This is a genomic window from Winogradskyella bathintestinalis (assembly GCF_030407435.1).
Classification (GTDB): Bacteria; Bacteroidota; Bacteroidia; order Flavobacteriales; family Flavobacteriaceae; genus Winogradskyella; species Winogradskyella bathintestinalis.
This window is the reverse complement of sequence record NZ_JASDDK010000008.1, coordinates 1-57,671: the sequence shown is the minus strand read 5'-3', so window position 1 is coordinate 57,671 and position 57,671 is coordinate 1. Positions and strand designations below refer to the sequence as shown.

Below are 57,671 nucleotides of genomic sequence, written 5' to 3'. Positions count from 1 at the left end.
GGTCCATTACGAATATATAATCAAAAGAATCAAAATCTGACACCTTGAATTGTCTTGCAGATTGCGTACTGATATCTAATCCATGCTTTTGGGCAATGGCAATAGAACGTTTATCAGGTGGATTACCAATATGATAGGCTCCCGTACCTGCTGAATCCACATAAAAAGAGTCTTCAGGTAGTTGAGACTGTAATACAGCCTGTGCTAAAGGTGAACGACAAATGTTCCCTAAACATACCATTAATATATTAGTCATCGTGAATTAAAGCGCTAACTTTTTAGATAAGTCTTCTACGTATTTTCTAAATTGCTTATCAGTTGAAGATAAGTTGTCTACAGTTTTACAAGCATGTAGTACAGTGGCATGGTCACGTTGCCCAATTTGAGAACCAATACTTGCCAAAGATGCTTTAGTATATTTCTTTGCAAAAAACATGGCTAACTGACGCGCTTGAACAATATGGCGTTTTCTTGTTTTGGATTGAAGTGTATTCACATCCATTTGAAAATAATCTGAAACCACTTTTTGTATATAATCGATAGAAACTTCGCGCTTTGTATTCTTAACAAATTTCTCAACGATATCTTTTGCAAGATTAATAGTAATTTCTTTTTTGTTGAAAGATGATTGCGCAATTAATGATATAATAGCACCTTCTAACTCTCTAACATTAGTTTTAATATGTTTGGCTACATAGTCAATAATATCCTCAGGCATCTCAACACCATCTCTGTATAACTTGTTTTTCAGAATAGAAACTCTTGTTTCAAAATCTGGCGTTTGCAGTTCGGCAGAAAGTCCCCATTTAAAACGCGATAATAAGCGCTGTTCAATATCTTGCATATCTACAGGGGCTTTATCACTTGTTAAAATAACTTGCTTTCCGTTTTGATGTAGGTGGTTAAATATATGAAAGAATACATCTTGAGTACCTGTTTTGCCAGATAAGAACTGTACATCATCTATAATAAGCACATCTATAATTTGATAGAAGTGAATAAAATCGTTTCTATTATTCTTTTTTACAGAATCTATATATTGTTGAGTGAATTTTTCAGCAGAAATATATAAGACTGTTTTTTCAGGATATTTATCCTTAATATCAACACCAATGGCATGTGCTAAATGTGTTTTCCCTAAACCAACACCTCCAAATATTAATAACGGATTAAAAGAGGTTCCACCAGGTTTGTTAGCTACAGCAATTCCTGCATTTCTAGCTAACCGGTTAGAATCTCCTTCTAAGAAATTTTCGAAACTATAACTTGGATTAAGTTGCGATTCAATTTTTACATTTCTAATTCCAGGAATTATGAACGGATTTCTAAGTTCAGGACTCTTGTTGTTAAAAGGAACGTCCACATCTTGCGATTTTACAGCAGATCGATTTGAACTCGGAATTTTTTCTGTAAAAGGTTGCTTGTTACCATAAGTGTTTTCCATTTTAATAACGTACACCAATTTGGCATCTTCACCTAATTCTTTTGTCAGTGAGACTTTTAAGATTTTAACATAATGCTCTTCTAGCCACTCGTAGAAAAATTTACTAGGCACTTGAATACTCAACGCATTACCAGAAAGCTTAACAGCATCTATAGGTTCAAACCAAGTTTTATAGGCTTGCGGTTGTATATTATCTTTTATAAAAGCGAGACAATTACTCCATACAGATTGCGCTGTGATCTCCATTCGTTAAGTTAAATTTTTTGTTGTTAGTTTGATTAGCAAAAAAAAAGAGAAATAGGATTCTCTTGTAGTTTTCAACAGGACAAATATGTGAACAAAATTCTTAAAAAAAAAATCTAATTTTATAGAATCTTTAGAATTTTTTCCTCATGTTTAAAACATCTGAAAATTACGAAATTAATACTAAACAATCGTATATAAATGAAATTTAACGAAACAAAAATAAGAGTTCGCTATGGCGAGACAGACCAGATGGGAGTTGTATATCACGCTAACTATGCGGTGTATTTCGAGGTCGGTAGAACCGAGTGGTTACGTGAGTTTGGGCTTAGCTATAGCGGAATGGAAGCGGATGGTATTATGCTACCTGTAATTTCGCTAGCTGTAAATTACAAAAATTCAGCACGTTATGATGATGTGCTTAAAGTGAAAACTTCGCTTAAAAAAATGCCTACAGCGACAATAGAATTTGAATACGAATTGTTTAATCAATCTGATGTTTTACTAGCAACCGGAAGCACTATTTTAGCATTTATTAACATGGAAAAAAATAGACCAACAAGATGCCCGAAATATCTTTTAGATCAACTGCGAAATTACTCGTTATAATTCTTTGATTTCAATTCCGAAAAATTGTTGAAATAATTCAAATATTTTAGAACTGTCTTTTTTTCTTACTGATATTTTTAATAAACAGTTCAGTTCTAAAATTTGATTTGTGATTTCAACATTATTGTCTTTCAATATGCGCATCACATTACTCATGTTTTTATATTCAAATTTTAATTGAAATTCCTTATTAATTGTTCGTTTAACAATTTTTGAGGCTTCCATGGCTAATTGTGCGCCCGTTCTATAGGCGTTGATTAATCCTCCAACTCCCAATTTAACTCCACCGTAATAGCGTATTACAACAATTAAAATATTAGTCACCTCAAAAGATTGAATTTGTCCATAAATGGGCATTCCAGCCGAATTGTTAGGTTCGCCATCATCATTAGCTCTGTATTGCTTATCTTCAATACCGATTTGGTAAGCATAGCACCAATGCCTTGCTGCATAATGTTCTTTTTTTAAATCTTCGAGATGCTGTTTTATTTGTTCAATGTTTGTAACAGGAAATGCAAAACCATAAAACTTACTGTTCTTATCTTTAAATAATTCTCCTTGTGCAGGTTTTGTTATGGTTTTATATATATCGTCTTCCATTATGATATCGTAACTAATAATATTGAAATGAACGCCAAAGCAATTCCGATCCAGTTCATTTTTGAAATTTTCTCGTTAAAAAAAACTAATCCGATTAAAGTAGATAAAGCTAAAACTCCGATGTGATTGATAGTAAATAAAGTTGAGCTCTCTGTATTTTCTTGTCGTAATGCTAAAAGTAAAAAATGGATGGAGCAATAATTGACTATACCTAAAATGATTCCAAAAGGAATACATTTTAGGTTAAAGCGATTTTTTGTTTTTAATCCTTTAGTGATTAATAGTATGATGCCAATAATAGCGGACATCATAAATATGGTAGCCGAAAATAAGGGAATATTATCATTCGGTGCGAAAAAATTTATCGAAGTATCTATTATTCCTGAACCTAAAAATAATAAAATTGGTAAATAGATAGATTTGGTTAATACAGCGGTTTGCTTTTGTTTCATTGCCGTTAAATACACTGCGATTAAAGCTAATAGAATACCTGCAATTTTCTGTATACCAATACTTTCTTTAAAAACCAAAATGCCAAAAACTATAGGGATTATAACACTCATTTTACTGGCGACAGAAGCTACCGATAAACCATTTTTCTGAGCCGTTAAAGCCATGACATTAAATATAGCTATAAATAAAAAACCTAGAATTATGGCTGCGATAAACCAATTGGCTTGTGCGATTTCTGAATAATTTATATTCCCTCTATAAAGCGAGTAACCAAGAAAGCAAGCAACAAAATAGTTGACAACAATTGCTTGTAGGGTATTTATGTTATATTTTTTTAACAATTTAAAAACTATAAAAATAGCGGTAGAAGATAGAATACTAATGAGTAAATACATTAAAAGAGCTCTTTTTTAGTTTCAAAAAGTGTGATCACATCTTCTATGGTTTCATCAATATTCCAAGCATAAAATCCCATGGCTTCTGCAGTATCTGTATTTTCCTTTGTGTCATCTATAAAAAGACACTCACTAGGAAGAAGATTATTTTCATTTAACAAATATTCGAAAATCGTCTTGTTAGGTTTTCTTAAATTCAATTCTTGAGAAAGGTAAAAGACATCAAAATAAGATTTAAACTCTTCAAAAAAGCTAACATTCTCTTTAATGAAAGCGATATGCATATGATTTGTATTACTCAGTAGTATGAGTTGATATTTGTTTTGTGCTGCTAAATTTTTAATGAATTCTAATCTGTGAATAGGAAAATCTTTAATAATATAATTCCAAGCCTCAATGATAGTGTTGTTTTTTAGATAAGGAAATTTTTTGCTATAAAATTCCAAAAATTCTGTTGTGGAAATTTTGCCAATTTCATACTGTTCGTTAGTAGCAATCATATCCGCTGCAAAAGTTTCAAGCTGAAAAAGGTTTAATGCATTTTGCATGGCGCCTTGTTTATCCAAATTGATAAATACATCGCCAAAATCGAAAATTAGTGTTTTAATCATATTAATTTTCCACTAAAGTGGGAATGTTTTTTTATGCTCCCGATAAAAAAACGGGAGTTATGTTGTTAAATGTCTTGTTATAAGACTTTATAATTTTTAAAAATATCTGAGAGATCATGTCAATCAGAATTAATACTGGGATAATTAAGGTCTGTAAATCTTCAATGTATCATTCAAGATTCTATATTCCGAAATTAATTTTCCATTTAAATTTGGTGCTTTTATACCTTCCTTGAATTCAGAGTTTCCCACAAACACTCTAGCTTCATCCCAAAGATTTTCATCAATAAATGTTTGCAATGTTTTTGCGCCACCTTCAATAATTATGGAATTGATGTTTTTATCATATAGAATATCACAAATTTGTTTAGCAACAGATGATTTAAAATTAAAATCGATAAATTCAATATTCAAGTTTAAACCTTTTTTCACTTGTAAAGAATTATCAAGCATCACGCTTTCGGCTTTCAACTTAGCACTCAATACAAGAGTTTCAGCATCATTGTTAAAAATTTTGTAATCTTTACTCAACTTCAGTGTGTTATCCAAAACCACTCTAATCGGGTTTTCGCCAGACCAATCCCTAACCGTTAAAGTCGGATTATCTTCAATAACCGTATTGGTTCCCACTAAAATAGCTTGTTCTTCGGTGCGCCATTTATGTACAAGTTGTCTGGAATATGGGTTGGTTATCCATACTGGTTTTTGTTCGTCTTTTTTTAGAGGAGCAATAAAACCATTTGCAGTTTCTGCCCATTTTAATATAATATAAGGTCGCTTTTCATTATGAAATGTAAAAAAGCGTTGGTGATGTTTTCTACACTCAGCTTCTAAAATTCCAACCGTAACCTTACAGCCTGAATCTTTGAGTTTTGCAATTCCTTTTCCTGCCACTTCAGGGTTATCGTCCACACATCCTATAACTACATTTGGGATGTTATGAAATACAATTAAGTCACTACAAGGTGGTGTTTTTCCATAATGACTGCAAGGTTCTAGCGTAACGTAAAGTGTACTTTTTGCTAAAAGAGTTTTATCTTTTACAGCATTTATGGCGTTGACCTCTGCATGATTGTCACCATATTCGCTAGTAAAACCCTCACCGATAATTGAGTTGTTATAAACAATTACAGCACCAACCATAGGATTTGGTCTTGTACTACCCAATCCGTTTTTGGCAATTTGCAAACAGCGACTTATATAAGTTTCGTGTGTAGTCAATTACAATTTTATTTTTACATCTTGGATTTCATCAACCGTGTAGGTTGAAGAATACCCCATAATTTTATATTTTATTTCGCCTTTGTAATGCACTTCTAGACGTTGCGAAAATAAACTACCTAATAGATTTCCAATACTTTTATCATTTATTATACTATCGGTAGCTACTTTAACGGTTAATGGAATGGTGAAATATTCTCGTTTAGGAACCTCAAATTCATCTGAAATTACAGAGGCAATTTCCATATTATTTATGTAAACTTTTAAATCGTCTGTTTTTAAGGTGCCGCCAACATCATTTTTATTCAGAAAAAAGGCATTTACTGTGAGCGTGATAGTTTTGGAGTTAGAATCCACAATTTCAATATTATCGAGTTTAACAAATTCTGGTTTTTCAGTTACAGAACAGTTGAAAAGTAGTGTAAAAAACAGAGAAAACATTAAGAGTCTTTTAAACATAAAATTGTTTTTATATGTATTTTTGATGTTGTTTAAAAATGATAAATAAGTGCGTAAAGATACTATTGTTATTCGAGAAATTGAAGCTAAGGATAATCCTAAAATTACAAATGCGATTCGGACTGTATTGATAGAAATGGGTGTCCCAAAAGTAGGTACGGCCTATGAAGACTCAGCATTAGACTGCATGTTAGAAACGTATAGCGCACCAAAGAAAACTTATTTTGTAGTTGAAAGTGGAAATGAAATTATTGGAGGAGCAGGGATTTCGCCATTAGATAATTATGAAGGTAATGTGTGCGAATTACAAAAAATGTATTTTATGCCAGAAGCTAGAGGTAAAGGCTTGGGGACTGAAATGATGAATAAATGTCTCAACTTCGCTAGAGCGGCAGGTTTTGACCAATGCTATTTAGAGACATTGCCATATATGAATGATGCTAGAAAATTATATAAAAGAGTTGGTTTTGAAAGTATAGATGAGCCTATGGGAGACACTGGTCATTACTCATGTACGGTTTGGATGCTTAAAGATTTGTAATTTATGGTATTAAAAGAACTTCAGAACATCTTTCATATAGAATTGGATGCTATTTATGGTCAACATGAAGTAAATAGTTTTTTCTATCTCTGCACAGAGCATTACTTAAATATACCTAGAATTCAATTAACGCTAGAGCCGGAATTAGCCATTACAAAACCTGAAACTGAAATCTTTTTTAAGGTATTAGAACACTTAAAACAACATAAACCGATTCAGTATGTATTAGGAGAAACTGAATTTTTTGGATTACCTTTTAAAGTGAATGAAGATGTGTTGATTCCACGACCTGAAACTGAAGAGTTAGTGGATTTAATAATCCGATGTCATTCAGAGCGAAGTGATGATTCTAATCTTAAAATTTTAGACATTGGCACCGGTTCTGGATGCATAGCCATTTCGCTTGCTAAAAACTTACCTAATGCTGAAATTTATGCTTTAGATGTTAGTAAAGATGCTTTGAGTGTTGCGAAGCATAATGCAGAAATTAATAAAGTTAAAATTAATTTCATCGAAACAGATATTTTAGATAAAAACTCTTTTTTAGCATTTGATGCGGCAACTCATTTTGATATCATTGTTTCAAATCCACCTTATGTTCGTCATCTTGAAAAACAAGAAATACAACCCAACGTTTTAGACAACGAACCCCATTTGGCGTTATTTGTAGAAGATGATAATCCATTATTATTTTATAAAGCCATTACCAATTTTGCCATTAAAAATTTGAAACCCAACGGTCAGTTGTATTTTGAAATTAATCAATATCTTGGAGAAGAAACAAAACAATTGTTGGTTGGTACTAATTTTAAAGCTGTTGAGTTATTGAAAGATTTGAATGGGAATGACAGGATGTTGAAAGGAACTAAAATTTAAAAAGAATTGTTTACATATTTAAATACATGAACACAAAACAACAAATAGAATTACTAAGAGCAGAATTACGTCAGCACAACTACAATTACTACATTTTAGATGAGACCACAATTAGTGATTACGATTTTGATATAAAATTAAAAGAACTTCAAGCTTTAGAAGAAAAGCATCCTGAGTTCTTTGATGCTAATTCGCCAACGCAACGTGTAGGTGGCGCAGTGACGAAGAATTTTAAAACAACAGTTCACGACTCGCGTATGTATTCTTTAGATAATTCCTATTCTAAAGAAGATTTGTTGGACTGGGAAACACGCATTAAAAAAATGGTCGATGGCGATATTAATTACATGTGTGAGTTAAAATACGACGGCGCTTCCATGAGTTTAACTTATGAAAACGGTAAATTATTAAGAGCAGTCACACGAGGAGATGGGGTGCAAGGCGATGAAGTAACTGCAAATATTAAAACGATAAATACAGTGCCCTTACAGTTAAAAGGCGATTTCCCTGAACGTTTTGATATTAGAGGAGAAATTGTTTTGCCTATAGAAGGGTTTTTAAAAATGAATGCCGAACGCATTGAAAACGAAGAAGAACCCTATAAGAATCCTAGAAATACAGCATCAGGAAGTTTAAAGTTGCAAGATAGTTCAGAAGTTGCAAAACGACCATTAGAGTGTTTATTATATAGTATAGTTGGGAACAATCTAAATATTTCTTCGCAATTTGAAGGTTTAGAAAAAGCCAGAGATTGGGGATTTAAAGTACCAAAAGAAGCGAAATTAGTGAAATCCATTGATGAGGTTTTAGAATACATTAATCATTGGGATATTAATAGGCACAATTTACCATACGAAATCGATGGAGTAGTGGTAAAAGTTAATAATTTGTACCAACAAGATGAGCTGGGTTTTACAGCAAAAGCACCACGTTGGGCTATGGCTTATAAGTTTAAAGCTGAACAGGTTTCTACTAGACTGAACGAAATTACATATCAAGTAGGGAGAACGGGAGCTATAACACCAGTAGCCAACTTAGCACCTGTGCAGTTGGCTGGTACTACGGTAAAACGAGCATCACTTCATAATGCCGACCAAATTGAAAAATTAGACATTAGAGAGGGTGATGAGGTGTTTGTGGAAAAAGGCGGTGAAATTATTCCAAAAATTGTTGCAATAGATTTAACCAAACGACCAGTAGATTCTGTGCCAACGGTTTACATTTCACAATGTCCAGAATGTGACACTGAACTTAAACGACTAGAAGGTGAGGCCAAACATTACTGTCCTAATTACAATGGTTGCCCACCACAAGTGGTTGGTAGAATTCAACATTATATATCTAGAAAGGCCATGGATATTGATGGTTTGGGTGGAGAAACTGTGGCTTTATTAGTTAAGGAAGGTTTAATTAATAATTATTCTGATTTATATCAATTAACCGTTGCACAGGTTATTCCTTTAGAGCGAATGGCAACAAAAAGTGCTGAAAACTTAATTAATGGAATTGAAGCTTCTAAACAAATACCATTTGAACGCGTACTGTTTGCGTTAGGTATTCGTTATGTAGGTGAAACGGTTGCCAAGAAACTGGCCAAGCATTATAAATCAATTGATGCGTTGATGCATGCAACTATATTAGATTTAGTTACGGTTGATGAAATAGGGGAACGTATTGCTCAAAGTGTCGTTGAGTTCTTTTCCTCGAAAGAAAACCAAAAAATTATAGAACGTTTAAAATCTTTTGGAGTACAATTGGAAATATCTGCTGAGAAACGCGCTAACCAAACCGATAAACTCAAAGGATTAATTTATGTTGTGTCTGGCGTATTTGAATCTATTTCACGAAACGACTTAAAAAAACTTATTGAAGATAATGGGGGGAAAGTATCATCATCCATATCATCTAAAACATCATATGTTATTGCGGGAGATAAAATGGGACCAAGTAAACGAACAAAAGCAGAAAGCTTAGGAATTCCAATATTAACGGAACAAAGTTTTTTAAAGGAAATATCGTAGTTTCCTACATTTTGAAGCTTTATATCGATAAAAAGTACTTTTTTGTCGTTTAAATAAAATATTTTATTATATTTGTTAAGTTAATAAAGGGATTAATTAATGATAATAAGTAAGATTTTAAAGGTAGTATTGCTACTTTTAGGCGGTGTTTTTGTGGCACTTCAAACTCAAGGTTATGGGTTAGAAGGTGCGGCATTAATGACGGTTTTATTATTTTTATGTACAGTCCTTTATATTAAGAATACCGACAAAAAATCGAATTTATTCTTGGGGTTCTTAATAACTTATACGTTAGCACAATTTTTTACTTTTTTGATATTTTATTTTTATGATGAACCTTTGGGGCAATTTGACTATTATTATTTAATAGCAAATTTTCTTTATATCTCGGCTTACACCATTCTAATTATTAGAATATTGGCAAAGATAAATCTAAAAAAAGTAATTTCCTCGTTTATCATTCCTGTCATAATCTTAATAGTGTTAGATGTATTTTGTGTTTATATGGTTTCATCTACCGCCAATTATCCGTTTAACTCACACGAATTTGTTATAGAAACGTTGTATAATGTTGTGCTAATGACATTGCTTTCAATTGCAATGCTCAATTATATGTACAGAAATGACAAGAAATCAATATTATTTTTGTTAGCATCAATTTTTGTGGTTTTTTCTGAGATTATTCAGATTGCTTATTATTACATTCTCGACGTTAACCAATTAGGATTTACCTACTCGTTGTTCTTAGTAGCGGCTTTATTCTTTTTCTACATACAATCCCAACTAAAATTTTCGGGTCCTGTATCTGTATATACCGACGACGTTACTGAAGTTTGAATTCTAACGTAAACAAACGACATAATTTTTTTTTTATAATGCTTAGTAAATTCTATTAAAAGTAGATCAACATAACTGCGTCTCATTTATAAATTTAGACTACAATGGTAGCTCCATCAGCTTTTACATTTTTTCCAGCATTAAAGTAAAAATCAACTTTACCAAGATACAAACCATAAGCACCCACTTGATTTACTAGTACATTATTGCCAACACTATTTTTTTCTATAGTTGGCTTTGACAAAAAGGTATGGGTATGACCACCAATTATAAGATCGATATCTTTTGTGGCTTGTGCCAATTTAATATCACTTACTTTATCTGAATTTCTATATTCATAACCAATATGGGATAAACATATCACCAGGTCACAGTTTTGTTCCTCTTTTAAAATACGTGACATATCTTGTGCTTTTTCGATGGGGTCATGATAAACAGTTTCTTTATACATGTTTTTATCCACTAAGCCTTCAAGCTTAATACCTAAGCCAAAGATTCCAATTTTAATGCCATCCTTTATGATAATTTTATAAGGTTTCACATGCGTATCCATAACGGTATTACTAAAATCGTAATTCGCAGACACAAATTCGAAATCAGCATGCGGAATTTGGGCATACAGACCATCAATGCCATTATCAAAATCGTGATTTCCAATCGTAGCCAAATCATATTTAAGCATGCTCATCAGCTTAAACTCCAGTTCACCTCCATAATAATTAAAGTAAGGTGTGCCTTGAAAAATATCACCGGCATCTAATAATAAGGTATTTGGGTTTTCTTTTCTAATCGCATTCACCAAAGTTGCGCGTCTGGCTACTCCTCCTTTATTGGCGTTCCTCCCATCGTCTGGGCCAAAAGGATCAATATGGCTATGAACATCATTAGTATGTAAAATGGTTATTTTTTTTGTTTTGGCAGGAGTAAAAGCTTGCAGGTTCATGCCGCTAACGCCAGCTAAAACGGTTGCAGCAGTAGATTTTTGTATAAACTGTCTTCTTTTCATGTGTTTATATTTATTGATTTTTCAATGGTCGCACGGAACATTTAATCATTTTTTTACTATCAAAAATTAGTAAAAGATAATTTCGGTTAGGCTTAGTCTTTTAATTGTATAAAACGTTTGTCGCGTTTAGGTTTTAACGTATCTGTTTTTTTGAAATTATCAATTAACACATCGCGTATTTTATAATTTAAAACATATAGACCTTCATTTGGATGAAAAAAATCCATGCCATCACCACCATTGTATAGGTAATCATTCGTAGCTACATAATAGATTTTAGAATCATCTATAGGCAAACCATGAATTGTCGCAGAATTGACATCACCATTTTTGTTTAATTCCAATTGTAAATGACGCGACACAGGATGCGCGCGTTTTGACTTGGAGAGATAGGTCATCATGTCATTTATTTGAGCACCTTTTAAGCCAACTACAACTGTAGAGTTTTCGAAAGGCATAACCTGATACGCTGTTCTAATGGAAACATTTCCTTGCGAAATAATTGACCTAATGCCACCATGGTTAAATAATACTAAATCAATATTTTTTCCTGTACGTTTGTTGAAAATTGGATTTCCTTCATCAAAAATTGCGTCTGCCAGGAGATTTCCTAGCGCTGTATTGTATGCTCCATCCGATTTAGAATAGGTCTCTGTAGCATAAGAAATGATGCTATCCATGTTTTTATTTAAATGTTCTCTATAGGGTTTTATAAAGCGCTCAATAGATGCGTTAGCTTCTAAAGTATTATCAATATCAATGCGCTTTCCTTCAATTTTTGAAAGCTTTGGCGATGCGCAAGAAAAAATGAGCAGAAAAAAACAGAGGTTAAAAATTTGTTTAATAGTCATTGAATAACTTATAAGGAGTTTATATTAAAATGTGAGTGCTTTTATTAAATTTGCACAAAGCAAAGGCTAAAGGTAAATGATTTTAAAAGCATTTAAAGAAAAATCAAATCGAAAATATGTCAACAATTTATTGGCAGATCGTCAAACGGCCATAAATAATAATAAAATAAATACGATCGCCGTGTTGCTTAATGCTAGTGAATTTCATGAATTTGAAGTGTTTAGAGTGTATTTTAAAGCCTTAAATTTAAATTCTCCTAAGCATAAAATAGTGGCTTTTACTATGGACGATAAATTAGAGCATAATAAATGGAATGCACATTTTAGTCCAAAAGATTTTGGATGGAAGGGTAAAATTAAAAATCTCGATTTAGAAACATTCATCAACGAGCCTTTTGATATGTTAGTGTGCTATTTTAAAAATCCAGGTTTGCAGCTAGACTTAATCACAGCAGCATCGCAAGCCAATTTTAAGGTGGGAATATCTCCAGAGCTTAAGCGCTTTTACGATTTAATCATTGATGTAGATTTAAAGGATATCAATATTTTTAAACAGGAATTAAAAAAATATTTAACTATACTAAAGAAATTATAATGACCAATTTTATAGGAACAGGAGTTGCACTAATTACACCTTTCAAATCAGATTTAAGTATCGATTTTGATGCTTTGGAGCGTTTAGTGGAATTTAATATAGCAAACGGAACGGATTACTTAGTAGTAAGCGGTACTACAGGTGAGAGTGTTACTGTTACTCCCGAGGAAAAAAAAGAATTAATTACGTTTGTATCTAAAGTCAATAATAAAAGGTTGCCATTGGTTTTAGGTATAGGAGGAAACAATACGGCGCAAGTTATCAATGAAATAGAAACAACCGATTTCGCTACTGTTGATGGTATTTTGTCCGTGTCACCATACTATAGTAAACCGACGCAAGAAGGAATTTACCGGCATTTTAAAGCTGTTTCAGAAGTTTCACCAAAACCAATTATATTATATAATGTGCCTGGGAGAACATCATCAAATATGTCACCAGAAACCACGTTACGGTTAGCAAATGATTTTGATAATATCGTAGCAGTAAAAGAAGCTGGTAATAACGTACATCAATATTTAGAGTTATTAAGAACAAAACCCAAAAAATTCCTAGTCTTATCTGGTGATGATGATCTCGCCATAGGAGTAACATTAGCAGGTGGTTCTGGGGTTATTTCAGTTATAGGTCAGGCATTACCGAAAGAGTTTTCGGAAATGATTAGATGTGGAATCGCGGGTAAAGCAAAGGAAGCCTATGATATTCATTTTAAGCTAATGCCAATAACAGGAATGATTTTTTCAGAAAATAATCCTTCAGGTATAAAAGCTGTTTTAGAGGGGTTAAATATTTCAAAATCACACGTGCGATTACCATTGGTTGAAGCCACGGATCAATTGAAAGAAAAGATTAAGACAGAATTGAAAACTCTAGGAAAAAGTTAAACTTTACATAAATAGATTTTTAGCCTAATTACATCATTTAAATTAGCACAAACTTACTCTTGATTTTTTGTTTACAACCGCAAATGATAAAAAATGTGCTCAGATGAGACTATTATTGAAAGGCATAGTTTTACTGCCCATAATGAAATAGACGTAATTTGAGTAATTTTCAATCATATTTTTGGGGACAGAAAAAGTCAAGATGAGTCCAAAAATTATTGTTTTTAAAATCCGTTAATAATGCTTACTTTTGCATTCTGTTTAAAATTTATGAAAAAAGGACTTTACATACTACTGATCAGTATGCTATTAATTTCATGTAGCAAATTTCAGAAAACTTTAAAATCTGAAGATACGGCTGCAAAGTTTGAAATGGCTACGGAATTATATGATGCCGGAAAGTATAAAAAATCTTTTAGGCTTGCAGATCAAATTCTTCAACAATATAGAGGGAAGCCACAAGCTGAAAAATTAACGTACATTCATGCTATGTGTTCTTACCATTTGGGAGATTATTACATTGCGAGTTATCATTTAGATAAATTTACAGATATCTATCCTAAAAGTAATAAAGCAGAAGAAGCGGCTTTCTTAGCTGCTAAAGGCTATTATTTTAATTCTCCTGTGTATTCTAAGGAACAAAAGGAAACGGTTGAAGCTATTGAAAAATTGCAACTATTTATTAATGCTTATCCTAATTCAGAATATTTAGAAGAGGCAAATAAATTAGTAAAAGAATTAGATTATAAGTTAGAGAAGAAGGCATTCGAAATTGCCAAACAATATAATTTAATTAGAGACTATCAAGCGTCTATTAAATCGTTTAATAATTTTTTACTCGAATTTCCTGGTTCAACCCTAAGAGGTGATGCGTTTTATTACCGATTTGTTGCTTCATATAATTTGGCAGTTTATAGTGTTGAGTATCTGAAAGAAGTGCGTATTAAGGAAGCAAACGACTATTATCAATCTCTGAAAAAATCTTATCCAAATTCAGAATATTTGGAAGATGCTACTATAAAGAAAGAATTTTTACAACAAGAATTAAATACATTTAACACAAAAAGTTAAACATTATAACGATGGATTTAAAAAAGACAGATGCACCAATAAGTACAGTAACTTATAATAGAAATGCAATCGACGCTCCTACTGACAATATCTACGAAGCTATATCCGTAATTTCTAGACGTGCTGAGCAAATTAATACAGACATTAGACGTGAGTTAATTGATAAGCTTGAAGAATTTGCAACTTATAACGATAGTCTTGAAGAAATTTTTGAAAACAAAGAGCAAATTGAAGTATCTAAGTTTTACGAAAAGTTACCAAAGCCACACTCTTTAGCCGTTAAAGAATGGTTAGACGATAAGATTTATCACAGAAACACTGATGATCCTCAGCCATAATCCTTAGATGTCTATTCTAAAGGATAAAAATATTTTATTGGGCATTACCGCTGGTATTGCTGCATATAAATCTGCTCACTTAGTACGATTATTTATTAAAGCAGGCGCTAACGTTAAAATAGTTATGACGCCTGCTTCCAAAGATTTTATCACTCCGCTTACGCTTTCTACGTTATCTAAAAATCCCGTCTATGCTTCTTTTGTAGATGAAGAAGATAATAATGACGTTTGGAATAACCACGTTGATTTAGGTCTCTGGGCCGACTATTTCGTTATAGCGCCCGCTACAGCTAATACAATGGCAAAAATGGCCAATGGTGTTTGTGATAATATTTTATTAGCTACCTATCTTTCTGCTAAATGTCCTGTTTATTTTGCTCCCGCAATGGATTTAGATATGTATAAACATCAATCCACTAAAGCGTCTTTTGAAAAATTAAAAGCTTTTGGAAACAAATTAATTCCTGCTGGAACTGGTGAGCTTGCTAGTGGCTTAGTAGGTGAAGGACGTATGGCCGAGCCAGAAGACATTATTAGTTATATTGAAATTGATATTTTAGATCAATTGCCATTAAGAGGACAACATGTATTGATCACGGCCGGTCCGACGTATGAAGCTATTGACCCTGTTCGATTTATAGGGAATCATTCTAGCGGAAAAATGGGATTCGAAATAGCCAAAGCTGCTGCAAATTTAGGAGCTGAGGTTATATTGGTTTCTGGGCCTACACATCAAAACATATCACACTCTCTTGTTTCTGTTAAATCGGTGGTGAGTGCAGAAGACATGTACAATGAGGTTCATAAGCATTTTAAATCTGCCAATATTGCCATTCTTTCTGCAGCTGTTTCAGATTACCGGCCTAAGAATGTGGCAGATCGTAAAATAAAAAAACAAGACCCAACGTTTACTTTGGAGTTAGAAAAGACAAAAGATATTTTAAAATCACTTGGCGAGATTAAAACCAATCAGTTTTTAGTAGGGTTTGCATTAGAAACAAATAATGAATTAGAGCACGCCAAGGGAAAACTAAAATCTAAAAATTTAGACCTTATTGTATTAAATTCGTTACAAGACCAAGGAGCTGGTTTTGGCGTATCAACAAATAAAGTTACTTTTATAACGTCTACTAACGCTATTATTGAAAATGAATTAAAGTCTAAAGCCCACGTTGCAGATGATTTAATGCAGCTTATACTAAAACAAACTCATGCGTAACCTATTTCTATTATTTGCTTTTTTATGTACAACAGTGGGGTTTTCTCAGGAGTTGAATTGTACTGTAAACGTTATTGCACAACAAACAGGAAACGAGAACAATGTCGTTTTTAAAACCTTAGAAAAACAACTGACAGAGTTCATAAATAATACAAAATGGACGAATAAAAATTTTGGTGCACAAGAACGTATTAATTGTAGTATGGTGATTAATGTGATGGATTATAATAACGATTCATTTTCGGCATCGCTTCAAGTATCGTCCTCGCGACCAGTTTTTAATTCCACATACAGTTCACCAGTTTATAATTTTAATGATAAGAGCTTTAATTTTCAGTATTTAGAATTTCAAAACTTGATTTTTAATGATAGCCAGTTTGAGTCCAATTTAATCTCGGTGTTATCGTTTCATGTATACATGATCTTGGGTATGGATGCCGATACTTTTGAACTTAATGGAGGTGACGATTATTTTGAACAAGCACAAACTATTGCGAGTTACTCCCAACAACTTAACGGACAGGGGTGGAAACTAGAAGATGGTTTGCAATCACGTTTTGCACTAATTGATAATTTAATGTCGCCATCTTATAAGGATATGAGAACCACCATGTATAAATATCATATGGAAGGTATGGATGCAATGAATGGAAGCGCTAAAGAAGGAAAGACTAAGATAATTGATGTATTAGATGATTTATTAAAGGTGCATCGTGTCCGTCCTAATTCGTATTTAATGCGTGTTTTTTTCGATGCTAAAGCAGATGAAATTATGGACGTCTTATCTGGCGGTCCTAGTGTTAATATTACAAATGCAACCGATATTTTAAACAAAATTGCACCCATGCATTCTCAGAAGTGGAGGACCATTAAGTATTAGTATTATTGAAGTCTATTCTTAATTCTAAAATTTTTGCCAGCAATTTTCGCAAACAAACCGATGCGTCTACTTTTTTAATCTCTAATTAAATGCAATAGTTATATTTTTTCTTCTTCGTTTTCAATTTTAAAGCCTTAATCACTTAATTTTGTATAACAAATAACAAAAAAACTTGCTCACATCACTCTACATAAAAAATTACGCACTCATCGACGAGTTGAACGTTACCTTTAATAATGGATTAACGATAATAACGGGTGAAACTGGCGCAGGTAAGTCGATCTTATTAGGTGGTCTATCATTAGTTTTAGGAAAACGCGCCGATCTAAGCCAGGTAAAAAACACAGACGAAAAATGTATTATTGAAGCGATATTCGATATTGCAAATTATGATTTAAAAACCTTATTCAAAACTTTAGACTTAGATTATGATGTGCAAACAATTATACGACGTGAAATTTTAACTTCAGGAAAATCGAGAGCTTTTATCAATGATACTCCGGTAACTTTAGAAAGTTTAGTAGCTTTAAGTAGCTATCTTATCGATATTCATTCACAACATCAAACACAACAGTTAACGCAAGATGATTATCAGTTTAAAGTGATAGATGCCTTAGCTGAAAACGCGTTAAATTTAGAAGATTTTTCAAAAAGTTTACTGTCTTATAAAAAGTTGCAAAAGGCATTAGAAGCGTTAAAACATTCTAAAGCCGAATTAATAAAAGAATACGACTATAATCTATTCTTATCTAATGAGCTTAACGAGATTCCGTTAGAAAAAATAAATCTTGAAGATTTAGAAATTCAATACGAAGAACTTAATAATGTAGAAATTATAACCGAAAAGTTAAGTAGTACTAGAGCCTTATTAAGTGCTGAAGACTTAGGTGTTATCGATCAGTTAACTGCTATTAAACAAGAATTATCTAAAATAGCCGGATTTGGTAAGTCTTACGAGGCTTTAAAAGAACGCATTGATAGTGTTGGTATTGAACTTAATGACATTTTAATAGAGCTCGATGATTTTGAAGATAACCTTACATCAGACCCACAAGAATTAGAAAAGATTAATAGTAAACTTCAAATTGTAAATAATTTATTTCAGAAGCACTCAGTTTCGACAATTGCAGATTTAATAGAAATTAAAAATGATTTGAAATCTAAAATTGATAATACAGAAAGTTTAGATAACACTATACTAAATAAAGAACAAGATATTTTAAAACTAAAAGCGCAACTGAATGATAAGGCTTTAAAAATTCATAATGAAAGAAAAAAGATTATTCCTGTTTTTGTTTCAAAATTAGAGGCGATGCTTTCAGATTTGGGAATGCCCAATGCTAAGTTTAAAGTTCAGTTAGAACCAACTGAGCAATTTGCTAAAAACGGAAAAGATAATTTACAGTTTTTATTTATGGCAAATAAAGGTTCGAGTTATAACGCACTTAAAAAATCAGCTTCTGGTGGAGAGTTATCTCGGATTATGCTGGCTATAAAATCCATTTTAGCTGAGTATATTCAATTGCCATCAATTATGTTCGATGAAATTGATACGGGTGTGTCAGGTGAAATTTCAAACAAAATGGGTGAAATTATGAAACAAATGAGCGTTACAATGCAGGTATTTACGATAACGCATTTACCTCAAATAGCAGCTAAAGGTAACACACACTTTAAAGTTTTTAAGACAGATATTAAAGATCTCACACATACGCAACTGAAAAAATTAAATGAGGATGAACGCATTGTAGAGATTGCTCAGATGCTAGGAGGGTTGGATATTTCGGATTCAGCTATGGCACATGCAAAGCAACTTTTAAACTAAAAAATCAAAATTTTAGTTAATTATCGCAGTCGCAGTTTTCCGTTAGCTAAAATATGGATCGGAGGATAATTCAATTGTTACAATATAATTAAACAACAGACAACTAAACAACAAATTCACATGTCATACAATTTACTAAAAGGAAAAAAAGGAATCATATTTGGAGCTCTAGATGAAAACTCAATCGCTTGGAAAACCGCAATTCGCGTTCATGAAGAAGGGGGGACGTTTGTGTTAACCAATGCGCCAGTGGCCATGCGAATGGGACAGATTAATGAACTTGCTGAAAAAACGGGTTCGCAAATTATACCTGCGGACGCGACTTCGGAAGACGATCTAAAAAAATTGGTAGAGCAATCTATGGAAATACTAGGAGGTAAAATTGATTTTGTTTTACATTCTATTGGCATGTCCATAAATGTTAGAAAAGGGAAACATTATACAGACCAAAATTATGCTTGGACACAAAAAGGTACTGATGTTTCTGCAATGTCTTTTCATAAAGTAATGCAGACCTTATACAAGACCGATGCCATGAACGAATGGGGGAGTATCGTCGCTTTAACTTATATGGCCGCACAACGTGTATTTCCCGATTATAATGATATGGCCGATAATAAGGCCTATTTAGAGAGTATAGCACGTAGCTTTGGCTATTTTTTCGGTAGAGACAAAAAAGTAAGAGTTAATACCATTTCGCAATCGCCGACACCAACAACTGCTGGTAGTGGAGTAAAGGGATTTGATGGCTTTATTGCTTATGCCGAAAAAATGTCGCCTTTAGGAAACGCTACAGCAATGGACTGTGCCAATTATACAATTACCCTATTTAGCGATTTAACAAAACGCGTAACGCTTCAGAATTTGTATAACGATGGAGGTTTTAGTAATATGGGCGTTAGTGATGCCGTTATGGATACTTTTGTGGAGAATAAATAGAAGCCAACACATTGAATTAAAAAAGCCATTTCTAAACTTAAGAAATGGCTTTTTTAATGCATCAGTATCATAATGAAAGTGAAATGAGCCTGGTAACAAGTTAGCCACTTTTAAAACGGAGATTTTAAGGGGTAATAGTCGAGATTTTTCGCACTTTATCGATTTCAAAGTTAAACCTAAGAATGTTATAAATAATTAACATATTTTTAGGGAATTACTAACTTAAAATATCAATTTTATGAAAAGAATTACATTATTATGCTTTGCATTATTTATGTCTGGACTCGCTTGGTCACAGTGTGGACCAGGACCAGATGGTCAGTATCCTTCAGGAAGTATTACGGTTAATACTGATGGAGATGTCACTGAGATCAGTACTTGTAACTATTCCACCGAATTTTCATTAGTAGACGGAATAGTTGAAGGTAATGATTATGAAGTTTCAATAACATTATCCGGTGCAGATCTTTATGTCACCGTTGTGAATTCTGCTGATGATTCAGTTATAGCACACGGTGCGAGTCCCTTTAACTTTACAGCACCTGCAGGTGTTACTGGTGTACAATTAAATTGGTCTGAAGACTCAGACTGTACCTACGCAGAGAATGGTTGTAGAACAACAAGCATTCAAGATTTAACCGCGGCAGCCAATGCATGTCCAGCACCTGAAGATTTTACTGTGTCGGAAATTACTGATATGTCTGCAGATTTAACTTGGACAGAAGGAGGTGTATCTACTGTAGATTATAGTGTTGAGGTGTATAACGCTGGCGAAAGCGCTGCGGACGCTAATACTCCTGTCTTTTCTAATGCTAATGTCACGGGTACAATGGTAACAGTAACAGGACTTTCTGCATCGATGGACTATGATGCTTATATAACAGCCAATTGTAGTGGAGCAACAACTATTAGTGAATTAGAAGGACCTGAATCTTTTACTACTACGGCGTCTTGTTCAGATGTTACCGATGTAGATACTGATAATCTTACAGCTACTTCTGTCGATATAACTTTTACTCCAGGTACTGGCAATGATAGTTTTCTTGTAGAAGTCTATTTAGACGGTGAGAGTGCAGCTGATGGTAACACACCAGTTTATACGAATACAGGATCTGGTTCGCCAGAGAGTGTAACAGGCTTAAGTGCAGAGACGGCTTATGATACATTTGTTACAGGATTCTGTGGAGGAACAGCAACAATGGTTGTTGGGCCAGATTCATTTACAACCCGAGTTACACCGCCAGTGAATGATTTATTTGCAGATGCTATTTCTGTAACGTGTGGAGATAGCGTTACAGGAACTACACTTGGCGCAAATCAAGATGAAGAAGATGCACCAAGTGATACAACCGTTGAAGATGATACCTTAGCAGATAATGATTCTCCATGGGTGTGGTATTCATTTGTTGGTTCAGGTGTTCCTGAAGTTGTAACAGTTTCTACTTGTTCAGCGGATGTTACCGATTTCGATACTGAATTATTTATATATACAGGTACGTCAGGGGCATTAACGCTAATTGATGATGGTTATGATGAGTGTGGTGGATTCGCTGAAAATTTTGCTGCTGAAACTTCTTTTGTTTCCGATGGAGCTACTACTTATTACATTGCGGTTGGTGGATACAATGCTACTAGTGTTGGTAATTTCCAATTATCAATATCTTGTGCAGAACCATGTTTAGCAGAAGCTGGAACCTTAACAGCCGATGCCACGCCTGTAGCTTTATCAGGTGGAACAGCAACTATAAGCGCTACGCCAAATGGAGATATTATTGTGCCGACAGACTATGAAGTAACTTATGTATTAACATCTGGGACATCATTAGTCATTGAGCAAGCAGGAGCAACACCGAGTTTTGAAGTTACAGCTGAAGGAAATTACACCATACATACTTTGGTAGCAGAAACTTCAGATAATACAGATCCAAATTATTTAGATTTGAGTGTAATTGTATTTGGTACAACAACGGGAGTTGACGTATTAGATTTAGTCGGAGAAAATGATTTATGTGTATCTTTAGATGTAACCGGCGCACCGATTGTTGTCGATGAAGAATTAGGTATCAATGATGAAAATATTACAACGTTTACATACTACCCTAACCCAGTTAAAAATACGTTAACATTAAATGCTCAAAATACTATAGAGCAAGTGGCAATGTATAATATGCTAGGTCAAGAAGTATTAAGAACAGCACCTAACACAGTTGATAGTGATTTAGATTTATCTAATTTGGAAACCGGAACTTACTTTGTTAAAGTTACCATCGCGAATGCAACGAAAACAATTAGAGTGGTTAAGCAATAGTACTCTTATCCATACACCATATTTTAAAAGGCCGCTATATTTATAGCGGCTTTTTTTTATATCCTAAAAACATTGCTTTACCCATCTATCTCACTTTTATAAACTAATATATTGTGAATTTAAAGCTGTGTTAACTTTTAAAATTTCTGATTGGTTTATTTATCTTTGTATGATATGAATACAATTGATTTTTCTTTTATTATTCCTGTGTTCAATAGACCAGACGAAATAAGTGAACTCTTAGAGAGTTTTTTAAATTTTGAAGGTCAACATAAATTTGAAATTGTAATTGTTGAAGATGGTTCAACCGAAACCTCAGAACAAATCGTTGCCCAATTTAAAGATGAGCTTGATATTTCATATTATTTCAAACCGAATTCTGGTCCAGGAGATTCGAGAAATTATGGTATGCAAAAAGCTAAAGGCAACTATTTTATTATTTTAGACTCAGATGTTTTGCTACCGTCCAATTATTTAACTGAAGTAAAAACCTTCTTGTCTAATACCTATTACGATTGTTTCGGTGGTCCGGATGCTGCGCATAGTTCGTTTTCAAATCTTCAGAAAGCTATAAACTTTGCCATGACTTCATTTATAACTACAGGAGGTATAAGAGGTGGAAAACGGAAAGTTGACGACTTTCAGCCCCGAAGTTTTAATATGGGCCTATCTAAAAAAGCATTCCTAGCTTCTGGAGGTTTTGGTAAAATACATCCGGGTGAAGATCCAGATTTGTCTTTACGATTACATCAGTTAGGATTTAAAACTACACTTATTGAATCTGCTGTAGTTTTTCATAAACGTCGTATATCTTGGTCAAAGTTTTATAAGCAAGTTAATAAATTTGGGATGGTAAGACCAATTCTCAACCAATGGCATCCCAATTCTAAAAGTATTATATATTGGTTTCCTACATTATTTAGCTTAGGGCTTTTAGCAGCGATTATTTTAACGTGGTTTCAAATTAATTTTCTATTATATTTATACAGTTTATATTTTGGGTTAGCATTTATATTAGCTTTAATTTCAAATCAAAATATTGTGGTTGCATTTCAGGCATTATTAGCCATAATAATTCAATTTTTTGGCTACGGCTATGGGTTTTTAAAATCAACCTATTATTTGGTGGTTTTAGGTCGAAAACCCGAAACATCATTTCCTCATCTATTTTTTTAAATATAAATGACCACTAAGAAGAAATTTAACATACGAGATTACTTTAAAAATAGAAGCGTTAAGCAGTTTAGTCTATTTTTTATGATTGCTTTTGTGTTTCTAATCATTTCTAAATTATCAAATGATTATAAACAAACTATAAAATTAAAAGTAAATTTAATCAATGTTGAAAATGAAATTTTAATTGAAAACGATTCTGCCAATTTTATATATGCGTATGTGGAAGCTAAAGGTTTTTCTCTATTGCCTTTAATATTTCAAAATTATAAGGAATTAGTGGTGGATTCTAAAACCGATGTGAGTAAAAAATCAGATTATTTTAAGTTCGATGTTCAAAAACATAAATTCTTAATTGAAAATCAGTTGAGCAATGCATACAACTTAATCTCAGTACTGCCAGATACGCTTTTAATAGCATATGCTACACGGGCCTCAAAATTGGTTCCGGTATCTCTTAAAAAAGAAGTAAATTATGCTGTTGGTTATGATCTAAAAGAAAATTTTACATTTAATATAGATAGTGTAAAAATAGTAGGGGCAACATCTGAAGTGAATAAAATAGATTCAGTTGTAACAGAAGCACTAATAATGAATGATGTTAAGAACGATATTTTAAATACAGTGAAACTTGATATTTCAAGTTTTGAAAACATTGAAGTTTTTCCGAAAGAAGTCAAAGTCAGTGGAAAAGTTGCTCGATTTACTGAGGGCATCGTTGAGGTTCCTATTACCATAAGTAACCAACCTCAAGATATTATAATAAATTACTTTCCTAAAACAGTAAATGTCGCTTATTATGTAGACTTAGAGTATTACAACGCTATTAAAGCTTCAGATTTTAAAGTGGCTTGTGATTATGCGGACTTAGTTGCACAGCAAACCTATTTGGTGCCAAAAGTTATTAAGAAACCAGATTTTGTAAAACATGTAAATATCAAACAAAAACGCATCGAATTTATTAAATTATAATATGGTAGTAGTTGGATTAACAGGGGGCATTGGTAGTGGAAAAACCACAATTCTCAACTATTTTCATTCGCTTGGAATACCAATTTATATAGCGGATGATGAAGCTAAAGCATTGATGAACCGCTCAAAAGTTATTCGCCGAAAACTCATAGTATTGTTTGGTGAAGATGCCTACGAGAATAATCAATTAAATAGACCGTATTTATCTTCAAGAATTTTTAATGATAAGCATTTACTAGCAAAAATGAACGCCATTGTGCATCCTAAAGTGGCTTCACATTTTAAGAGATGGCTTAAAAAGCAAAATTCGGATTACGTTATAAAAGAGGCCGCAATTATTTTTGAGAATAATCTACAAAATCAATATAATTACATCATTACGGTAATAGCAGACCAACATTTAAGAATAGAACGGGTAATGCAGCGGGATAATGTATCCATGGAAAAAATAAAATCTATTATTAAAAATCAATGGTCTGATGCTGAAAAAGTAAAACATTCAGATTTTGTTATTGAAAATAACGATATCGATGAAGCTAAGATTCAGGCGTTTAAAATTCATAAAGCGCTACTAGAAAAAATTCATCAATAAATAAGGTAATTCATTTGTTAACGTTAGGTTAAACCTAATTTATACTAAATGTTAAAATGTTAAATTTGACTGATGGGCAAAAAGCTATTTGTGTTATTGATAGCCTTAATGAGTTTGTCACTCATAGGTATAATTTTTGTACAATCATTTTTTATAAATAATAGTATAGAAAATGAGGATAATAATTTTACGAGAAGTGTAAAGCGTTCCTTAAGTTATGTCTCTAATTCTATTGAAAAAAACGAATTTAGAGAATATTATAAGAAATTGCAACCTTACTTGAGTAATGATCATAAGGTAAATTCATCTATTATAAAGCAATTATTTATTGCTACGGAAGATGATATAAGTGATAAAACTATAGTACATCGTAATACCGTTTTTGAGGAGCTTTACAAGGTTCCTTCTATGTTCTCTGAAATAGACGCTGATAGTTTTAACATAAGTAAACTATATAGCGAACGCGTTACTGATTATTATAATGCCACCACTATTGATGGTGTTAAAAGAGTAAGTCCGGAAACAAGCTTACGGGAATTTTCTACATTAGGTGAACTCGATAAACATGCTTATGAAGAATCTATTAAAACGTTATTAAAGGATAAACCTGTTTATAGAAGAATTACAGCGACAGAAATTAAAACGTTGTTGAGAAGAGAGTTAAAAAATGAAGGTATAGATTTAGATTTTGAATTTGCCATTTACGATGATGATTTAGCTACTAAAGTGCAATCCTCAAATTTCGAAATGACCAATGAAGCTTACGGAGTACCAATTTTTTTAGATAACGATTTTGAAAGCAGTTATAATCTTTGGGTAGATTTTACAGAAAGAAAAAAGTACTTATTGTCCTCCATTCTATGGATGATTGTGCTATCCATAATATTCACTAGTATTATAATAATTGCTTATACTAGTGCCATTTATCAATTAATTAAGCAACGTCAAATTTCACAAATTAAGACAGATTTTATTAATAATATGACGCACGAGTTTAAAACACCAATCGCTACAATCAATCTGGCTTTAGACTCAATTAAAAATCCTAAAATACTAAATGACCAAGAAAAAGTAAAGCGTTATTTAGGAATGATTAAGGAAGAAAATAAACGTATGCACGCGCAAGTTGAAAATGTACTACGTATTTCTAAATTAGAAAAAAATGAATTAAATATAAGTAAGGAAAGGCATGAGTTGCACGACTTAATTGAAGATGCGATAACCCATGTAGAACTTATAGTTGAAGACAGACAAGGAGCCATTAATTTACATCTCGATGCTGAGCGCTCTTCTGTTTTAGCCAACGAAACACATTTTACAAATGTACTCGTTAATATATTAGATAATGCCATAAAATATTCGGATGAAGCACCAATCATTGATGTATATTCCGAAAACATAGGTCACAACATTATAGTGAAAATAAAGGACCAAGGTAACGGAATGTCGAAGGCAGTTGCAAAACGTGTGTTCGAAAAATTTTATAGAGAACACACCGGTAATGTGCACAATGTTAAAGGACACGGACTAGGTTTAGCATATGTAAAACGTATAGTGGATGATCATCAAGGTCATATAGCCGTAGAAAGTGAAAAAGGAAAAGGCAGTACTTTTATTATAAAGATGCCATTAATATCATAAATAACGAATTATGGAAGAGCAAAATAAAAAAATACTTTTAGTTGAAGACGATCCAAATTTTGGAACGGTTTTAAAAGATTATTTAATGATGAACGATTACGATGTTATCCATGCAAAAAATGGTATGGAAGGCTTTGAAAAGTTCAAGAAAGATGATTTTGATCTTTGTATTTTAGATGTAATGATGCCGTATAAAGATGGTTTTACGTTAGCGAAAGAAATAAGAGAGAAAAACACTGATGTACCAATTATTTTCTTAACCGCTAAGGCCATGAAGGAAGATGTTCTTAAGGGCTATAAAGTAGGGGCTGATGATTATCTTAACAAACCGTTTGATAGCGAAGTGTTATTAATGAAAATTAAAGCTATAATGCAGCGTAAAGCTACGGACACGGTTGCTGATAGTAAACAATTTGAATTTAAAATAGGTCGTTTCGATCTTAATTCGAAATTAAGATTTTTAAAATTCGATGGAGGTGATCCTTCTAAACTTTCTCCTAAAGAAAACGAATTATTACGATTATTGGCACTACATGAAAATGACTTAATGCCGCGAGAACTAGCTTTAACCAAAATTTGGAGAGACGATAATTATTTTACATCTCGTAGTATGGATGTTTACATAGCCAAATTGCGTAAATATTTAAAGCCAGATCCGAATGTTGAAATTTTAAACATCCATGGGGAAGGCTTTAGACTAGTAATTAATGGAGATAAATAATACTCAACCTTTTTACATAATTAGTGAAAATCCAGTTCTTTTGAGCTGGATTTTTTTATTAAATAAAAATAATTTCTAAGAATGATTTAGGTTTAATTAGTTTAACCATAATTGGAAATATTCTACTTCGAAAAATAAATTTAAAATCAGAGATCTATATCTTAATTAATCTGTGAATTGATGTAGGTTATAATTTCATCAACATCAGTTTTAAAATCAAACCACCTAATGGAATCATCTTTTCTAAACCAAGTGAGTTGGCGTTTTGCAAAGCGTCTTGTATTCTTTTTTATTTCTGAAATGGCAAATTCTAAGGTCCAATTCCCATCAAAATATTGAAATAACTCTTTATAGCCAACGGTGTTCAGGGCATTAAGATTCCTATAAGGTAATAAGGCTTTTACTTCATCTAATAAGCCGTTTTCTATCATTATATCTACGCGTCTATTAATTCTATCATAGATAATGGAACGCTCTGCATTTAGCCCTATAGAGATCGTTTTAAATTCCCGATTTTTGTCTGAATTGGTAAGAAAAGAAGAGTATGGTTTTTCCGTACCAATGCAAATTTCTAAAGCTCTAATAACACGTTGTGGGTTATCAATAGCAATAGTCTCGTAAGCTGTAAGGTCTAAAGTTTTGAGCTTTTCTTGTAAATACGCAATTCCCTTATTTTCAAACTGATGATTAAGTTGCGTTCTTATATTAGCATCCACTTCAGGAAAATAGTCCAGTCCTTTGGTTACGGCTTTTACATACAAGCCAGAACCTCCCACCATTACCACGAATGGATTTTTGTTATGCAGTTTTTTTATTTTAGAAATGGCATCACGTTCAAAATCCCCGACGTTATAATACGTATTAATAGATGTATTCTGAATGAAGTGATGTGGTGAGGCATCCAACTCGTCTTCAAATGGTACCGCTGTTCCAATAGACATTTCCTTATAAAACTGACGTGAGTCTGCAGAAATAATTTCAGAATTAAAATGTTGGGCTAATTTTATACTTAAAGCCGTTTTACCGATGGCTGTAGGTCCAACAATGGAAATAAGAATTTTAGTCATATTCTTAATTTACTTCCGCATTTCCTACAGAATATAGCATCATCTTTATGTTTTGTGGCTAAACAATTAATGCAAGACTGCGTATTTTTTATAACGGTATTGACATGCTTATGTTCTTCATCCGATAATTTTTTGCTAGAATCAGTGTCCGAAGCTTTAGTATATTCTGCAGATACAATGCCTGTGGGCACGGCTATAATACCGTAACCCAAAATCATTATAAGCGTAGCGATAAATTGTCCTAAGGGTGTTTGTGGCGCAATATCTCCAAAACCTACGGTGGTTAAGGTTACGATACACCAATATATACTTTTCGGAATATTATTAAATCCATTTTCTTCACCTTCAACCAAATACATAATGGTACCAAAAATTGTAGCCGCAATAATTACAGCAAATAAAAATACCGAAATTTTTACTCTACTTGCTTTTAGAGCACTCGATAACTGATTGGATGCCCCCATAAAACGAACCAATTTTAGAATTCTAAAAATTCTTAACAAGCGCAAAGCTCTTAGTGCAACCAAGGCATGGGTACCAATAAATATCAGCGATAAATATTTTGGTATGGTCGATAATAAATCGATTATACCGTAAAAACTTGTAATGTATTTTAAAGGTTTCTTTACCGTAATAATTCTTAATATATACTCGATAGTAAATAATATGGTAATAACCCATTCAGAAATATCTAAAAATGAGTGAAATCGTTCATCAAAACTTTTAATACTTTCAAGCATTACCAAAATAATACTGGCAACTATGACTATAAGAAGAACGACGTCGAATAATTTTCCGGCAGGAGTATCCGCTTCATAAATAATTTCATGAAGTTTAGTTTTCCAATTATATTTCCCGTAAGATTCCATATTCTAAAAGTACTAAAAGTAAATCTATTGTTTTTCTAAGACAATTAGGGTATTGTTTTGAAGTTCTACAACCTTATTCATAAATTCTTTTAAATAAGGGTAATAATTTGGATTATAAATTGATTGATGAAAGTAAGCTTTAAAGAAAATTAAGAGGTCATTATCCACTAATTTTATATTAAATAATAACCGACCTGCGTTATTGGGCAAGGTAAAGGTAACAGATTCTGGTAGTTCGCTAGCCACTAAATTATCAAGATTAATTTTCATGCTATATGAATAACTGTCTTTGTAACCAAAGTCAATGGGGTAGGTGCGCTCTTGTAATTTAAATGGATTTTCATCAAAAAACTTAAGAATAAATGGGTTGAGGTAAATTTTATTACCTATAAACTCGGGTGTTAATGAAATATCCATTTTTTCGTTGAAGGTAGATTTGGTTTTGTCAAAATCTAAAACTTCGTGATTTTCAATATTAATATCTGTGAGGTTGTTTGCTTTTTGATTAAAGTAGGCTGACGCATTCTCATCGAATTGCTGTTTTGGCCCGTGCGAATGGTAACCACTATATCCACTCTCAATAGTGCCGTAAAATTCATCATCTTCAAAAGAAGAAAATGCAATACGATGCGTTCTCGAAGAAATTTCGGTGACCTCAATATCTTCCCAATCACTTCCTTCATCAAAATCAATGAGTCGTCCGTATTGGTTTAGCGCTCTAAATGGTAATTCCCCAAAAGAACGATACGAATTAGTGGCATCTAGATAATACGTTATATTATCAATTATTACCTTTAATATCACGTAGTTAAATTCCGAAAGTACTGGAAATAATCTCGTCACTAATCCATTTTCTCTTGTAGACATTAATACTGGAAACACGTCAATATCCTCATAAGACAAGAGGTTGGCTAGTAATAAGTTGATTTCAAAAGCACTACCTGTTTTTTCTTTTATGAGCGATTTTAACGATACATCGTAGCGTTCAGATTTACCGTTCCATTTATAATTATTAAGAACATATTGATATATTCTATTAGCTTTTTCTAATGGATTATCAATTGACGATATCTCAGCAGGCAATAAATTTTTAACCAGACCTTTTTTGCCCAACTGTCTTCCAAAATTTAAGTCTGTTTTAAGTTCGTTGTCAGCATCTCTCCAAGTTTTGGTGATTTTATCAACACTGCCATCAAAACCTTTAAAAACACTTAGTTCATACTCAATTCTAGCCATATAATTACGGGATGTCGTTGTAAATCCCTCGGGCTTATAAGCAGGAATATCTGTCATCACATATTTATTAACGGAACAATGCGCATAAGCGCCTCTACCAGCATCTAAACAATTGCGCTTTATGATAGACTCATTGGTATCTAATGAAATTTCTCCAACTAACTTTACATGATAATTATAATTCCCTGGAATACTTGTATTGTATTCGCTATACATCACAGGATCAATACTCTGAAAATACCAAGGCTGATATTTAGACATAAATCGTGATTTTGTAGTATAGCTTATCGTTATTATACTCCCTATCTTTAGATTAGGTAATACAAATTTAACTAAGGTATAATTGTCATTTTCTATTTCGAAAATAGCGTTTTTCGTTAAATGTGATTTTACAATTTTTCCATTTTCTAAATTATAGGTGGTTCCTTTAATATCATCGATCTTTTCTTTTGAAGATTTCCCTTTATAAAGTTTAATTTCAAACTCACCCCGGGCAATACCTTCTGGTCTTAAAATTTTAATTTTTTGTTCTACTTCCACGTTGAGCCAAAAGGTTTTCTCATTCACAAAACTATTACCATAGTCATATATAACTACAGCATTTGCAGTGGAATCTTTAGCGTATGTTGTCGCTTTCAATTCATTTTTATGAACGGCCATACCGATATCGTAATTTTGGGAGGCACATAAAAAAGTAGCGCAGACCGCGAATAAAAATAAAATATCTCTCATTAGTATTAGTTTAATTCTATCAATTTTAAACGTTTGTTTCGACGTAAATAACTTTGAATGATATGTTTGGTATCTCTGTTATTTTCCATCGGTGTAATGAGGGATTTTAAAATAGCCTTATTATTTATTTGGTGGTTTAAGTCAAAAAAGCCAAAGCCTTTAAAGGTGCCGTTTTCAATTAAAAAAGCACATTTTTCATGTATATCACGTCCTTTATCTATAATCACCATGTCTTTATTAACATAGTTGTATTTTTCTATAAGTGCATTGACACGTTTATTGTATAATTCTGCTGATTCTTTATTAATACAAGCTCCTTGGCACTCTTTAACTTCATGCTTAAAACAGCTCGTCCTTGTATCGTACAGTCCCGTTAATTTTTGACAAAGATTAAACTCATCTACCGCTTTAAATAAAAACTGTCTTCCACTTGCTTTTGTATTAAAGGTGGTAATGGATTGCTCTTGGCTGTCAGACTTGTCTATTTTAAGGTTAATATAACCGTTTTTATCGGTAAAACTATAAAGCGCATGAGTGAAAATTGTGCGTTTCAAAGACCTATTAAAAATGGGTTTATTTGCTTTAATTTCAGCGCTTTCTTTCAGTAATGCGGCTAATTCACTACCTGTTCTCTCATAAGTAACCGTACTTACTAATTTTTGAATTTTCTTAGATTTAGAATTAGTACCAGTAAAATGTTGAATAATTCGTTTTCTTATATTTTTACTTTTACCAATATAGATGATATCACCGTCTACATTATAAATATAATACACTCCAGTATCTGACGGTAATTTTTCAATTATAGAATTAAGATTAGGAGCTATTTTAGATTTCTGCTCAACCTTAATGGCATCTTTAACAATAATCTTATCTAAATCTTTATTTAATAACATCTTAAACAACTTAACAGTTGCCATTGCATCTCCATTGGCTCTATGCCTGTCGCTTAAAGGAATACCTAGAGCACGTGTTAATTTGCCTAAGCTATAAGATTCCATATTAGGAATAAGTTGCTGTGATAGCTCAACGGTACATAAACTTTTTCGTTTAAAAGGAAAACCTAAGCGTTTAAATTCTGTCTTTAATATTCTATAATCAAAAGAAGAGTTATGCGCTACTAATATGCAGTCTTCAGTAATCTCAACAATGCGTTTGGCCACCTCATAAAATTTAGGTGCGTTTTTAAGCATTTTAGAATTAATTCCTGTAAGATTAACTACAAAAGGTTGAATTTCGCGCTCCGGATTTACTAATGAAATAAACTGATCCGTTACTCTATGGCCATCAAATTGATAGATTGCAATTTCTGTGATGCCTTCTTCATTATACTTCCCACCAGTGGTTTCTATGTCTAGTATAGCGTAAATATTCTTATTGTTTAATGGTTAAGGGTTAGGTCTTGATTAGTAAATTGTAACGGCGACTAAGAATTAATTTCTTACTCCAAATATACTACTTCCAACTCGAATCATCGTACTTCCGCAGTCAATAGCTAATTGGTAATCCCCACTCATTCCCATGCTAATAATTTCAAGTTGAGGATTTGTGTTTTTAAGGTTTGAAAATGTGTGTCTTAGGAATTTGAATTCTTTTTCAACCTGATTCATATTATCTGTAAACGTGGCCATGCCCATTAAACCAATAACCTCCACATTTTTTAATTCGGCAAATTTCTCAGAACTAAGTAGGGCCGATGCATCTTCTGCAGACATTCCAAATTTGCTGTCTTCTTCAGCGATTTTTATTTGAAGTAAACAATTAATGACCCTATGGTGTTTTTCAGCTTGTTTGTTGATTTCTTTTAGCAATTTTAAACTATCTACGCCATGAATTAGATTCACAAATTCAGCCATGTATTTCACCTTATTTCGCTGAACATGCCCTATCATGTGCCATTCAATATCCTTCGGCATCTCTTCATACTTGTCTACCATTTCTTGGATCTTATTTTCCCCAAAAATGCGCTGACCCGTATTGTAAGCTTCCATTAAATCACTGATTGGTTTCGTTTTTGAAACTGCTACGAGAACGACTTTATCAGGAATGTTAGATTTAAGGTTATTCAGGTTCTCTTTTATACTCATTTGTTCTTATTAATTATTCAGTGTCTATTTTCTGATTGAGCGACTCAATAGTTTTACACCTTAATATTCATATATAGTAATTCCGCTTCGCAATTTAGGTAGAATATAGGTGCTTTTTGGAGGCATTGTTAAACCTTCATCTGCAATTTGTTTCATCTGCAAAACATTTGAAGGACACATACCAAAGCCAACAGTATATTCTCCACTATCAACACTGCTTTTTATAGTAATCATTTCATGTTGACCATTAACGTAAGAAATACGATTATCGTGCCTTAAATCGTTAATGTTTAAGATGGGTTGAAGTATCGTTGTATATAGTAGTTGCGCATCTAATTGATCTAATGCGGTATTAAATTTATACGCTGTTTTTCGTAAATATAACGAATAAAATTCACCATCTAAATACATGCTAAAATGATGTGGCTTTGTTGGACTATAAGGCATAATACCTCGATTTTCAATGCGATATAATTCATCTAATTGAATTAAAAACTCTTCTTTTGTTAAACCGTTTAAATCTTTAATAAGTCGATTGAATTCATGGATTACCAACTCTGATTCGGGAATTAAATACGACATAAAAAAATTATAGGATTCGCTGCCTAGATGATTTGGGTTTTTCTGTTTTTCATCTTTATATAATAAATAAGATGAAGCCGATCTATGGTGACCATCAGCTATATACACCTTGTTCATTTTATTAAATTCTTTTTGAATTGTAGACATGACGCCTTCGTTATCTATTTTCCATAAATAATGAGTATCTCTATAAGTCATTGTAAATTCAAATTCAGCATGTCCCTTTTGTGTCTGCTTTATAATTTCTGCAATGGTATCATTATCAGGATAGGTTAGCAGCACCGGTTCTGCATTAAAACCTACGGTTTGCAGATAAGTCTTAAAAGTTTCCTCGCGTTTTGCTATGGTGTCTTCATGCTTTTTTATGATATCATTTTCGTAATCCTCAGCGCTTGTTGCTGCAATGATGCCGTTGAATTCTTGCCCATGACGATTCACAATTTTATACACGTAAAACGACGGTTTTTCATCTTGAATGAATACTCCATCCTCCTTAAATTCCAAATACCGATTCTTCACTAATCGGTAACGTTCTTCACCTTTAACCTCTTGATGATATTTGTAACCAGGATTTACAATATGAAGAAAGCTGTACGGATTATAAGCCATTCGAGATTCGCGTTCATCTAAAGTATAACTCTGATAAGGACGTGAAGCTACAAGACCAACGATAGCTCTTGTGGGTTTAACGGCTTTGAATGGTATTATTTTTGGCATTTTTAAGTAATAAGTGTAAAGTAAAAGGTGTGTAGGAGGTAAGATTTATTATTTATGAGGTTCTATTTTATATTAAGAGTTATTTGCACCGAATTTTAGAATTCATAATAATCTAACTTAAAAAGATTAGCGCTGTCTTATTGTAACTTCAAAAAATTGCTGATGTTGTGATTGTAGCGATTTATGAATTAACAATGTTACGTCGTACTTTGCATTTTACATCGCACTTCCTACTTCAAAAACTGCGTCGCAACCTTCTCAGCTTTCCGACTCTCAGCATAATCATAAAATCCTTCACCAGATTTTACACCTAATTTACCTGCCATAACCATATTAACCAGTAGAGGACAAGGCGCATATTTTGGATTCTTGAAACCATCGTACATCACGTTTAGGATAGATAAACAGACATCCAATCCAATAAAATCGGCTAATTGTAAAGGCCCCATCGGGTGTGCCATTCCTAATTTCATTACAGTATCTATTTCTTCAACTCCAGCTACTCCGTTGTAAAGAGTTTCAATAGATTCATTAATCATAGGCATTAAAATACGGTTAGCTACAAAGCCAGGATAATCATTAACCTCTGTAGGCACTTTACCTAAAGTCTTAGATAATTCCATGATCGTATTCGTCACTTCGTCGCTAGTACTATAACCTCTAATGATTTCTACCAATTTCATAATTGGTACTGGGTTCATAAAATGCATTCCAATCACCTTCTCTGGTCGACTTGTAACCGCTGCAATTTGAGTAATAGAAATTGAAGAAGTATTGGTTGCTAAGATGGCGTTTTCGTTACAAACGTCATCAAGTTGTTTAAAAATTTTTAATTTTAAATCTAAGTTTTCAGTTGCGGCTTCAACTATTAAATCAGCATGTTTTATACCTTCTTCGGTATTTGTGAACGTTGTAATTTTTCCTAGAGTATCTGACTTATCAGTTTCACTAATTTTTTCTTTAGCTACCATTCTGTCTAAATTTCGAGAAATAGTGTTCATCCCCTTTTCTAAAGAAGCGTCGCTAATATCTATAAGTTGAACGTTAAATCCTGACTGTGCAAACGTGTGGGCAATTCCGTTTCCCATGGTTCCTGCACCAATTACTGCTATGTTTTTCATTTATGATGTATTTGTCTTTGCGCGACTTTTTTTAAGTCGAGGCAATCTGTTTGTATTATAATTTAATAAGTGATTGATTTTTAGTAAAAAAGATGGTTTCAATCATTCTTCCTTCGTAGTGTCGTTTAGTTTCTAAAACTGATTAATTATCATATTAGCAACTCTTAGGGCTTCTGTGCCATCATGCAAAGTCACAATCGGTTTTGTATTATTGGTAATAGCATCGGCAAATGTTTCTAACTCGTCTAATATAGCGTTGTTATTGGCGATATCTGGATTGTCAAAATAAATTTGCTTTTTTATACCTTCTGCATTTTGAAGAATCATATCGAAATCCCCAGGATTATCTGGCGCATCTTTCATTTTTACGACTTCACACTTCTTTTCAAGAAAATCTACAGATATGTAAGCATCTTTTTGAAAGAATCGTGTCTTACGCATATTTTTCAAAGAAATTCTACTGGCGGTTAAATTGGCTACGCACCCGTTTTTAAATTCGATACGTGCATTAGCGATATCTGGGGTTTCACTGACTACAGAAACACCACTCGCCGAAATATGTTTTACAGGCGATTGTACAACCGAAAGAATGATATCAATATCGTGAATCATTAAATCTAGCACTACAGGCACATCGGTTCCACGAGGATTAAATTCTGCCAATCTGTGACATTCTATAAACATTGGGTTTACAATCTGATCTTTGACCCCAATAAATGCAGGATTAAATCGCTCTACATGGCCAACTTGACCTTTAACCCCATGTTCTGCGACCAAGGTTCTAATAGTTTCCGCTTCTTCAACGGTATTCGTAATAGGCTTCTCAATAAAAACATGTTTGCCTTTTTTGATGGCTATTTTAGCACAGTCGTAATGCGAAAGCGTAGGTGTTACAATATCTACTACATCAACCGCATCGATTAATTCGTCTATAGAATCATAATATGTATAACCAAATTCTTCTACAACGCGTTTTGCGTTATCCGCATCTGCATCATAAAAACCGATAAGATCATATTTATTGGATTGGTTGAGTAATCTTAAATGAATTTTACCAAGGTGACCAGCACCAAGAACACCAACTTTAAGCATGTTTTTCTGTTTTTAACAAAAATAGTCGTTTTCGTTCAGAAATTGAAAAAAGAAAATGTAAAATACTGAGAAATTGATAAGCGAATAATTCTAATGGAAATCGATTGAAAGCAAAACTTGTCTTTTAATTAACCCTCAGGATTTAGTCCTATTTCTATGGGATAATTTTTAGAATTTGAACTTTTAGAGGTTGGAATTTGCCATTCTTTGAGCTATTTTTACACAAACTAAACTACGCTTTGAAAGATACATTTAAGCATCAAGGAATGCGCCAGCAACTTGTTGAAATTCTAATAAATAAAGGAATAAAAGATAAAGGAGTCTTAAAAGCTATGGGCAAAATTCCTCGACATTTGTTTATGGATTCAGGATTTATTGACCATGCTTATGTGGATAAAGCATTTCCAATTGCTGCTGATCAAACAATTTCTCAACCCTATACTGTGGCTTTTCAATCTGAATTATTACAGGTGCAACCAGGTGATAAAGTCCTAGAAATTGGAACAGGAAGTGGTTATCAAACTGCTGTGTTATTAGAACTAGGCGCAAAAGTTTTTAGTATTGAACGTCAGCAGGAACTCTTTAAGAAAACGTCAAAATTTTTGCCTAAAATAGGGTATAGGGCTAAAAGTATCATTTTCGGTGACGGCTATAAAGGGATGCCAGATGAAGCCCCTTTTAAAAGTATTATTGTTACGGCTGGAGCTCCTTATGTGCCTAATCCATTATTGAGTCAATTAGCTATTGGTGGACGACTAGTAATTCCGGTTGGTGATGATGTGCAAGTAATGACCCTTTTTATTAGAAAAGGACCAAAAGATTTTGAAAAACACGAATTTGGTGATTTTAGATTTGTACCTATGTTAGAGGACAAAAACTAAGAAATAAACGTCGCTTATTTTGTTTCAAAGCAAAACAGCTAAATGCAATTAAGCATGTTTAATCAAAGGCTTGCTCAAAACCTTTTTTGCCACCAACAACAGGTAAGGACAAGGTGGTCTTATCTAACTCAATTACTATTTCTGTTCCAGGTTTTGGATGTAGTGTAAACTCCTTATCACTAGAGAAAATCATGAAGCCTATTTGTTGTCCGGCTTTAATTATTTGATCGTCTGGTTGTAAGTCAAAAGTAAGACTGTATGATTGATTTGGGACTAAATTTTCTTCTTCAGTTAAAGATTTATAATTTTTAGGATCTGCCCATCCACGGGTAATAATATTATCTGTTATTTTAACAGCTTTTCCTTCTTGCCAAGGTAACGATACTAGCCAAACGGATAAATTAGCAGCCGCTTTACTACTTGCTAATGTTATGGTAACTTTTGGTACGCCAGAGATATGTAGATCTTCAGTTAACTTGGAGGTTACGTACAATAATCTGTTCTCAGAATTAGCTGCTTTTGCTAAATCGCTTCCAGAAATAGAGGCGTCATCAAAAAAAGTTTCATCGGCTTTAGAAGCTTTATCGAGCGTTAAACCTCCTGAGGATTTGCCTCCAGCAGTTAAATTTAAAGTAACAAATGACGCGTCGGGATTAGGATAATCTTTGTAAGCTGTAGGTTCTTGGCTATCGTCATTTTCTCTTACAATATAGGCTTTGTTCTCTTCTTTTTCAACACCATTATCTACACCATGAAGATATTTAGAAAACCATCGATTCATTAATGTCAAGGGTGGAGGACCACCATGACCTTTTTGGTGATAATAGATTTGCGTTGGTAATCCATATTCTTTCGCAGCCTTGTAAATACGGTAGCTATGCTCTGGCATTACATTCCAATCGTTAAAACCATGAGACATTAATAAGGCGGCTTTCATTTTAGGCATTTGATTTAGATAGTCTCTTTCTGCCCAAAAATCATTATAGTCGCCGGTTTCTCTATCCATGCCTTTTTTCATTTTAGTGTCGCGTACTGTTTGGTTATTAAATGCGCGCTTGTCTTTATCTCCACTGTGAACAAAATCATAAAGAACATCTATATCTTCACCCAAATAACCACCTGGTGAACGTACCAAGCCATTAGAACGGTAGTAATGATAATAAGAAGTATTAGGCGCTATTGGAATTATGGCTTCTAACCCCTCAACCCCAGTAGTTGCTGCGGCTAAAGGAAGTGTTCCGTTGTATGATGTCCCAGTCATGCCTACTTTTCCTGTTGACCAATAAGCATTAACTTCTTCATTTCCATTACGTTCAGTGTACCCTTTTGCTCTACCGCATAACCAATCGATAACAGTTTTTGGTGCTAAGGATTCATTTTCACCACCAATAGTTGGGGCACCATCTGATAAACCTGTTCCTGGAGACGACGAATGTACTACTATGTAACCTCTTGGCACCCATTTATTAATATGTGAATAGGAAATGAACGGACGCGTCATTGGTCGACTAATAACGTTTGGATGAACACGTGCTTTTGCAATTTCTCCCAATTCTATATTCACATCCCACATAATACCAGGAGCATCTCCTGCAACTCCAGCAAAATACGGACTAGTAATATAAATTACAGGTAACTTTAAGCCCTCAGTATCCGTTTGCTTAGGGCGTGTAACCGACACGTGCATGCGGTCTGGTTCGCCATCTCCATCCGTATCAAATTCTGTTTCTACCCATAAGTCGTGATGAATCCAATCATTTAAGCCGCCATTAAAAGCTTCTACAATTTGCGCTTCTCCATCCTTAAATATAGGTGTTGTTTTTGCTTTAGAATCTTGTGTGAAGCTTGACGTTGAAATTAATAAAGCAATTACAAATGTTGCAATTGATTTTGATGAGGTTATCATATTGAGTAGTTTATTTTGTGTTATTGTCTTGTAAAATGTAAGTGTTAAAGATTAATTAGATACGATTTACGCTTCCGTTTAAGTTACATTTTATCAACAGGAATTTTTAATAAGGGTAGCAAACTTAGATTATGAGCTATAGACTAATAATCTAACTAGTTATTTGGTAAATACAGGTCTGGAATCTGATTAGCTTTTGATTCTTGTTGCCAATAAAGATTTAAAATCCACCAACGTTTACCATCATTAAATAATTGAATACTGTTAATGCCACGCATGAAAGGATGGTCGTCATCTTTAGTTTTATAAGATTCGTAAGTGCTAAACACATGAGCCAAATTCCCAAATACCTGGGTTTCTCGATTTATTTCCACTTCATGAAATCCATTTTCGACTAACCAAGTTCCGGCCGTTTTTTTATAGTCATCAGCAGACATGTAGCGAACTGTAGTTTTTCCCTCTTTTTCTCCAATAGGAATAAGTTTGGCATCTTGTCTAAATAAGTGCTTAAACAATTCCCAGTTACGTGATTCTCCCTTGTCTCCAGAAATTACGGAGTACAAAGTGGCAATAGTGCTATCAATTGTTGCGACTTTATTCGTGTAGTCTTTATTATCTTGGGCAACTAAGCCTAACGATAGAAAGAATATTATATAGGTAATTTTTTTCATGCTATAAATTTAAAAGAATTTCAAACCAAAAACAATAGCATCACTCTGAAATCCGCTTTGATAAGAACGTAAATAGTCCACTCGTAAAAATCTCCATTTCCCCCATCCAATATTATCTAAACCGACAGTGTATTCTTGATAGGGTTTAAAGTTTGGTATTGCCAATAAATGTGCACCGACCACTAAATTAAAGTTTAGCTTGTTGAGCAATGGAACTTTTCCGAGTAAAAATCCATTAAAATCGTGCTCAATGTGACTTTCAAAATAAGCATCGTCTGTGCTGGCGGCATAATAATTTAAATTATTAAATACATTGGTGTAGTTTCCCTCTGTACTAACATGCGTTAGGTTGCCATTAAAATGTTGATAATCCATAAAAGCAATGGCATCGGCATTAAAGAATTTTTCTGCTTTTAGATTATACCTGAATTTTCCTTTATCTTTAATATTAAAAGATTGATTGAGTCTTATCTTAACTTGGTCGAAATTGTAATCGCTATTGGTAGCGCTAAAACCTTTTTCGTAACCTAAATAAATGGTTGGATAATCGTCGTTGTTAACATTGTATTTGGCATCAGGATAACTTAAATATTCTTGTCCAAAATTAATGCGAACATCAATATTTCCTTTAATAATATTATGGGACTCAAAAGGTGCTATATCAAATGCGGTTTCGTTTAATGGATTATTGCTTGTATAAACGTCATTATCTTCATTAATAAAAGTTTGATCTGTGGTGTTGAATAATGCTTTTCGTCTTTCGTAACTTACACCTGTGTACAATCTGATTCCATTAAATAATTCTTCAGAATAATTAAGAGCTACAAAACTTTTGTCATATAATTTCATGTAATTATCTTCAAAAAATAAGGTGCTTACGGAATTGATTAATGGTGAAATAGGGCTGGAAGAGTTAAACTGTTCTGCCGAAACACCACCAGATAAATTTAGAAATGCATTTGTGATACTGTTGAACTTATAGGTCAACGAACCTGTGGCACGTAAGCGATGATCTGAAAATCCATATTGAAGTTTTCCGCTAGCTCTGAAAAAGCGTTTAAAATCGTCGTAATTTTTAGTGTAAAATACATTAGCATTAAGCGCATAACCTTGAACAGTATTAAATTGAACACCACCAATAACGGGAATGTCAAACCCTATTCGATAATTCTTGTGAGAATTCAGATAGGTATATCCTATGATATTATCTAATTTAAATTTATTGTTATCACGATCCAACGAATCTAAATAAGGTTTCGATTCATGCAAGGTTTGCAAACTGTCTTTTTTTACATAGTCAATACGTTCTTCGCTTGTTAAAGGCACAGGTCTAATGGTGTTCCAAAATAGAGAATCTTTTTTATTGGCTTCTTTTTCAAACGCAACAAGTTCTCTATTGAAATCGTTTTTGGTAAGCCCCGTGTTAAATTCATAATTACTATAAACAGCAGTGTAACGACCATCTCCTTTAATCCCCATCATACCAAATCTAAAATCGATACTTTGGGAGATTTTGGCCCAAATATTATGAGTGTCGGAATAAGAAAAGCTCTGTTTTAAAGTTACTATATCTACAACAGGAATCCGAGCTTGAACTCCTGTAATATCTAATTCTAATGCATAAATTGACCACTGATCCTCTACGATATAAATATTGCCCGAAAAAACAGGATCATTTTTTCGCTTCGGAATCACTTTTATTTTATTTATCAGGTTGCCTCTATCATCGTAAAAAACACCATCAAGTTTGTAGCGGTAATAGACAAAAGCGTTGTTGGCAATTGGAGAAATAATTTCATTACCAAAATTTATAGTGTTGTTGTAGAAATTAAAATCGACATCCATAGCCACATTAAAGCTAAACCCATTGTCATCACCGCTAACTTTAGATGCTGTGATTTTTTCTTTTAATTTATCTGGACTTAAAAACTGTATTTTAGATATGGTTTCAGATAAATAAATAATGCCACTTCGAGTAGAGTCTAATCCACCTCCTAAATCCCCAACCTCTTGACCTAATATTTTTTCGGGAGCATCCTTAATTTTAATTAATCCTCTAGAATAAAAATCGGCCTTATACGAATGTATTTTATTAAGATTGGTTTCACGGTATGCAATGGCCTTTTGCATGATGGCGATTGCAGGATCAATTTCAGAATCTATAATAACTTCTGAAAGCGACACGGATTCCTCAGTTAAAGTAACATCGATTTGATACGGGAATTTTTCAATAGTGACTTCTTGTTTAACTGTTTTATAACCCAAATAACTGTAAGCTATGATATAGGTTTTTGGTGTAGAAATATTAAGTTCGTAATATCCATCATCATTACTTGTCGTTCCTATGTAGGTGTTTTCAATTAAAACATTTACAAAAGGAAGCGCGTTATTATTTTGGTCAGTAATATTTCCTGTAATTTGTGCAGAAACCATAATACTGAACGCAATCAGTAAGATGCTAAATAGATTTTTGGCCATTTGATAACGATTGATGATATACTTTGGTTTTATAAGCCACCATTTCTTTTTGACTTTTACCGGTAAAACATACCTAATATAAAAAGAACTTAAGTTCATACTTATATAGACGTCAATAAAAATGAAAAGGTTGCCTAAGGTATTTCAAACTTAGACTAAAAATAGATTGGAAAAGTTATAGGAATCTTAAAATTTAGCGGTACACTTTTTTAATACGATCTAGATTTCGTTTATTATCGCGATCCTTAATGGTTTCGCGTTTGTCATAGAGCTTTTTACCTTTTCCTAGCCCAATGATGAGTTTTGCTAAACCTCTATCGTTAATAAAAAGTTTAAGAGGAATAATAGCATTACCTTTTATATTCACTTCTTTCTCAAGCTTTTTTAGCTCTCTTTTATTAAGAAGTAATTTGCGTTCGGCTTTTGGTCTATGGTTATAATGCGTGCCGTATTTGTATTCTTCAACCGTCATATTAATAACAAAGAGTTCACTCCGGTCATTAAACTCGCAGAAACCTTCGGCAATGGAAGCCTTACCAGATCTAATGGATTTAATTTCAGTTCCCGTAAGCACAATCCCAGCCGTATATTTGTCTAATATATCGTACTGAAACTTAGCTTTTCTGTTGAGTATGTTAACGGTTTTTTGCATGGCTAGCAAAGATATGAAAGTAAGTTTGAAGTGTGATGCTTCAAGATGAAAAACTTCAAATACCTAAATTTCGTCCTGAAACAGTGTGAATATTGAGAGTACCGTATTAATTGCAGTAAATACGTGTTTAATTTTATTTCATAATTTGTTGAGGTTCAAATAAACAAAGATCAGTCAGTAATTCTTTAAGTTGAATTTATGATATTAATGTAATCTTATTAATAGTTTTACGACTTTAATTTAAAACCAATTTTAAATGAAAAAATACCTCCTATATATTTTTGTTGCTGTGCTTTTTGCGTGTAATAACGAAAATTCGAATGCGGTTAAGCAAGAAGTAGAAAACAGTAATAAAGTGCTCACAGCCAATGATATTATCGATAAATCTATTGAAGTATCGGGAGGTGATAATTTTAAAAGATCGAGTCTTAAGTTTGAGTTTCGAGATACATATTACCAGGCTTTACGTAAAAATCATGAGTTTCTTTTAGTAAGACTGACCGTAAATAATAAAGATTCTATTTTCGATATGTTGAGTAATGTAGGTTACGAACGGTATAATAATGAAGCGTTTGTAAAACTAGACGATTCTATTGCTAAAAAATATGAAGCGTCTGTAAATTCGGTACACTATTTTTCAGTTTTACCATACGGTTTAAATGACAATGCAGTGAATAAAACGCTTCTAGGAAATGAAAATATTAAAGGCAAGGATTATTATAAAATTAAGGTGACTTTTAACGCTGAAGGTGGAGGTGAAGATTATGAAGATGTGTTTATCTATTGGGTTGATAAAAGTGAATTTAAAGTGGATTATTTAGCTTATTCATATCATGAAGAACATGGAATAGGTTTGCGCTTTAGAGAAGCTTATAATGAACGCTACGTTAATAGTTTACGCTTTGTAGATTATAATAATTATAAACCCGAAGATAACACTATGTCTCTCGAAAATTTAGGCAAAGCTTTTGAGGACAATCAATTAAAATTATTATCTAAGATTGAACTTGAAAATCTTGAAGTACAACTAATCAATAACCAATAATTGAGAATTTTTTCCCGTTTTAGTAACTGTTACAACATATAGATTAGCATTGTTGTCATCTGCTATATCTTTATACTTTTCTTGGCCTAATAAATTATTTACAAACTTCGGAGTTGTATTGCTGTGACCAACAATTAAGACAGTTCCTCCTTTAGTTTTATTTAGAAATTCTTCCATCTTTATGACCGATGGATTATATAGCTGAAGTTCAAGCCCGTTAGCGTTTGCCGTGGGCTTTGCTGTTTGTTTTGTTCTATTGTAATCCGTCGTATAAACCGCATCAAATTTTACATCTTTAAAATAAATTGCCCAATGGCTTGCGCGTTGTAATCCTGCTTCAGTTAAATCAGGGTTTTTATTACGGTGATCAGTTCGATCCTTTTCGGCATGTCTAATTAAATAATAAGTAGACACTGCGCTATCTTTATTTTCGGTTTTCTCTTTACAAGAAGAAAAGTTAACAAAGATTATAAGAAGTATTAAGAATAGTTTTTTCATTTTGTTTTGAAGAAATATTTTTTTCCGACTAAAGTAAGCTTTTCTATAATAAAATCGGAAGTTAGTCTTAAGCCAAATCTAGAGCAATTTCAATCATACTTCTAAACGTAGTTTCTCGTTCTTCACTGGTTGTGGTTTCTCCTGTAACGAGAGAATCTGAAATGGTCAAAATGGCTAAAGCATTCACATTATGTTTGGCAGCTATAGTGTATAGCCCTGCGGCTTCCATTTCCACACAGAGTACTCCAAACTTAGCCCATTTTTTGAAAATCTCTTTATCGTCTTGGTAAAATTCATCTGAGGATAATACGTTACCAGCTTTTATCGCTATATTATTAACTTTAGCCGCATTTACGGCCTTCATAAACAATTTAAAATCTGCTGTCGGGGCAAAATTAGCGCCACCAAACCTAGACTGGTTAATGCCAGAAGACGATGAGGCGGCCATAGCTAATACAACATCTCTAATTTTTACTTCTTTTTGATATGAACCAGCACTACCAACTCTAATCAGGTTTTTTACACCATATTCCGTAATAAGTTCGTGTGTATAAATAGAGATACTCGGCACACCCATTCCTGTTCCCATTGTAGAAATACGTTTGCCTTTGTAGGTCCCTGTATAACCTAGCATACCTCTAACTGTATTGAAGCATTTGGGATTTTCAAAAAATGTCTCAGCTATCCATTTCGCTCTTAATGGATCTCCGGGTAGAAGTATGGTCTCTGCGATTTCGCCTTTTTTGGCTTCAATGTGTACACTCATGCATCAAAGTTAAATAAAGTGTTTCAAATATTACGATGCGTGAGATACGAGGTTGTTCATCATTGCAACTCCTGCTGAAGCGCCAATTCTATCCGCTCCAACCTCTATGTATTTTTGCGCTGTTTCTGCATCTCTTATGCCTCCTGAGGCTTTTACCTTTAATTGATTTTTAACTGTTTTTCTCATTATTTTAACAGCAGTTAAGGTGGCTCCACTTTTAGAAAAACCTGTTGAGGTTTTTACAAAATCCGCATCAGCGTCCATACAAATTTCACATGCTTTAACGATCTCATTTTTAGAAAGTTCACTAATTTCAAGAATAACTTTTAATGTTGCAGGTCCCATAGCACGCTTTACGGCACTAATGTCTTTTAATACGGCGACATGGTTCTGACTTTTAAGACGACCGATATTCATTACCATATCGATTTCGTTAGCACCTTGTTCAATCGCAGTTTTGGCTTCAAATACTTTAGCACCTGTAGACATTGCTCCTAATGGAAACCCAACCACCGCGCATATCTTTACTTCAGATTGGCCTAAAACTTGTTTTGCTATGGGAACATAACAACTATTAATACAAACAGCGTAAAAATTATATTTTAAGGCTTCTTCGCATAATCTAAGAATGTCGGCTTCTGTTGTTGATGCACTTAATAAGGTATGATCTATATATTTATTTAATTCCATTTGTTTTGTCGAATTTAGGGTTTGTGATAATGTACTTTTTTATCTGTCATTTTAACAAATTGAAAAAGTTTTAATGAGTTTAAAAATTAACTATAGTAATTCTCTATAAGTAGAGGGATTACTTACAAGATTAATAAGTCTTGCCCGTAGTATCGGGAGTGTTGGAATTAAATAGCTCGACAAAATTAATATTTTATCCGTTAAAATGCCTGTTAAATTCTTAGATATTTTTATGCGTTTCATCGAATAGTTGTTAAAAAACTCTGAAATGTTTTCATTATTAGGTTTGTAGAAAATAATTTAATTTGGGATAATTACTCGATCTAATTATAATTCATGTGCGTCATAAAATCTACATTAAAGACAGTTGCATAAAAAAAAATAATAACGTTGCTGCTGTAATCCTTGTGGCTCTGTTTCATTATGTTCTAATCTATACTAAGTTAGCTTAATGTTTAAAAATGAGAATGTGTTTCCTCTAACGAAATTATGGTACATCAAAGCTTTCTTTCACGGAAAAGAGAAATGAAGGTATTAAGCTAAAATCAATAAATTGCCCTTTTTAAGAAAGAGGACTTCCTTGCGATGCTTAATTCTTTAAAATTTAAATAATAGGATTTAGAATATGCATTAAAATTTTGAAGTAATACAGAATATTATTTGTTAGCCCCCTCATTTTCAGGTAAAGTTAATTTATTTGCCCAAATAATAGCATCATTGATAGTATCAAAAATCTCAAATGGGTTATCATAAAACTGGCGCTCATACTCAGCATTTCGTCGCATTAAGTGGTTTTTAGGAACTATTGCAATGGCAAGAATATTGGGTATATCTTCGACCTTTTTATAAATTAAAGGATCTACGGTGTAAGAGTTTACTCGATTAGATATATAAACTATATCACGACCGCTAAAATGCTCTTGTACAATTTCGTTTAGTTCTTTGTCATGAGGGGCTTCAATAGTAACGCCCTCGCGTATTTGATTAATGATATAGTGATCGAACAAATAGATTTCTGCATCCTTTAAATTGTAGTGTTTAATCATAGCCTATTGCTGTTTCCTTAGTATATTGAAGACGTATAAAGATAGTAGAATGAAATGAAAAAGCAACACTCCTTTCAAAAATATGAAATTTGTGTTGCTCTTTATCAACCAATCACTAAAAAGACGGTTCTTAACTCATTATGTTACGGTTTATATCAAAATTTATTTTAGATACATTACAATTTATCAGTAACTAAATCACTTTGATTTCTAAAAACCAATTGTCTATCAAATTCATCCAACAGAATAATACTATCTGTAGTAACTTTACCAGCTAAAATTTCTTTACTCAATTGATTGAGTACGTCTTTTTGAATCACTCGTTTTACAGGTCTTGCTCCGTATTCTGGATGATAGCCTTTTTCTGCTAAATAACTGACAGCTTCTGGGGTGGCATCAAAGGTAATTCCTTGCTGTGCTATCATCTTTGTTATGCCTTTTAATTGCAACCCTACGATATCAGTAATGTTATCTTTAGATAGAGGCGTGAACATAATAGTATCATCAATACGATTTAAAAACTCTGGTCTTACACTTTGTTTCAACAATCCTAAGACGTCAACTTTAGCAGCTTCCATGGCTGAAGGAATATCTTTTGTAGCTTCAAAACGTTCTTGTATAATATGACTTCCCATATTTGAGGTCATAATTATAATCGTGTTCTTAAAATCTGCAATTCTACCTTTATTATCTGTTAAACGTCCTTCATCTAGTACCTGTAATAGAATATTAAATGTATCTGGATGCGCTTTTTCAATTTCGTCTAGTAAAACTACAGAATATGGTTTTCTACGTACGGCTTCAGTTAACTGCCCCCCTTCATCATAACCCACATATCCTGGAGGCGCCCCAACTAATCGGCTAACTGCATGACGTTCTTGATATTCACTCATATCAATCCGAGTCATAGCGTTTTCATCATCAAACAAATATTCTGCCAGCGCTTTTGCCAATTCCGTTTTACCGACACCAGTCGTTCCTAAAAACAGGAAGGTTCCAATAGGTTTATTAGGATTTTGTAGTCCTGCTCTAGAGCGTCTAACTGCATCACTAACGGCCTCAATCGCTTCTTCTTGTCCGACAACGCGCTTGTGCAATTCGTCTTCAAGTTTCACTAATTTTTCACGATCACTTTGCAACATTTTGGTCACAGGAATTCCGGTCCATTTTGCCACTACGTCAGCAATATCCTCATAAGTTACTTCCTCTTTAATTAATGAGGTGTCTTGTTGTTCGGCTAAATCTTTCTGAAATTTTTCGAGTTGCTCATTGGCATCTTTAATTTTTCCATATCGTAGTTCAGCCACCTTACCGTAATCTCCATCACGCTCTGCGCGTTCCGCTTCAAGTTTATAATTTTCAATATCTTGTTTTATATTCTGAACGTTTTCAACAACTTCTTTTTCAGATTTCCATTTGGCATTAAGCTCATTGCGCTCTTCTTTAAGATTTGCCAAATCAGCCTTTAAACTTTTTAATTTAGATTCATCTTTTTCACGCTTAATCGCTTCATGTTCAATTTCAAGTTGCATGATTTTACGATCGAGAACATCCAATTCTTCCGGCTTAGAATTGATTTCCATGCGTAATTTTGAAGCCGCCTCATCCATTAAGTCTATCGCTTTATCTGGAAGAAACCGATTGGTTATATAGCGCTCCGATAATTCTACCGCCCCAATAATGGCTTCATCTTTAATTCTAACCTTATGGTGTGTTTCGTACTTTTCTTTAATACCTCTAAGAATAGAAATGGCGCTTTCGGTATCGGGTTCATTGACTGTTACTTTTTGAAAACGACGTTCTAAAGCTTTATCTTGTTCAAAATACTTCTGGTATTCATCTAACGTTGTGGCACCAATGGCTCTCAATTCACCTCGCGCTAATGCGGGTTTTAAAATGTTAGCGGCATCCATAGCTCCTTGTCCACCGCCAGCACCTACTAATGTGTGAATCTCATCGATAAATAGCACGATATCGCCATCGCTTTCTGTGACTTCTTTAATTACGGCTTTTAAACGCTCTTCAAACTCACCTTTATATTTCGCACCAGCAATTAGAGCCCCCATATCTAAAGCAAAAATCTGTTTGTCTTTTAGGTTTTCTGGGATGTCACCATCAATAATTCGGTGCGCTAAGCCTTCTGCAATAGCCGTTTTTCCCGTTCCAGGCTCACCAACTAAAATCGGATTGTTTTTGGTTCTACGTGATAAGATCTGAAGAATTCTTCGTATTTCTTCATCACGACCAATTACTGGATCTAATTTACCATCTCTAGCCAACTGATTTAAATTCTTAGCATATTTACTCAGAGAGTTATAAGTTTCTTCCTGACTTTGAGAAGTAACTCTGTCTCCTTTACGTAATTCTTCAATGGCGGTATTTAAGCCTTTTTCAGTAACACCTTGATCTTTTAGGATTTGTGCAATTTTACTTTTAGATTTAAAAATAGCTAGAATTAAATGTTCAATCGACACATAATCATCATTCATCTTTTTAGCGATGATTGAGGCTTCGTTTAGCGTTTTGCTAGCTTCTCGAGAAAGCATAATTTCTCCACCAGTAACTTTAGAAAAACTTTCTAATGCCGCACCCAATACTTGTTGAAGTAGGGGCATGTTCACATTTAATTTTTTAAGAAGAAATGGTAGCACGTTTTCATCAACCTCAAAAAGGGCTTTAAAAATATGCTCATTCTCTATTTGCTGATGACCTAAACCTTGCGCAATTTGTTGTGCTTGCTGTATCGCTTCTTGCGATTTAATAGTATAATTATTAAAATTCATCTTATTATATTTTTTATCTTAGAGTTCAATGGTTGTAACCATTATTTTTGAAATGATCCAACAACAGCGCTCCGAAGAACGTTAATTTTTTATTATTCTTTGTTTATCTTTAGTCAATTATCTTACCAATTTGAAAACGTAAGAATTAAGCGACAAAATGTCTGATTCAGTGATTTATGAAATGACGTTTTGTCGTGATGTAAGATTACAATTTTGTTTCGACTTAAAGTATGATATAAGTCAACTATGTATTTTCAAACTAAGCAATCAATAATTAAAAGGAAAATTTATGTTCAAAAAAATATTCGGTTCATCAGAACCTAAAAAGGAAAAGATATTGCCATGGCAAGCATTAACAGATATTTCGCAATTAGATGCTATTGTAGAAGCTTCTAATACTAAAACCCAACTGATATTTAAACATTCTACACGTTGTGGTATTAGTAGTATGGTAATGAAACAGTTTGTTTCGGCCTATGATTTAGATAGCCATATTGATTTGTATTATTTAGATTTATTGAGTTACAGAGATGTGTCTAATGAGGTGGGGTATAAATTTCAAGTTATGCATCAATCTCCTCAGCTCTTAATTATAAAAAATGGATTAGTGGTAGCGCATGAAAGTCATGGCGCTATTAATGAATTGGATTTAGAGCAATACAGCTAAATTCAACGCGCAATTATTTATATAAAAAAAGCCCTCAAAATCGATAAGATCTTGAGGGCTATTTATTTTAAAGAACGAATTACTATTAATATTTAATAATGATCTTTCTATTGAAAACACCAGTATTCGTTTCTGCTTTTATAATATAAGCTCCTTCCGATATGTGTTTAACAGGTATCTTAATATCATGAGACATTGGTAAGTTAGTCGCGTTCCATGACGCTACCGTTTGGCCAGCTACATTAATTAAGTATAGTTGCTTAACTTCAACAGATGGTGGTGTCTTTACATAAATCTCATTGGTTTGATGTAAATACCTTACGATCACATTATCAAATTCATCTTTTATTACAGATAAGGTCTCATCTTCTTGGAATACAAGAAAGAATCGATCACTATAAGTTCCAGCTTCTAAATTCATTTGGAAATTAACATCATTGAATCTCGTGTATGTGCCTAATACATTATCGTAAATGAATACATCAATCGCTTCATCGAAATTTTCAAGACTGTCCAAAGCAATTTCAATCGCTCCGCCTTCAGTTACAATATCTAAAGGATAGGATTTAGCAACATCAAAATGACCAACACCTTGAATAACATATTTCTCTCCCTCAATATTAAACGACATGTCACTAGGAAGAGTTTCAGTGTTTAGTGCATCATACCCATAATCAAAAGCATCGGTAGCATTATCATTATCCATAAAACCAATGAGTAGATGTCTAGTGGCATTTTCCGGAGTTATAAAATCTATTCTGATAAATTGATTTTGCTCTTCATTGTCATTAGTAGAAGTTGTCTGGGTTGTTGGATTAGCATTTCTGAGAAACACAGAGCTTGGACCTTCTTTAAAATAAACACGTTGGTTATTATCAAATGTTATTTGTCCACCTGTATTGTTACCAGTAACATAAAAACCTTGCGCTACAGGTATAAATTGACCAGGTCTTTTTTCAGCATTTCCTCCTCCAAGAATTCCTGTAGGCGTCACGGCTGCAACAGCACCTGTTCTGTTTAAAACGGCATAACTCCCTTGATAATCCCTATACACATGTGTATTATTTGAAGGTGCATGTTCCCAGAAGGAAATAGAGCCATCTTTTAGAACCGTATTATTGTTATCTATAAAAACGTATGCATCCAAAGCAGAAGGATATGGGTTACCTACCAGAGCTTGGTGACCACCCGTCACCTCGATTTCTATCTTACCGTTGTTTGGTTGTCCTTTAAATACATAATTTTGGCTGGTTCCAGCACCGGCGCTACCTTTCATTAAATAGCCAAGACCGACCTTTATAGCATGATTTTCGTTGATTCGATTCCATGCTGCATAATTATTTGCGAGATAATTTTCATACAGGTAGAGCCATCTTCGCGTAATAGAAATTGGAGTTGACGGAATAGCATCATGGCCATTAATCCATGTGATAGGTTGTGGGTTAGCAGGATTGGTGCCATCTAACAAAGTACCCGCAATAGTATATGTAGTACCATCATCGCTCACCGGTGAACTCCAATAATTATAATTATATAAGTTTGTGGTTCCTTGTTGGTCGCGTTCTAGACTTCCAACTCCTGAATAATCTACCCTACTTCCCATAGGTTGTACTAACTGTGATTCTCCGACTAAATCTAAAGTGCCATCTATTTTAAGGTATTTCTCAACATTTAACGGTTGATCATTACCAATGCTCAGTCTATCACTATCCACTATTAACCCAAGAACAGTTGTTTCTAAAAGTAAATTGGCTGGTGTGCTTCTGTATGTTGTAACATTGGTCGCTGTTCTTACAATATTCCAAGTTTGGAGGTAACCAGGTCTTATATTGTTTTCTATTGAGTTCGGTATTTGTTGTACTGAACTCGCGGACCAGGTTGTGGCATTGTCCCAAGAATTATGTAACCTTGAAATATACGGTATCGGAGCCGTTTCATCTTGCATGACTGTCATAGCATTTAATTTTCCAGGAACAGGATCGAATGTAGAAATATCATTAACATTACCACCCGTAACGCTAGTCTGCGGACCTGTGTTCATTTGGTAGTAGCCTCTTAAATTATTCCAAGCTAACGGTCCAGTGATATCTAGAGGAACAACTTCTCCCATAACATTAGCATTAGCATCATTTTGCTTTATTTCTTGGTTCATCATTTCACGGATCTGAGCTTGAGATAATTCAGTATTCCATATCCGTACTTCGTCAATGCCACCATCAAAATAATTCATTGGTGAATTCCCTGTTCTGTCCATAGCACCAACTAAAGCTTTATTTGTATTGGTTAGTGGAGAAGCACCTGCAGTTAAGCGTACTTGGAAACCATCGATGTAAAGCGAGTATCTAGTACCGCTAAAAGTCACAGCCACATGATACCATTTATTGGTATTCATATCTTGTCCAGCAATAACGGCACTGTTATTATAGCGGAACTTTAAACTATTCCCTTCAAGACTTAAATCATAACCAGAAGCCGTTGATGTACCATTTCTTTTTGAAAATATGGTTTTAGTTCCTGAAAAATTATCCGGTTTAATCCATGCTTCAATGCTAAACTGGCCATTACCGGGATTATAATTATCACCAAAGTTGATGTAATCATCACCACCATCAAAGACTAAGCTTGAGCCACAATCTGGGATGGTAACGTTCATAGTAGCAACCGTATTTGCTGTACAAACACCGGTGTTAATTGCTTCCCATTCTAAAATATAAGTCTCACCACTTTCTCCTGTAAATGTTGCATTGTGGTCATTTATATTTGAGAAGAAATAAGTATTTACATCTTGACCAGAGGTTACATTCCACTGTCCAGTAACGTTATTACCAGTTAGGGTGACTGAATTAACTTCGCAACCTCCTGTGATTTGATTACCACTAGTTGTTGCAACAAAATAAGGTGTAATTTCAATATCGATTGATGCTTCTGCTACAATACACGGCCCATTTATTCCAGCTCCATCCGGATCATTAGAGGTAAACGTTAAGGTAACACTTCCTATTTCATTAGTTCCGAAGTTATATATAGCACTTGTGCCATTTCCAGAACCACCGGTAAAAGTACCTGTTCCACTAGATGACCATGTCCCTATTGTAGCACTACCACTAAGAGTTACATTTAAGGCAAGTGTGTTTTCAGATTGACAAATGGTTTGTGGTAATGTTATAATTGAAACTAATGGTGCTTCATTTACTACGATTTTTCCACTTGATGTTTTTGGCGTACCACATCCACCAGTTGTAGATAGTGTATAGGTGTAATTACCAGGCAAACTTGGTGTGCCAGAAATTGTATATCTCACACCATCAAAAGTTGTTATCATTCCTGCAGGCATGGTGTTATTTGGAAAAGGACTAGTGCCTAAGTTGCTACCGTCTAACTGCCATTGTATATTGGCACCACTACTGCCACCACCTACATTATAATATATATCTTCAATTGCTGTATTTTGACAGACAATTTGATCATTTATAATTTCCGGTGGAGATATAGGTATAATAAATGGATCGAGAGAGCTAAAGGAAATGTCATCAATACCAAAGTCATTTCCATTTGTTCGCGAGTTTAAGTTTCTAATTTCAATAGTTATTGTTTGTGGACCTGACCAATTTGGTGACAACCATGTCCCATAAAAACGTTGCCAATTATCTGTACCTGGGTTATTGTTATTAGCACGGTTAGGTAAGCGTTCAGCGATACCTACGTTTGTACCATTAACATTGAACGTTAATTGAGCTCTATTTCTCCAATTCCCTTGATTATTTAAGCTCATTCCCCAAGCAGAAAAATAATATTCTGTATTAGGCTCAACGGTTATTTCCTGTTGCCATACAACAAGGGTATTTCCATGACCATTAACTGCCATAAAATTACCCGAACTTGTGGTGTGATCATATCCCCAAAAATTGGTATGAACATTTTGCCCATTTGTTGTAATAGAGTATCCATTGTTACCATTATCATTATAAAGTTCTCCTTGATTAGCAGGAACAAGCCCAGGAAGGTCCACTTTATAATTGTAATCGCTATTAAATCCAGTATTTCCTAATTCAAAATCTCCATTAACAACAAGTTCAGTGGCGATATCTATGGTAGCAGATGCTGTACACCCATTAGGTGCTGTTGCAATAACTTGATAAGTTCCTGCTGTATCTACAAAAGCAGTATCCGAAGTATTACTATGACCTCCATGAGTATAACCAGGATCACCGGGATTTAGATAAGTAACAATCCATTGCCAAGTGGTTCCAGGTATTGAAGATACAGCTGTAATTTCTACTTCATTGTTATGTGGGGCAGAAGGGCAAAAATTGGTAAGAAAAGTAATTTCCGGTGACGGTAATACATTAACCACCACTGTATCTGCAACAGGGCAGCCAGCAGTGTTTGTTGCTGTAACTTCGTATATCGTAGTAACATTAGGATTAACCGTAATTTGAGGTAAGTTTGTTGCTCCAGAAAGACTAGAATTATCACCAGATACTACTGCCCAGTTATAAGTTACATTTGCAGGTGCAGCAGAAGCTGCTTGTACCTGAAAATTATCAATTAATACATGCGGATTAGTTCGGTCGATATATTCAACAGCCCACCATCTTATTCTCGTAGAGTAAGTAGATCCATCATTAACACTTAATCTAATTTGCAAATTATTTACATTCGCAACGCCAGATAAAGTAGAATAATATGAAAACCACCCGTCGTTATAATCAGGGCCACCAGTTCCAGCGTTTAAAAGTCTTGCAGGAGTATCGGCGGCATTCCAACTAGCACCATTATTTGTGCTGTATTCTACAATTATACTTTTGTTAAGACCACCAGCATCCATACGTTTGGCATCAAAATATATCTCAAAGTTCTCATAAATTGGTAGTGCAGTACCTCCTAAAGCAAAAGTCCAATTTCCACTATCATCTGAGCCACCAGGATTCCACCAAGATTCTGGTCCGTCTTGCCAATCATCAAATTGAACTAAAGCTCTACCTCGATTATTTGCTACAAAAGCAGGTGGTGTAGTTATTGCACGCCCATACGCAGAACGGTTATAATTAATATTGGAACTATTAATAGTACTAATGATACCTGGCGCTTCTTGGCCATTTGAATTTCCATAATTACTACCAGAATTAAAATTGTAATTAACTAGTACGTCCGTGGTCGATCCCGTACCAGGTACGGTAACTGTTAAAATACTGTCATCGCCAGCACAAACTGAATTTGGTGAAGCAGTGACAGAAGTAATAACAGGGATTTCTAATACTTCAATAGATGTTGAGGTCGCAGTACAACCTGTTGTTGAGTTTGTAAATGTAAATGTTGCCGTTCCTGTACCTACACCTGTAATGTCACCAGCATTATTTATGGTTGCCACAGCATTGTTACTACTTGTCCATGTACCTCCTGTGGATGGTGATAATGTATGTGTTTCACCTTCGCAAATTTCATTAGCTGTAGGATAATTACCTATCACGGGTAAAGCATCAATAGTAACACTGTTGGTGGTATTGCTACAACCCGTTGTCGCATCAGTAAATGTAAACGTTACTGTACCCGGACTTACAGGGGTAATATTTCCACTATTAGAAATGGTAGCAACGCCTAGATTATTACTTACCCAAGTACCGCCAGTAGATGGACTTGCCGATTGGGAGTTGTCGTCAATACAACTGCCAAGCGTACTGACACTGACCACCGGTAATGGATGCACTTCAATAGAAAGCGTATTACTTTGTTTTGGGTCACATGTCGATAGATCCGTAGTCATTCTTACAAAAATCGTATAATCAGCTGTTGGAACTGAAGATGGTGTAAATGTTGGACCAGCTGTTGTGCTTTCAAAAGATCCATTTATGTACCAATCATAAAATTGAGTCGTTCCTGCATTAACAGGTGTGGCGGTAAACGTTAAATTTTCTCCTAAACAAATTTCATCATTAGCGTCATTAGACACTATGGCTACGCTAGAGCTTGCTCCAGGATCTAAAACCGTTACTGTAGTTGTGCAAGAATTTATATTGTCTGAATCATCAATGACACTCAGTGTTACGGTATTGGTTCCTAAATCTGAACAATTAAAAGTTTGAATATCTAAAAACCTACTAGAAATACCACAGTTGTCCGTAGATCCATTATCGATTTGCGCCGTAGTGATAGAGGCACTACCTAAAGCGTCTAGTGTTATGGTGAGGGGTTGACAAATTACGACTGGTGGAGTTGTGTCTTCGACTGTTATAATTTGTGTAACATTAATTGAATTGTTGCTGGCATCAGTTACACTGTAGGTTCTGGTAATTACTTCTGGATTGAATCCTGTTGAAATATCACTAACATGAGCCACGATAATTGGACCCGTACAGTTGTCGGATTCATCAGTTACCACAGTAATATCTACAGCAGGTACATCAGTAAGACATTGCACATCAATATCCGCAGGATTAGAGGCTGTAGGATCGGTATTATCAAGAATATTAATGTTTTGGAAAACATTAATAGAGTTTCCACTCGCATCCGTTACCGAGTAAGTTCTAATAATAGTTCCGTTGTTAATAGCAGGATCCGCAGTTTGACTGACAAAAGCGACAGTAGGAGTACCACAATTATCAGCTTCATCAATTACTACAGTAATATCTACAGCAGGTACATCAGTAAGACATTGCACATCAATATCCGCAGGATTAGAGGCTGTAGGATCGGTATTATCAAGAATATTAATGTTTTGGAAAACATTAATAGAGTTTCCACTCGCATCCGTTACCGAGTA

At 33.7% G+C, this 57,671-nt stretch carries 49 protein-coding genes (1 of these 49 running past the window's edge); 22 read left to right on the top strand and 27 right to left on the bottom strand.

Going from position 1 to position 57,671, the window contains the following annotated elements:
* Nucleotides 1-256, bottom strand: the 5' portion of a protein-coding gene (locus QMA06_RS15005) for a low molecular weight protein-tyrosine-phosphatase (RefSeq protein WP_290207723.1). Its footprint begins 200 nt before the window's first position; 256 of the gene's 456 nt are visible here — the first part of the coding sequence; the start codon lies at nt 254-256; its stop codon lies off the left edge, out of view.
* 6 nt (nt 257-262) lie between these two features.
* On the bottom strand, nt 263-1,690 hold the full coding sequence (gene dnaA / locus QMA06_RS15000) for a chromosomal replication initiator protein DnaA (protein WP_290207722.1): 1,428 nt from the start codon (nt 1,688-1,690) through the stop codon (nt 263-265).
* 198 nt (nt 1,691-1,888) lie between these two features.
* On the opposite strand from dnaA, the gene QMA06_RS14995 reads away from it, so the two are divergent.
* Nucleotides 1,889-2,296 carry an acyl-CoA thioesterase gene (locus tag QMA06_RS14995; RefSeq protein ID WP_290207721.1) on the top strand — a complete coding sequence of 136 codons (408 nt, stop codon included), beginning with the start codon at nt 1,889-1,891 and terminating at the stop codon, nt 2,294-2,296.
* On the opposite strand, the gene QMA06_RS14990 is transcribed toward QMA06_RS14995, so the two are convergent.
* The 5 genes from QMA06_RS14990 to QMA06_RS14970 all read right to left on the bottom strand — a co-directional run bounded on the left by QMA06_RS14990 (nt 2,291) and on the right by QMA06_RS14970 (nt 6,035).
* On the bottom strand, nt 2,291-2,896 hold the full coding sequence (locus tag QMA06_RS14990; RefSeq protein ID WP_290207720.1) for an IMPACT family protein: 606 nt from the start codon (nt 2,894-2,896) through the stop codon (nt 2,291-2,293). The two genes, QMA06_RS14995 and QMA06_RS14990, sit on opposite strands and share 6 nt — an antisense overlap.
* Entirely contained in the window at nt 2,896-3,744 is an 849-nt protein-coding gene (locus tag QMA06_RS14985) for a DMT family transporter (protein ID WP_290207719.1), read from the bottom strand. The genes QMA06_RS14990 and QMA06_RS14985 overlap by 1 nt, the downstream gene beginning before the upstream one ends.
* Complete coding sequence (locus QMA06_RS14980; protein ID WP_290207718.1) at nt 3,744-4,355, bottom strand: HAD family hydrolase; 612 nt, start codon at nt 4,353-4,355, stop codon at nt 3,744-3,746. The genes QMA06_RS14985 and QMA06_RS14980 overlap by 1 nt, the downstream gene beginning before the upstream one ends.
* Nucleotides 4,356-4,499: 144 nt before the next feature.
* On the bottom strand, nt 4,500-5,576 hold the full coding sequence (gene ribD, locus QMA06_RS14975) for a bifunctional diaminohydroxyphosphoribosylaminopyrimidine deaminase/5-amino-6-(5-phosphoribosylamino)uracil reductase RibD (RefSeq protein ID WP_290207717.1): 1,077 nt from the start codon (nt 5,574-5,576) through the stop codon (nt 4,500-4,502).
* Nucleotides 5,577-6,035, bottom strand: coding sequence for an LEA type 2 family protein (locus QMA06_RS14970; RefSeq protein WP_290207716.1), 459 nt, complete (start codon nt 6,033-6,035; stop codon nt 5,577-5,579).
* Nucleotides 6,036-6,084: 49 nt separating this feature from the next.
* Here QMA06_RS14970 and QMA06_RS14965 point away from each other — a divergent pair, with 49 nt between their 5' ends.
* The 4 genes from QMA06_RS14965 to QMA06_RS14950 all read left to right on the top strand — a co-directional run bounded on the left by QMA06_RS14965 (nt 6,085) and on the right by QMA06_RS14950 (nt 10,310).
* Nucleotides 6,085-6,576 carry a GNAT family N-acetyltransferase gene (locus QMA06_RS14965; protein ID WP_290207715.1) on the top strand — a complete coding sequence of 164 codons (492 nt, stop codon included), beginning with the start codon at nt 6,085-6,087 and terminating at the stop codon, nt 6,574-6,576.
* 3 nt (nt 6,577-6,579) lie between these two features.
* Nucleotides 6,580-7,452 carry a peptide chain release factor N(5)-glutamine methyltransferase gene (gene prmC / locus QMA06_RS14960; protein WP_290207714.1) on the top strand — a complete coding sequence of 291 codons (873 nt, stop codon included), beginning with the start codon at nt 6,580-6,582 and terminating at the stop codon, nt 7,450-7,452.
* 26 nt (nt 7,453-7,478) lie between these two features.
* Nucleotides 7,479-9,473, top strand: coding sequence for an NAD-dependent DNA ligase LigA (ligA, locus tag QMA06_RS14955; protein ID WP_290207713.1), 1,995 nt, complete (start codon nt 7,479-7,481; stop codon nt 9,471-9,473).
* A gap of 99 nt (nt 9,474-9,572) precedes the next feature.
* Nucleotides 9,573-10,310: a hypothetical protein gene (locus tag QMA06_RS14950; protein WP_290207712.1), complete on the top strand. Its 738-nt coding sequence runs from the start codon at nt 9,573-9,575 to the stop codon at nt 10,308-10,310.
* 94 nt (nt 10,311-10,404) lie between these two features.
* Here QMA06_RS14950 and QMA06_RS14945 read toward each other — a convergent pair whose 3' ends face one another.
* Nucleotides 10,405-11,316, bottom strand: coding sequence for a bifunctional metallophosphatase/5'-nucleotidase (locus tag QMA06_RS14945; protein WP_290207711.1), 912 nt, complete (start codon nt 11,314-11,316; stop codon nt 10,405-10,407).
* Nucleotides 11,317-11,408: 92 nt separating this feature from the next.
* Nucleotides 11,409-12,167 (bottom strand): 5'-nucleotidase C-terminal domain-containing protein, encoded by a 759-nt coding sequence (locus QMA06_RS14940; RefSeq protein ID WP_290207710.1) that lies wholly within the window; start codon nt 12,165-12,167, stop codon nt 11,409-11,411.
* A 76-nt stretch (nt 12,168-12,243) separates the two neighbouring features.
* Between QMA06_RS14940 and QMA06_RS14935 the strand changes: the two genes are divergently transcribed.
* The 14 genes from QMA06_RS14935 to QMA06_RS14870 all read left to right on the top strand — a co-directional run bounded on the left by QMA06_RS14935 (nt 12,244) and on the right by QMA06_RS14870 (nt 27,325).
* Nucleotides 12,244-12,762: a DUF6913 domain-containing protein gene (locus QMA06_RS14935; RefSeq protein ID WP_290207709.1), complete on the top strand. Its 519-nt coding sequence runs from the start codon at nt 12,244-12,246 to the stop codon at nt 12,760-12,762.
* Complete coding sequence (gene dapA / locus QMA06_RS14930; protein WP_290207707.1) at nt 12,762-13,646, top strand: 4-hydroxy-tetrahydrodipicolinate synthase; 885 nt, start codon at nt 12,762-12,764, stop codon at nt 13,644-13,646. Before QMA06_RS14935 ends, dapA begins: the two co-directional genes overlap by 1 nt.
* A gap of 270 nt (nt 13,647-13,916) precedes the next feature.
* Complete coding sequence (locus tag QMA06_RS14925; RefSeq protein WP_290207706.1) at nt 13,917-14,717, top strand: outer membrane protein assembly factor BamD; 801 nt, start codon at nt 13,917-13,919, stop codon at nt 14,715-14,717.
* Nucleotides 14,718-14,728: 11 nt separating this feature from the next.
* Nucleotides 14,729-15,055, top strand: a complete 327-nt coding sequence (locus tag QMA06_RS14920) for a DNA-directed RNA polymerase subunit omega (RefSeq protein ID WP_290207705.1) — start codon at nt 14,729-14,731, stop codon at nt 15,053-15,055.
* A 7-nt stretch (nt 15,056-15,062) separates the two neighbouring features.
* Entirely contained in the window at nt 15,063-16,274 is a 1,212-nt protein-coding gene (coaBC, locus tag QMA06_RS14915) for a bifunctional phosphopantothenoylcysteine decarboxylase/phosphopantothenate--cysteine ligase CoaBC (protein ID WP_290207704.1), read from the top strand.
* Nucleotides 16,267-17,154 (top strand): type IX secretion system protein PorD, encoded by an 888-nt coding sequence (gene porD, locus QMA06_RS14910; protein ID WP_290207703.1) that lies wholly within the window; start codon nt 16,267-16,269, stop codon nt 17,152-17,154. Before coaBC ends, porD begins: the two co-directional genes overlap by 8 nt.
* A gap of 172 nt (nt 17,155-17,326) precedes the next feature.
* On the top strand, nt 17,327-18,979 hold the full coding sequence (gene recN, locus QMA06_RS14905) for a DNA repair protein RecN (protein ID WP_290207702.1): 1,653 nt from the start codon (nt 17,327-17,329) through the stop codon (nt 18,977-18,979).
* Between the two features lie 120 nt (nt 18,980-19,099).
* Entirely contained in the window at nt 19,100-19,918 is an 819-nt protein-coding gene (locus tag QMA06_RS14900; protein WP_290207701.1) for an enoyl-ACP reductase FabI, read from the top strand.
* 238 nt (nt 19,919-20,156) lie between these two features.
* The gene (locus tag QMA06_RS14895; protein WP_290207700.1) at nt 20,157-22,226 is read left to right on the top strand and encodes a T9SS type A sorting domain-containing protein; all 2,070 of its coding nucleotides are present in this window, start codon (nt 20,157-20,159) and stop codon (nt 22,224-22,226) included.
* Between the two features lie 174 nt (nt 22,227-22,400).
* Nucleotides 22,401-23,402 carry a glycosyltransferase gene (locus QMA06_RS14890; protein WP_290207699.1) on the top strand — a complete coding sequence of 334 codons (1,002 nt, stop codon included), beginning with the start codon at nt 22,401-22,403 and terminating at the stop codon, nt 23,400-23,402.
* Between the two features lie 6 nt (nt 23,403-23,408).
* Nucleotides 23,409-24,371 carry a YbbR-like domain-containing protein gene (locus QMA06_RS14885; protein WP_290207698.1) on the top strand — a complete coding sequence of 321 codons (963 nt, stop codon included), beginning with the start codon at nt 23,409-23,411 and terminating at the stop codon, nt 24,369-24,371.
* A 1-nt stretch (nt 24,372) separates the two neighbouring features.
* Nucleotides 24,373-24,963, top strand: a complete 591-nt coding sequence (coaE, locus tag QMA06_RS14880) for a dephospho-CoA kinase (protein WP_290207697.1) — start codon at nt 24,373-24,375, stop codon at nt 24,961-24,963.
* Between the two features lie 72 nt (nt 24,964-25,035).
* Nucleotides 25,036-26,604 (top strand): sensor histidine kinase, encoded by a 1,569-nt coding sequence (locus QMA06_RS14875; protein ID WP_290207696.1) that lies wholly within the window; start codon nt 25,036-25,038, stop codon nt 26,602-26,604.
* Nucleotides 26,605-26,614: 10 nt separating this feature from the next.
* Complete coding sequence (locus tag QMA06_RS14870) at nt 26,615-27,325, top strand: response regulator transcription factor (RefSeq protein WP_290207694.1); 711 nt, start codon at nt 26,615-26,617, stop codon at nt 27,323-27,325.
* Nucleotides 27,326-27,486: 161 nt separating this feature from the next.
* On the opposite strand, the gene miaA is transcribed toward QMA06_RS14870, so the two are convergent.
* From miaA to QMA06_RS14830, 8 genes are all read right to left on the bottom strand, one after another.
* Nucleotides 27,487-28,392: a tRNA (adenosine(37)-N6)-dimethylallyltransferase MiaA gene (gene miaA, locus QMA06_RS14865; protein ID WP_290207693.1), complete on the bottom strand. Its 906-nt coding sequence runs from the start codon at nt 28,390-28,392 to the stop codon at nt 27,487-27,489.
* The gene (locus QMA06_RS14860; protein ID WP_290207692.1) at nt 28,389-29,261 is read right to left on the bottom strand and encodes an ion transporter; all 873 of its coding nucleotides are present in this window, start codon (nt 29,259-29,261) and stop codon (nt 28,389-28,391) included. Before QMA06_RS14860 ends, miaA begins: the two co-directional genes overlap by 4 nt.
* A gap of 24 nt (nt 29,262-29,285) precedes the next feature.
* A complete protein-coding gene (locus tag QMA06_RS14855) occupies nt 29,286-31,229 on the bottom strand; it encodes a DUF3857 domain-containing protein (protein ID WP_290207691.1) in 1,944 nt (647 codons plus the stop codon).
* Nucleotides 31,230-31,234: 5 nt separating this feature from the next.
* Nucleotides 31,235-32,599 (bottom strand): exonuclease domain-containing protein, encoded by a 1,365-nt coding sequence (locus QMA06_RS14850; RefSeq protein ID WP_290207746.1) that lies wholly within the window; start codon nt 32,597-32,599, stop codon nt 31,235-31,237.
* A 63-nt stretch (nt 32,600-32,662) separates the two neighbouring features.
* On the bottom strand, nt 32,663-33,316 hold the full coding sequence (locus tag QMA06_RS14845; RefSeq protein ID WP_290207690.1) for a YggS family pyridoxal phosphate-dependent enzyme: 654 nt from the start codon (nt 33,314-33,316) through the stop codon (nt 32,663-32,665).
* A gap of 60 nt (nt 33,317-33,376) precedes the next feature.
* The gene (locus QMA06_RS14840) at nt 33,377-34,615 is read right to left on the bottom strand and encodes a DUF1015 domain-containing protein (protein ID WP_290207689.1); all 1,239 of its coding nucleotides are present in this window, start codon (nt 34,613-34,615) and stop codon (nt 33,377-33,379) included.
* Between the two features lie 230 nt (nt 34,616-34,845).
* Nucleotides 34,846-35,736 (bottom strand): 3-hydroxyacyl-CoA dehydrogenase family protein, encoded by an 891-nt coding sequence (locus QMA06_RS14835; protein ID WP_290207688.1) that lies wholly within the window; start codon nt 35,734-35,736, stop codon nt 34,846-34,848.
* 132 nt (nt 35,737-35,868) lie between these two features.
* Entirely contained in the window at nt 35,869-36,828 is a 960-nt protein-coding gene (locus tag QMA06_RS14830) for a Gfo/Idh/MocA family protein (RefSeq protein ID WP_290207687.1), read from the bottom strand.
* Between the two features lie 239 nt (nt 36,829-37,067).
* Between QMA06_RS14830 and QMA06_RS14825 the strand changes: the two genes are divergently transcribed.
* On the top strand, nt 37,068-37,709 hold the full coding sequence (locus QMA06_RS14825) for a protein-L-isoaspartate(D-aspartate) O-methyltransferase (RefSeq protein WP_290207686.1): 642 nt from the start codon (nt 37,068-37,070) through the stop codon (nt 37,707-37,709).
* A gap of 58 nt (nt 37,710-37,767) precedes the next feature.
* Here QMA06_RS14825 and QMA06_RS14820 read toward each other — a convergent pair whose 3' ends face one another.
* The 4 genes from QMA06_RS14820 to smpB form a co-directional block, all read right to left on the bottom strand.
* Complete coding sequence (locus QMA06_RS14820) at nt 37,768-39,615, bottom strand: Xaa-Pro dipeptidyl-peptidase (protein ID WP_290207685.1); 1,848 nt, start codon at nt 39,613-39,615, stop codon at nt 37,768-37,770.
* A gap of 155 nt (nt 39,616-39,770) precedes the next feature.
* The gene (locus QMA06_RS14815) at nt 39,771-40,286 is read right to left on the bottom strand and encodes a hypothetical protein (protein WP_290207684.1); all 516 of its coding nucleotides are present in this window, start codon (nt 40,284-40,286) and stop codon (nt 39,771-39,773) included.
* Nucleotides 40,287-40,295: 9 nt separating this feature from the next.
* Nucleotides 40,296-42,764: a DUF5686 and carboxypeptidase regulatory-like domain-containing protein gene (locus QMA06_RS14810; RefSeq protein ID WP_290207683.1), complete on the bottom strand. Its 2,469-nt coding sequence runs from the start codon at nt 42,762-42,764 to the stop codon at nt 40,296-40,298.
* A 193-nt stretch (nt 42,765-42,957) separates the two neighbouring features.
* The gene (gene smpB / locus QMA06_RS14805; RefSeq protein ID WP_290207682.1) at nt 42,958-43,416 is read right to left on the bottom strand and encodes an SsrA-binding protein SmpB; all 459 of its coding nucleotides are present in this window, start codon (nt 43,414-43,416) and stop codon (nt 42,958-42,960) included.
* 256 nt (nt 43,417-43,672) lie between these two features.
* Between smpB and QMA06_RS14800 the strand changes: the two genes are divergently transcribed.
* Nucleotides 43,673-44,461: a DUF6503 family protein gene (locus QMA06_RS14800; protein WP_290207681.1), complete on the top strand. Its 789-nt coding sequence runs from the start codon at nt 43,673-43,675 to the stop codon at nt 44,459-44,461.
* Here QMA06_RS14800 and QMA06_RS14795 read toward each other — a convergent pair.
* The 5 genes from QMA06_RS14795 to clpB all read right to left on the bottom strand — a co-directional run bounded on the left by QMA06_RS14795 (nt 44,444) and on the right by clpB (nt 50,244).
* Nucleotides 44,444-44,959: a SixA phosphatase family protein gene (locus QMA06_RS14795; protein ID WP_290207680.1), complete on the bottom strand. Its 516-nt coding sequence runs from the start codon at nt 44,957-44,959 to the stop codon at nt 44,444-44,446. The two genes, QMA06_RS14800 and QMA06_RS14795, sit on opposite strands and share 18 nt — an antisense overlap.
* Nucleotides 44,960-45,026: 67 nt before the next feature.
* On the bottom strand, nt 45,027-45,725 hold the full coding sequence (deoD, locus tag QMA06_RS14790; RefSeq protein WP_290207679.1) for a purine-nucleoside phosphorylase: 699 nt from the start codon (nt 45,723-45,725) through the stop codon (nt 45,027-45,029).
* Nucleotides 45,726-45,755: 30 nt separating this feature from the next.
* Nucleotides 45,756-46,415 carry a deoxyribose-phosphate aldolase gene (gene deoC / locus QMA06_RS14785; protein ID WP_290207678.1) on the bottom strand — a complete coding sequence of 220 codons (660 nt, stop codon included), beginning with the start codon at nt 46,413-46,415 and terminating at the stop codon, nt 45,756-45,758.
* A 656-nt stretch (nt 46,416-47,071) separates the two neighbouring features.
* Nucleotides 47,072-47,461 carry a hypothetical protein gene (locus QMA06_RS14780; protein WP_290207676.1) on the bottom strand — a complete coding sequence of 130 codons (390 nt, stop codon included), beginning with the start codon at nt 47,459-47,461 and terminating at the stop codon, nt 47,072-47,074.
* Between the two features lie 176 nt (nt 47,462-47,637).
* On the bottom strand, nt 47,638-50,244 hold the full coding sequence (clpB, locus tag QMA06_RS14775) for an ATP-dependent chaperone ClpB (protein ID WP_290207675.1): 2,607 nt from the start codon (nt 50,242-50,244) through the stop codon (nt 47,638-47,640).
* Nucleotides 50,245-50,533: 289 nt separating this feature from the next.
* On the opposite strand from clpB, the gene ytxJ reads away from it, so the two are divergent.
* Nucleotides 50,534-50,911, top strand: a complete 378-nt coding sequence (ytxJ, locus tag QMA06_RS14770; protein WP_290207674.1) for a bacillithiol system redox-active protein YtxJ — start codon at nt 50,534-50,536, stop codon at nt 50,909-50,911.
* 85 nt (nt 50,912-50,996) lie between these two features.
* Here the strand turns inward: ytxJ and QMA06_RS14765 are convergent.
* Nucleotides 50,997-57,671 (bottom strand): LamG-like jellyroll fold domain-containing protein (locus QMA06_RS14765; protein WP_290207673.1); only part of this gene is annotated, 6,675 nt, incomplete at its 5' end.

Bases quoted from the DNA above. Each gene is read 5' to 3' on its own strand.
- dnaA (WP_290207722.1), bottom strand. From the start codon at position 1,690: ATGGAGATCACAGCGCAATCTGTATGGAGTAATTGTCTCGCTTTTATA.
- QMA06_RS14795 (WP_290207680.1), bottom strand. From the start codon at position 44,959: ATGAAAAAACTATTCTTAATACTTCTTATAATCTTTGTTAACTTTTCT.
- QMA06_RS14900 (WP_290207701.1), top strand. From the start codon at position 19,100: ATGTCATACAATTTACTAAAAGGAAAAAAAGGAATCATATTTGGAGCT.
- QMA06_RS14920 (WP_290207705.1), top strand. From the start codon at position 14,729: ATGGATTTAAAAAAGACAGATGCACCAATAAGTACAGTAACTTATAAT.
- QMA06_RS14875 (WP_290207696.1), top strand. From the start codon at position 25,036: ATGGGCAAAAAGCTATTTGTGTTATTGATAGCCTTAATGAGTTTGTCA.
- QMA06_RS14995 (WP_290207721.1), top strand. From the start codon at position 1,889: ATGAAATTTAACGAAACAAAAATAAGAGTTCGCTATGGCGAGACAGAC.
- QMA06_RS14890 (WP_290207699.1), top strand. From the start codon at position 22,401: ATGAATACAATTGATTTTTCTTTTATTATTCCTGTGTTCAATAGACCA.
- QMA06_RS14970 (WP_290207716.1), bottom strand. From the start codon at position 6,035: ATGTTTAAAAGACTCTTAATGTTTTCTCTGTTTTTTACACTACTTTTC.
- dapA (WP_290207707.1), top strand. From the start codon at position 12,762: ATGACCAATTTTATAGGAACAGGAGTTGCACTAATTACACCTTTCAAA.
- QMA06_RS14810 (WP_290207683.1), bottom strand. From the start codon at position 42,764: ATGGCCAAAAATCTATTTAGCATCTTACTGATTGCGTTCAGTATTATG.
- QMA06_RS14990 (WP_290207720.1), bottom strand. From the start codon at position 2,896: ATGGAAGACGATATATATAAAACCATAACAAAACCTGCACAAGGAGAA.
- QMA06_RS14845 (WP_290207690.1), bottom strand. From the start codon at position 33,316: ATGAGTATAAAAGAGAACCTGAATAACCTTAAATCTAACATTCCTGAT.
- coaE (WP_290207697.1), top strand. From the start codon at position 24,373: ATGGTAGTAGTTGGATTAACAGGGGGCATTGGTAGTGGAAAAACCACA.
- porD (WP_290207703.1), top strand. From the start codon at position 16,267: ATGCGTAACCTATTTCTATTATTTGCTTTTTTATGTACAACAGTGGGG.
- miaA (WP_290207693.1), bottom strand. From the start codon at position 28,392: ATGACTAAAATTCTTATTTCCATTGTTGGACCTACAGCCATCGGTAAA.
- prmC (WP_290207714.1), top strand. From the start codon at position 6,580: ATGGTATTAAAAGAACTTCAGAACATCTTTCATATAGAATTGGATGCT.
- QMA06_RS14940 (WP_290207710.1), bottom strand. From the start codon at position 12,167: ATGACTATTAAACAAATTTTTAACCTCTGTTTTTTTCTGCTCATTTTT.
- QMA06_RS14945 (WP_290207711.1), bottom strand. From the start codon at position 11,316: ATGAAAAGAAGACAGTTTATACAAAAATCTACTGCTGCAACCGTTTTA.
- ligA (WP_290207713.1), top strand. From the start codon at position 7,479: ATGAACACAAAACAACAAATAGAATTACTAAGAGCAGAATTACGTCAG.
- QMA06_RS14830 (WP_290207687.1), bottom strand. From the start codon at position 36,828: ATGCTTAAAGTTGGTGTTCTTGGTGCTGGTCACCTTGGTAAAATTCAT.
- coaBC (WP_290207704.1), top strand. From the start codon at position 15,063: ATGTCTATTCTAAAGGATAAAAATATTTTATTGGGCATTACCGCTGGT.
- QMA06_RS14855 (WP_290207691.1), bottom strand. From the start codon at position 31,229: ATGAGAGATATTTTATTTTTATTCGCGGTCTGCGCTACTTTTTTATGT.
- QMA06_RS14820 (WP_290207685.1), bottom strand. From the start codon at position 39,615: ATGATAACCTCATCAAAATCAATTGCAACATTTGTAATTGCTTTATTA.
- QMA06_RS14860 (WP_290207692.1), bottom strand. From the start codon at position 29,261: ATGGAATCTTACGGGAAATATAATTGGAAAACTAAACTTCATGAAATT.
- QMA06_RS14815 (WP_290207684.1), bottom strand. From the start codon at position 40,286: ATGAAAAAAATTACCTATATAATATTCTTTCTATCGTTAGGCTTAGTT.
- QMA06_RS14870 (WP_290207694.1), top strand. From the start codon at position 26,615: ATGGAAGAGCAAAATAAAAAAATACTTTTAGTTGAAGACGATCCAAAT.
- QMA06_RS14800 (WP_290207681.1), top strand. From the start codon at position 43,673: ATGAAAAAATACCTCCTATATATTTTTGTTGCTGTGCTTTTTGCGTGT.
- QMA06_RS14935 (WP_290207709.1), top strand. From the start codon at position 12,244: ATGATTTTAAAAGCATTTAAAGAAAAATCAAATCGAAAATATGTCAAC.
- ytxJ (WP_290207674.1), top strand. From the start codon at position 50,534: ATGTTCAAAAAAATATTCGGTTCATCAGAACCTAAAAAGGAAAAGATA.
- QMA06_RS14985 (WP_290207719.1), bottom strand. From the start codon at position 3,744: ATGTATTTACTCATTAGTATTCTATCTTCTACCGCTATTTTTATAGTT.
- QMA06_RS14925 (WP_290207706.1), top strand. From the start codon at position 13,917: ATGAAAAAAGGACTTTACATACTACTGATCAGTATGCTATTAATTTCA.
- deoD (WP_290207679.1), bottom strand. From the start codon at position 45,725: ATGAGTGTACACATTGAAGCCAAAAAAGGCGAAATCGCAGAGACCATA.
- QMA06_RS14895 (WP_290207700.1), top strand. From the start codon at position 20,157: ATGAAAAGAATTACATTATTATGCTTTGCATTATTTATGTCTGGACTC.
- smpB (WP_290207682.1), bottom strand. From the start codon at position 43,416: ATGCAAAAAACCGTTAACATACTCAACAGAAAAGCTAAGTTTCAGTAC.
- QMA06_RS14835 (WP_290207688.1), bottom strand. From the start codon at position 35,736: ATGAAAAACATAGCAGTAATTGGTGCAGGAACCATGGGAAACGGAATT.
- QMA06_RS14885 (WP_290207698.1), top strand. From the start codon at position 23,409: ATGACCACTAAGAAGAAATTTAACATACGAGATTACTTTAAAAATAGA.
- QMA06_RS14840 (WP_290207689.1), bottom strand. From the start codon at position 34,615: ATGCCAAAAATAATACCATTCAAAGCCGTTAAACCCACAAGAGCTATC.
- QMA06_RS14950 (WP_290207712.1), top strand. From the start codon at position 9,573: ATGATAATAAGTAAGATTTTAAAGGTAGTATTGCTACTTTTAGGCGGT.
- clpB (WP_290207675.1), bottom strand. From the start codon at position 50,244: ATGAATTTTAATAATTATACTATTAAATCGCAAGAAGCGATACAGCAA.
- deoC (WP_290207678.1), bottom strand. From the start codon at position 46,415: ATGGAATTAAATAAATATATAGATCATACCTTATTAAGTGCATCAACA.
- QMA06_RS14780 (WP_290207676.1), bottom strand. From the start codon at position 47,461: ATGATTAAACACTACAATTTAAAGGATGCAGAAATCTATTTGTTCGAT.
- QMA06_RS14980 (WP_290207718.1), bottom strand. From the start codon at position 4,355: ATGATTAAAACACTAATTTTCGATTTTGGCGATGTATTTATCAATTTG.